54 protein-coding genes are annotated in these 53,166 nt (G+C 31.1%); 3 read left to right on the plus strand and 51 right to left on the minus strand.

Annotation, left to right across the window (positions count from 1 at the left end; translation table 11 throughout):
* Nucleotides 1–298: 298 nt before the first annotated feature.
* From L1S49_RS18555 to L1S49_RS18570, 4 genes are all read right to left on the minus strand, one after another.
* Nucleotides 299–964, minus strand: a complete 666-nt coding sequence (locus L1S49_RS18555; protein ID WP_238906885.1) for a methyltransferase domain-containing protein — start codon at nt 962–964, stop codon at nt 299–301.
* A 243-nt stretch (nt 965–1,207) separates the two neighbouring features.
* Nucleotides 1,208–1,420, minus strand: coding sequence for a DUF4351 domain-containing protein (locus L1S49_RS18560; RefSeq protein WP_238906886.1), 213 nt, complete (start codon nt 1,418–1,420; stop codon nt 1,208–1,210).
* Nucleotides 1,421–1,509: 89 nt separating this feature from the next.
* Nucleotides 1,510–1,731, minus strand: a complete 222-nt coding sequence (locus L1S49_RS18565) for a hypothetical protein (protein ID WP_238906887.1) — start codon at nt 1,729–1,731, stop codon at nt 1,510–1,512.
* Between the two features lie 324 nt (nt 1,732–2,055).
* Nucleotides 2,056–2,601, minus strand: a complete 546-nt coding sequence (locus L1S49_RS18570) for a DUF4865 family protein (protein ID WP_238906888.1) — start codon at nt 2,599–2,601, stop codon at nt 2,056–2,058.
* Nucleotides 2,602–2,771: 170 nt separating this feature from the next.
* Between L1S49_RS18570 and L1S49_RS18575 the strand changes: the two genes are divergently transcribed.
* The gene (locus L1S49_RS18575; RefSeq protein WP_238906889.1) at nt 2,772–3,623 is read left to right on the plus strand and encodes a LysR family transcriptional regulator; all 852 of its coding nucleotides are present in this window, start codon (nt 2,772–2,774) and stop codon (nt 3,621–3,623) included.
* Nucleotides 3,624–3,667: 44 nt separating this feature from the next.
* Here the strand turns inward: L1S49_RS18575 and mnmA are convergent, their stop codons facing one another.
* The 26 genes from mnmA to L1S49_RS18705 all read right to left on the minus strand — a co-directional run bounded on the left by mnmA (nt 3,668) and on the right by L1S49_RS18705 (nt 27,558).
* Complete coding sequence (mnmA, locus tag L1S49_RS18580; RefSeq protein ID WP_238906890.1) at nt 3,668–4,744, minus strand: tRNA 2-thiouridine(34) synthase MnmA; 1,077 nt, start codon at nt 4,742–4,744, stop codon at nt 3,668–3,670.
* 15 nt (nt 4,745–4,759) lie between these two features.
* Nucleotides 4,760–5,197, minus strand: coding sequence for a Fe-S cluster assembly scaffold protein NifU (gene nifU / locus L1S49_RS18585; protein ID WP_021802293.1), 438 nt, complete (start codon nt 5,195–5,197; stop codon nt 4,760–4,762).
* A 1-nt stretch (nt 5,198) separates the two neighbouring features.
* Entirely contained in the window at nt 5,199–6,383 is a 1,185-nt protein-coding gene (gene nifS, locus L1S49_RS18590) for a cysteine desulfurase NifS (protein WP_238906891.1), read from the minus strand.
* Complete coding sequence (locus tag L1S49_RS18595) at nt 6,376–6,837, minus strand: Rrf2 family transcriptional regulator (RefSeq protein ID WP_073015724.1); 462 nt, start codon at nt 6,835–6,837, stop codon at nt 6,376–6,378. The genes nifS (L1S49_RS18590) and L1S49_RS18595 overlap by 8 nt, the downstream gene beginning before the upstream one ends.
* Nucleotides 6,838–7,036: 199 nt before the next feature.
* On the minus strand, nt 7,037–7,465 hold the full coding sequence (locus L1S49_RS18600; RefSeq protein ID WP_238906892.1) for a NifB/NifX family molybdenum-iron cluster-binding protein: 429 nt from the start codon (nt 7,463–7,465) through the stop codon (nt 7,037–7,039).
* Nucleotide 7,466: 1 nt separating this feature from the next.
* Nucleotides 7,467–8,114, minus strand: coding sequence for a DUF1847 domain-containing protein (locus tag L1S49_RS18605; RefSeq protein WP_238906893.1), 648 nt, complete (start codon nt 8,112–8,114; stop codon nt 7,467–7,469).
* A gap of 81 nt (nt 8,115–8,195) precedes the next feature.
* The gene (nifH, locus tag L1S49_RS18610) at nt 8,196–9,071 is read right to left on the minus strand and encodes a nitrogenase iron protein (RefSeq protein ID WP_238906894.1); all 876 of its coding nucleotides are present in this window, start codon (nt 9,069–9,071) and stop codon (nt 8,196–8,198) included.
* Nucleotide 9,072: 1 nt separating this feature from the next.
* Nucleotides 9,073–9,420 carry a NifB/NifX family molybdenum-iron cluster-binding protein gene (locus L1S49_RS18615; RefSeq protein WP_238906895.1) on the minus strand — a complete coding sequence of 116 codons (348 nt, stop codon included), beginning with the start codon at nt 9,418–9,420 and terminating at the stop codon, nt 9,073–9,075.
* 154 nt (nt 9,421–9,574) lie between these two features.
* Complete coding sequence (nifS, locus tag L1S49_RS18620) at nt 9,575–10,714, minus strand: cysteine desulfurase NifS (protein ID WP_238906896.1); 1,140 nt, start codon at nt 10,712–10,714, stop codon at nt 9,575–9,577.
* A 36-nt stretch (nt 10,715–10,750) separates the two neighbouring features.
* The gene (locus tag L1S49_RS18625) at nt 10,751–12,277 is read right to left on the minus strand and encodes a nitrogenase component 1 (RefSeq protein ID WP_238906897.1); all 1,527 of its coding nucleotides are present in this window, start codon (nt 12,275–12,277) and stop codon (nt 10,751–10,753) included.
* A 25-nt stretch (nt 12,278–12,302) separates the two neighbouring features.
* Entirely contained in the window at nt 12,303–13,643 is a 1,341-nt protein-coding gene (locus L1S49_RS18630) for a nitrogenase component 1 (RefSeq protein ID WP_238906898.1), read from the minus strand.
* Nucleotides 13,644–13,670: 27 nt separating this feature from the next.
* Nucleotides 13,671–14,615 (minus strand): cysteine synthase A, encoded by a 945-nt coding sequence (gene cysK / locus L1S49_RS18635; protein ID WP_238906899.1) that lies wholly within the window; start codon nt 14,613–14,615, stop codon nt 13,671–13,673.
* Nucleotides 14,616–14,678: 63 nt separating this feature from the next.
* Nucleotides 14,679–15,722, minus strand: coding sequence for an ABC transporter substrate-binding protein (locus L1S49_RS18640; protein WP_238906900.1), 1,044 nt, complete (start codon nt 15,720–15,722; stop codon nt 14,679–14,681).
* 12 nt (nt 15,723–15,734) lie between these two features.
* The gene (locus L1S49_RS18645) at nt 15,735–16,514 is read right to left on the minus strand and encodes an ABC transporter ATP-binding protein (protein ID WP_238906901.1); all 780 of its coding nucleotides are present in this window, start codon (nt 16,512–16,514) and stop codon (nt 15,735–15,737) included.
* Complete coding sequence (locus tag L1S49_RS18650; protein ID WP_238906902.1) at nt 16,508–17,455, minus strand: ABC transporter permease subunit; 948 nt, start codon at nt 17,453–17,455, stop codon at nt 16,508–16,510. The genes L1S49_RS18645 and L1S49_RS18650 overlap by 7 nt, the downstream gene beginning before the upstream one ends.
* Nucleotides 17,456–17,680: 225 nt before the next feature.
* Entirely contained in the window at nt 17,681–19,381 is a 1,701-nt protein-coding gene (locus tag L1S49_RS18655; RefSeq protein WP_238906903.1) for a methyl-accepting chemotaxis protein, read from the minus strand.
* A 106-nt stretch (nt 19,382–19,487) separates the two neighbouring features.
* Nucleotides 19,488–20,765: a replication-associated recombination protein A gene (locus L1S49_RS18660; RefSeq protein WP_238906904.1), complete on the minus strand. Its 1,278-nt coding sequence runs from the start codon at nt 20,763–20,765 to the stop codon at nt 19,488–19,490.
* A 17-nt stretch (nt 20,766–20,782) separates the two neighbouring features.
* Nucleotides 20,783–21,295: a GNAT family protein gene (locus tag L1S49_RS18665; protein ID WP_238906905.1), complete on the minus strand. Its 513-nt coding sequence runs from the start codon at nt 21,293–21,295 to the stop codon at nt 20,783–20,785.
* Nucleotides 21,296–21,325: 30 nt separating this feature from the next.
* Nucleotides 21,326–21,733, minus strand: a complete 408-nt coding sequence (locus tag L1S49_RS18670) for a GNAT family protein (protein WP_238906906.1) — start codon at nt 21,731–21,733, stop codon at nt 21,326–21,328.
* 9 nt (nt 21,734–21,742) lie between these two features.
* Nucleotides 21,743–21,871, minus strand: a complete 129-nt coding sequence (locus tag L1S49_RS18675) for a GNAT family protein (RefSeq protein WP_238906907.1) — start codon at nt 21,869–21,871, stop codon at nt 21,743–21,745.
* A 94-nt stretch (nt 21,872–21,965) separates the two neighbouring features.
* Complete coding sequence (locus L1S49_RS18680; protein ID WP_073015710.1) at nt 21,966–22,760, minus strand: ATP-binding cassette domain-containing protein; 795 nt, start codon at nt 22,758–22,760, stop codon at nt 21,966–21,968.
* A complete protein-coding gene (locus L1S49_RS18685; protein WP_073015708.1) occupies nt 22,735–23,652 on the minus strand; it encodes an ABC transporter permease in 918 nt (305 codons plus the stop codon). The genes L1S49_RS18680 and L1S49_RS18685 overlap by 26 nt, the downstream gene beginning before the upstream one ends.
* Entirely contained in the window at nt 23,652–24,638 is a 987-nt protein-coding gene (locus L1S49_RS18690) for an ABC transporter substrate-binding protein (RefSeq protein ID WP_073015705.1), read from the minus strand. Before L1S49_RS18690 ends, L1S49_RS18685 begins: the two co-directional genes overlap by 1 nt.
* Before the next feature lie 156 nt (nt 24,639–24,794).
* Nucleotides 24,795–25,202, minus strand: a complete 408-nt coding sequence (locus tag L1S49_RS18695) for a HutP family protein (RefSeq protein ID WP_073015703.1) — start codon at nt 25,200–25,202, stop codon at nt 24,795–24,797.
* Between the two features lie 82 nt (nt 25,203–25,284).
* Nucleotides 25,285–26,859: a putative ABC exporter domain-containing protein gene (locus L1S49_RS18700; RefSeq protein WP_238906908.1), complete on the minus strand. Its 1,575-nt coding sequence runs from the start codon at nt 26,857–26,859 to the stop codon at nt 25,285–25,287.
* Nucleotides 26,860–27,558: an ABC transporter ATP-binding protein gene (locus L1S49_RS18705; RefSeq protein WP_238906909.1), complete on the minus strand. Its 699-nt coding sequence runs from the start codon at nt 27,556–27,558 to the stop codon at nt 26,860–26,862.
* Nucleotides 27,559–27,716: 158 nt separating this feature from the next.
* On the opposite strand from L1S49_RS18705, the gene L1S49_RS18710 reads away from it, so the two are divergent.
* Both L1S49_RS18710 and L1S49_RS18715 read left to right on the plus strand, forming a co-directional pair.
* Nucleotides 27,717–28,232 carry an ECF transporter S component gene (locus L1S49_RS18710; protein WP_238906924.1) on the plus strand — a complete coding sequence of 172 codons (516 nt, stop codon included), beginning with the start codon at nt 27,717–27,719 and terminating at the stop codon, nt 28,230–28,232.
* A 92-nt stretch (nt 28,233–28,324) separates the two neighbouring features.
* Nucleotides 28,325–28,564 (plus strand): hypothetical protein, encoded by a 240-nt coding sequence (locus L1S49_RS18715; RefSeq protein ID WP_238906910.1) that lies wholly within the window; start codon nt 28,325–28,327, stop codon nt 28,562–28,564.
* Nucleotides 28,565–28,597: 33 nt separating this feature from the next.
* On the opposite strand, the gene L1S49_RS18720 is transcribed toward L1S49_RS18715, so the two are convergent.
* The 21 genes from L1S49_RS18720 to L1S49_RS18820 form a co-directional block, all read right to left on the minus strand.
* Nucleotides 28,598–29,413 carry an acetyl-CoA carboxylase carboxyltransferase subunit alpha gene (locus tag L1S49_RS18720; RefSeq protein WP_021802310.1) on the minus strand — a complete coding sequence of 272 codons (816 nt, stop codon included), beginning with the start codon at nt 29,411–29,413 and terminating at the stop codon, nt 28,598–28,600.
* Nucleotides 29,406–30,293, minus strand: a complete 888-nt coding sequence (accD, locus tag L1S49_RS18725; RefSeq protein WP_238906911.1) for an acetyl-CoA carboxylase, carboxyltransferase subunit beta — start codon at nt 30,291–30,293, stop codon at nt 29,406–29,408. The genes L1S49_RS18720 and accD overlap by 8 nt, the downstream gene beginning before the upstream one ends.
* Entirely contained in the window at nt 30,290–31,636 is a 1,347-nt protein-coding gene (locus L1S49_RS18730) for an acetyl-CoA carboxylase biotin carboxylase subunit (RefSeq protein ID WP_073015688.1), read from the minus strand. Before L1S49_RS18730 ends, accD begins: the two co-directional genes overlap by 4 nt.
* An 8-nt stretch (nt 31,637–31,644) precedes the next feature.
* Nucleotides 31,645–32,067: a 3-hydroxyacyl-ACP dehydratase FabZ gene (gene fabZ / locus L1S49_RS18735; protein ID WP_073015686.1), complete on the minus strand. Its 423-nt coding sequence runs from the start codon at nt 32,065–32,067 to the stop codon at nt 31,645–31,647.
* 1 nt (nt 32,068) lies between these two features.
* Nucleotides 32,069–32,545, minus strand: coding sequence for an acetyl-CoA carboxylase biotin carboxyl carrier protein (gene accB, locus L1S49_RS18740; RefSeq protein WP_238906912.1), 477 nt, complete (start codon nt 32,543–32,545; stop codon nt 32,069–32,071).
* Nucleotides 32,546–32,557: 12 nt separating this feature from the next.
* Nucleotides 32,558–33,793, minus strand: coding sequence for a beta-ketoacyl-ACP synthase II (gene fabF, locus L1S49_RS18745; protein ID WP_073015682.1), 1,236 nt, complete (start codon nt 33,791–33,793; stop codon nt 32,558–32,560).
* A 12-nt stretch (nt 33,794–33,805) separates the two neighbouring features.
* Nucleotides 33,806–34,546: a 3-oxoacyl-[acyl-carrier-protein] reductase gene (gene fabG / locus L1S49_RS18750; RefSeq protein ID WP_238906913.1), complete on the minus strand. Its 741-nt coding sequence runs from the start codon at nt 34,544–34,546 to the stop codon at nt 33,806–33,808.
* A 3-nt stretch (nt 34,547–34,549) separates the two neighbouring features.
* A complete protein-coding gene (gene fabD, locus L1S49_RS18755) occupies nt 34,550–35,485 on the minus strand; it encodes an ACP S-malonyltransferase (RefSeq protein WP_238906914.1) in 936 nt (311 codons plus the stop codon).
* A 59-nt stretch (nt 35,486–35,544) separates the two neighbouring features.
* Nucleotides 35,545–35,766 carry an acyl carrier protein gene (gene acpP, locus L1S49_RS18760; RefSeq protein WP_021802318.1) on the minus strand — a complete coding sequence of 74 codons (222 nt, stop codon included), beginning with the start codon at nt 35,764–35,766 and terminating at the stop codon, nt 35,545–35,547.
* 30 nt (nt 35,767–35,796) lie between these two features.
* Entirely contained in the window at nt 35,797–36,768 is a 972-nt protein-coding gene (locus L1S49_RS18765) for a beta-ketoacyl-ACP synthase III (RefSeq protein WP_238906915.1), read from the minus strand.
* A 15-nt stretch (nt 36,769–36,783) separates the two neighbouring features.
* Entirely contained in the window at nt 36,784–37,230 is a 447-nt protein-coding gene (locus tag L1S49_RS18770) for a MarR family transcriptional regulator (protein WP_073015674.1), read from the minus strand.
* 208 nt (nt 37,231–37,438) lie between these two features.
* Entirely contained in the window at nt 37,439–39,571 is a 2,133-nt protein-coding gene (locus L1S49_RS18775) for a DHHW family protein (RefSeq protein ID WP_238906916.1), read from the minus strand.
* A 14-nt stretch (nt 39,572–39,585) separates the two neighbouring features.
* Nucleotides 39,586–40,980, minus strand: a complete 1,395-nt coding sequence (locus L1S49_RS18780; protein WP_238906917.1) for an MBOAT family O-acyltransferase — start codon at nt 40,978–40,980, stop codon at nt 39,586–39,588.
* 674 nt (nt 40,981–41,654) lie between these two features.
* Nucleotides 41,655–42,902, minus strand: coding sequence for a phosphoribosylamine--glycine ligase (gene purD, locus L1S49_RS18785; RefSeq protein WP_238906918.1), 1,248 nt, complete (start codon nt 42,900–42,902; stop codon nt 41,655–41,657).
* A 16-nt stretch (nt 42,903–42,918) separates the two neighbouring features.
* Entirely contained in the window at nt 42,919–44,418 is a 1,500-nt protein-coding gene (gene purH / locus L1S49_RS18790) for a bifunctional phosphoribosylaminoimidazolecarboxamide formyltransferase/IMP cyclohydrolase (protein ID WP_238906919.1), read from the minus strand.
* Nucleotides 44,419–44,429: 11 nt separating this feature from the next.
* Complete coding sequence (gene purN, locus L1S49_RS18795) at nt 44,430–45,038, minus strand: phosphoribosylglycinamide formyltransferase (RefSeq protein ID WP_238906920.1); 609 nt, start codon at nt 45,036–45,038, stop codon at nt 44,430–44,432.
* On the minus strand, nt 45,026–46,027 hold the full coding sequence (gene purM / locus L1S49_RS18800) for a phosphoribosylformylglycinamidine cyclo-ligase (RefSeq protein ID WP_238906921.1): 1,002 nt from the start codon (nt 46,025–46,027) through the stop codon (nt 45,026–45,028). Before purM ends, purN begins: the two co-directional genes overlap by 13 nt.
* Nucleotides 46,028–46,034: 7 nt before the next feature.
* Complete coding sequence (purF, locus tag L1S49_RS18805; RefSeq protein WP_073015664.1) at nt 46,035–47,450, minus strand: amidophosphoribosyltransferase; 1,416 nt, start codon at nt 47,448–47,450, stop codon at nt 46,035–46,037.
* A 15-nt stretch (nt 47,451–47,465) separates the two neighbouring features.
* Nucleotides 47,466–48,176, minus strand: coding sequence for a phosphoribosylaminoimidazolesuccinocarboxamide synthase (gene purC / locus L1S49_RS18810; RefSeq protein WP_021802327.1), 711 nt, complete (start codon nt 48,174–48,176; stop codon nt 47,466–47,468).
* A gap of 21 nt (nt 48,177–48,197) precedes the next feature.
* On the minus strand, nt 48,198–51,947 hold the full coding sequence (locus L1S49_RS18815; protein WP_238906922.1) for a phosphoribosylformylglycinamidine synthase: 3,750 nt from the start codon (nt 51,945–51,947) through the stop codon (nt 48,198–48,200).
* Nucleotides 51,948–52,463: 516 nt separating this feature from the next.
* Nucleotides 52,464–52,655, minus strand: coding sequence for a hypothetical protein (locus tag L1S49_RS18820; protein ID WP_238906923.1), 192 nt, complete (start codon nt 52,653–52,655; stop codon nt 52,464–52,466).
* Nucleotides 52,656–53,166 lie beyond the last annotated feature (511 nt).

The following is a 53,166-nucleotide window of genomic DNA, read 5'->3' on the forward strand; positions in this document are numbered from 1 at the left end:
GGTATCTTATATTCCGGTAGATATCCTCTGCATAAATTATCAAATATGTTCAATGACTAACTTAATGACATTGATCCCAACAAGAGTAGCACTTTTTCTTCTAAATACATTTAGTTAAATCCAATAGCCCTAAAACAAAATAATCACTTTGTGAAAGTGACTAGCAACAAATATAAAATTTGTGCTCTCTACTTTTGTTCTAAGGATACTTAGTGTTAGCGCACTAAGTATTTCTTATTTATAATATATCAAAAATAAAACAAACACAACCTAATTTTACATTCAAATAATATTTACTTTATTTCACACACCTAAAATACACAATAGATTTAATATTATAAACCTCAACTTTTCTATATAGTTTATTCAGTATTTGAGAAACTTCATCTTTAGTATAAAAGGGAGGTGTAAACCATCCTTTGGGCATTAGGAATTTGTTTACTATAAAATCTGTTGTTTTTCGTTCACCACTAATGTAAAAGCAACCACAGAATATACCACCTTTTTTAAGAACTCTTGCAGTTTCTTTAAATGCATTTTCTTTATTAGGAAAAGCATGAAATCCATTCATTGAAAGAACCAAATCAAAATTATCTGCTTCAAAAGGAAGATTGGACACATCACCTTGTACACATTTAATATTTCTGATTCCCATATGTTCAAAGCGTTTTTCAGCCTGTGAGAGCATATCTGTAGAATAGTCTAATGCAGTAATATCAGCATTTTTTATGGTTTTATATTTATTTGCTGTAAATACTGCTGTTCCTACTGGTACATCAAGCATTTTACCATCGAAGTCATTGGGAATAAAAGAAAGTAGTGTTAGAACATAATCCTCATCTTTCATACCCCATGCAAATTTATTATAGGCTTTTGACCAAAAACTATTTGCTGTCAAAACATCGTCATAAATGTTTTTTGACTCTTTATAAGCAACCTTAATTTTATCCTCTGTATCATTCATAAAAAGACCTCCTTACTATACCGCAAGCTCAACTATAGTAATTTTAGTGTTCTCCTCATTTCTATTTCCTTATATAGTTATTATATAGCATTTTTTACAGCTAATTCAACGAAAGCATATAAACTTAACTATTCTATAAGGTTATAAAAAAAGGATTATTGATATCTTTAGTTGATATCAATAATCCTTTGGTGTGAATTAAGTCTAAAATGAACCTGAAGAACATTCGGTTCTTCTACAGTATTAAAGTGTAAAGTATTTTTCTAAATCTTGAATTTTTTCTAATTCAAAAATATCTGTAGCTATTTCTTCTACAACAACTTCTGGTGAAACTTTTATTTTATCAATATATTGTTGAGGTACTGATTTAAACTTTTTAATTAATTGTTTTATTAATACCTCTGCTTTTCCTTCTAATTTTCCACGTTCAAAAATCATTTGTCCAACTTCTGTCATCTATATCGCCTCCGTAAGCTTAATTCTAAGGAGTTTAATTCAACAACTCCACTATAAATCTGTAACTGACATTGTAATCTCTCCATTATCTAAAATGGTATTTCATCATCTAATTCGCAGATTTTTTCTGATTTCTCTACTATATTTGTTTCTATTTCTTCATAAAACAAACCATAAGGAACCCCACCTTCTGTAAATCCTGCTATAAATTCCATACCATATACCCCTTTTAAATACTCTTCATACTGATTTTCTGACCATACTTCAAGGTTATCATTAGTTCGCCTTTTATATTTTCTCTTTTTACTCATGTTTTATTGTATTATCTCCTATTAATTTTCTTATTAACTTTATAATCATTTAAAAACTAAGATTAAGTTTCTTGGTCTTGATATATAAGTTAAAGTGAAAAAAGTGCCCCATCCCAACAAGATTAGCACTTTTTTCTCAAAATAATTAAATCCAATAGCCCTAAAACAAAATAAGCATCTTGTGAAAGTGACTAGCTTGCGCTATCACTTTTGTTCTAAGGATACTTAGTGTTGACGCACTAAGTATTTTTTACTTACACTTTATTTTATCAAATTTCTATAATAAATAAACCCTTATTTTTAATTTAAAGCATATTTCTATTATCATTTCTCTTCCGATATATGAAGTACATTATAAATTATCCCTTTTTCTGATTTTACCTTGCTTAAATCTTCTATAAAATAGAATATACTATATTTCCACTTATCTGGATTATAAATAACAACATACTCTACGTCGTAAAGTTTAGGCATATTCTTTTCTATTTCGTCCTTTAAGTTTTTCAAACTTTCTTGAGGTTTTATTTCTTTTGTTATTTCAAATATGTATTTTATATTTTTAAAATCCTGAGTTGTTGTATCAATTAATGGTATTCCTACATTGACTTTTTGCCATCCAAAGGAAGTTATTATATTATCATAAAAGCCATCAAATAGGAATTTATTTAGGCCCTTGCTGTCTTTCCATATATATAAAGGGCAATAACTATTTTGTAGGTTATTATTTTCTCCCTTTTCTGTTATAAGATATAGTTTGATCTTTAAATCTTCAAAACCATCGGTTTTATGACCATTATTTTTGACTCTGTCCTTTATTATATTCATATCATAATCGCTGGGTAATATAATCTTATATTGTGTTGCTATCATTTTACTCTCATCCTCCTTGTATTTTTTATAAATTATAAGAATAGTTATTTTTGTTTTTACAATTATAGTTTAACTCCCAAAATAAAAGCTGTATAATACTTATAAATAATAGCTAATATCATTTTTAGTGATATCACAATATAAATATTATTTCTGAAAGGTTTTCTACTATGGAAATTAATGATTTAAGAATATTTCAAATGGTTGCATACGAAAAGTCTATATCAAAAGCTGCCTTAAACCTTGGATATGCACAGTCTAATATAACTATGAGAATTAAGGTTCTTGAAAATGAACTAAATACAACTTTATTTACAAGGAATAATAGAGGTGTCACTGTTACTCCCAATGGTGATAAACTACTTGAGTATGCTGATAAAATTATTAGGTTAGTGGATGAAGTTACAGAAGAGTTCTCCCCTTCTAAAATCAGTTCTAAACTTACAATTGGAGCTACACAAACTATTTCAGCCTCTAGACTACCTAAGTTATTTGCTTTATTTTATGATAAAAATCCTTCTGTAGCTTTAGTATTAAAAACTGAAAAGCAAGAAGTTCTTTTAGATAAACTTTCTAAACATGAGCTAGATGGTGCCTTTATATATGATGAATATCCATCTATTAAGTTTAAGGAAGTTTTTAGTTTCATGGAGGAGGTGGTTTTAATCTCTTCTACCCCCATTAATGATATTAATAATATAACCACACCAATAATAGTAAATACAGATAATTACTGTCCCTATGGTAAGCTTCTAAAAAAATGGTTTGCTACTAACCACTTAAGTCCAGTTAACATCCTAGAGTTTGATACTTTGGAATCTATTCTTAATGGCGTAAATAGTAGTCTAGGTGTGTCTCTTTTACCTAAAAGTATTTTGCCTAAAAACAATAATTTTCATGTTTATGATTTAGGTGAGGATTTTAATAAACTTAAGCTTAAATTTGTAATAAATGACCATGTAAAACTTAATGCTTCACTTAAAAGCTTTATTGATATATCAAAAGAATATATAAATAGATAGCAAAAAAAGAGCTCTTGGTTTCACCCAAAAGCTCTTTTTAAGTTCTATAGAATACTTTCTATTATTCCACCGCCAACTACATTGTTTCCATCATAGAATACAACTGATTGACCCTTGGTTATGGCTCTCTGCTTATCCTTAAAGCTAACTTTTACCTTACCATCTTCATAAGGTGAAACAATTGCTTTAGCTGGTTTTGCAGAATATCTCATCTTAGCTGTAACTTCTATTTCTTTATCTAACTTATCAAAAGTTATGAAGTTTAAATCCTTAGCTATTAGATCTGTTTTAAATATGTCTTCTTCTGGTCCAAGGACTACTTCATTTGTCATTGGATTTATATCTGTAACAAAAACAGGTCTTCCAAGCGCTATTCCTAGTCCTTTTCTTTGACCTATTGTATAGTATACAATTCCTTTATGCTCTCCAAGTATATTACCAAATTTATCAACAAATTTACCAGTTTTAACTGTGCCAGGTTTAGCTAAAGTTATATAGTTACCATGATTGTTATCACTAACAAAACATATTTCTTGGCTATCTTTCTTATTATGAACAGCCAAGCCAATTTCCTTAGCTATTTCTCTTATTTTATCTTTAGTGTATTCTCCACAAGGCATTAATGTGTGCTCAAGCTGGTATTGAGTAAGGTTATATAAAGCGTAGGTTTGATCTTTTCTATCATCATCACTTTTTATAAGATTATATCTACCATTTTCTTTAGCTATTTTTGCATAATGTCCTGTAGCTACGTATTCTGCTCCTATTCCTTCTGCTTTTCTTAATAATTCATCAAATTTAAGATATTTATTACAAGCTACACAAGGGTTTGGAGTTTTTCCTTCTAAGTATTCATCTACAAAGTAGTCTATAACTTTTTCTTTAAAACTATCTCTAAAGTTTAGAACGTAAAAAGGAATACCCAGCTTATCTGCCACTCTTCTAGCATCATCTACAGCTGATAGTGAACAGCATCCACCTTCTCTTTCTTCATAGTCCTTATCTTCTTGCCATACTTGCATGGTTACTCCTATAACGTCATAACCTTGTTCTTTTAAGAGGTATGCTGCAACAGAGGAATCAACTCCTCCGCTCATACCTACAACAACTTTCTTTTTCATAAAACCACCTTTATATTATTCATCACCATGAACATGGTCATGAATATCATCATGTTCTTCAAAATCCCAACCTGTTAGATCTAATCCAGCATTTTTTCTATAATCATTTATAGCTTTATGAATAGCTTCTTCTGCTAAAACTGAACAGTGCATTTTAACTGGTGGAAGTCCATCTAAAGCTTCTGCTACTGCTTTATTAGTTAATTCCCAAGCATCTTCTAAAGTTTTTCCTATTATTAGTTCTGTAGCCATTGATGATGATGCAATTGCTGATCCACAACCAAAAGTTTTGAATTTAGCATCTTTTATTACATTATCTTCAACCTTTAAGTATATTTTCATTATATCTCCGCATTTAGCGTTTCCTACTTCTCCAACACCGTTTGCGTCTTCGATTTCACCTACGTTTCTAGGATTTCTAAAATGGTCCATTACTTTGTCACTATATATCATATTATTTTTCCCCTTTCTTTAAAAAGTCTTCCCATAGTGGAGACATATTTCTTAATCTTTCTATAATTGGAGGTACTACTTCTAAAACGTAATCTACCTCTTCTTCTGTGTTTCCATCTCCTAAAGACAATCTTAAAGATCCATGAGCTTTTTCATGAGGTAATCCTATAGCTAAAAGTACATGAGATGGATCTAGAGAACCAGACGTACAAGCACTACCTGAAGACGCACAAACACCTTCAAAATCTAATGAAAGAAGTATTGACTCTCCTTCAATAAATTCAAAACCTACGTTAACATTACCAGGTAATCTCTTATCACCTCTTGGTCCATTTAACTTTGTATGTGGCACTTTTAATAGTCCGTCTATTAGTTTCTCTCTAAGAACTTCCATAGCCTTAGTGTGTTCTTCTAGGTTTTCATAAGCAAGTTCCATAGCTTTACCAAGTCCTACAACTCCAGCTATATTTTCTGTTCCTGCTCTTCTTGCTCTTTCTTGACCACCACCGTGGATTAAATTATCTATTCTTACACCTTTTCTTATATAAAGAGCTCCTACTCCTTTAGGACCATAAAACTTATGTCCAGCTAAAGAAAGTAAGTCGATGTTCATGTCTTTAACATCTATCTCTAAATTTCCAATTGCTTGAACTGCATCTGTATGGAAAATTATTCTTTTCTCTCTACAGATTTCACCAATCTCTTTTATAGGTTGAATAGTTCCTATTTCATTGTTTGCAAACATTACAGAAACTAATATAGTTGTATCTTTAATTGCATTTACTAAGTCTTCTATTTTTATAAAACCTTCTGAATCAACATCTAGGTAAGTTACTTCAAATCCATTTTTCTCTAACCATTCGCAAGTATGTAATACCGCATGGTGCTCTATTTTAGTTGTAATAATATGATTTCCTTTTTTCTTTTGGGCAAATGCTACACCTTTAATGGCCCAGTTATCAGCTTCTGATCCGCCGCCAGTAAAGTATATTTCTGAAGAGTCTGCATTTAAGGGCTTTGCAACTCTTTCTCTTGCCTTATCTATAGCTCTTTTTGTATCTCTAGAAATTCCATAAAAGGATGATGGATTTCCAAAACTTTGAGTAAAATATGGCATCATTTCTTCTAGAACTTCTGGTTTAACATATGTAGTAGCTGAATAATCCATGTAAACTGTTTTATTCATTGTTATCACTCCTCTTCTCCATTTTTATCAAAGAATTTTTTGTTTTCATACTGTTATAGTCGTCAACAATGTCTTGTAAAGTTACAGACTCCATAACTTCATCAATACTTTCTTTAATTTTTTTCCATAAAAGCCTGGTTGCACAACAATCTAGGTTGTCGCAGACAACACCATCAATACACTCTGCTATTTCAACTGGTCCTTCTAAAATCTCCATTATATCAGAAACTTTTATTTCTTTAGGATCTTTGTTTAGTATATATCCTCCTTGGGCACCTCTTATACTTTTCAAAAGTTTTGCTTTTCTAAGTGGTGAAAATAATTGTTCTAAATAATATTCGGATATATTTTGTCTTTCAGATATAGTTTTAATTGATACAGGGTCCAGTCCATAATGTATTGCTAAATCAACCATAGCTTTTACACCATATCTACCCTTAGTAGATAATTTCAAAAAAATCACTCCTTAAAGCCGACTAAAATGATAAACTTTATTTTATAATAATAGCAAATCCGACCTTTACTGTCAACAATGAAAGTATTTACTTGTTATAGAATATTAAACTAATATTTATTTGTTAGTTTATATAAAACTATAAAGTCACATTTAAATCAATATATTTAAACATGACTTTATTATTTGCCGTAAATATCTATAATTTTTTTATTCTTTTATAATATTTAAATAGTCTCGAAAATGCCTCTTCAATATTTCCTTCAGCTTCTAGGGCACTTATACCATTTTTTAATAATAGCTTTTCTGCAAATTTTCCTATTCTATTTATTAATACCATATCACAATCATTTAATAACTTCACTTTAGAAAATAAATCATCATTATTATGCTCTTTAGGTGAGTAGCCTGACCCACAGCCCCCATTACTATTGCCATGACAGCCTAAAGATTTTACTTCGTCATATGTTTCTATAAAATCCTCTTTATCATCTATACCTTCTCTAATATCTAAAATATTAAAATTACCATCTTCTATAAGTTCAAAAATATAAAATTTATTACAACTTCCAAAATGTTGATCTATAACTATTCCATCACTGCTTCCTGCAGCTATTCTAACGCCCATTCTAATTCTCCTCTTTTAGAAGTCTGCTGTAATAAAAACAAGACGCATATAATGCACCAACTGGGTTATGTGCAAGTATTCTATCTTTGGTTACAAGTGTTGTTACTGGCGCTTCTGAATATTTCATAAACAATGAATCATGCCCAACGCAAAGTCCTACAACCACATTAAGGTCTGTTTTTTCTTCATTTAATATCTTAGCTTGAGCAATAGGGTTACAGAGCGCTTCATACCCACTTTTTATAATCTTATCCTCATCTTTTATTCCTATCTCATTTTTATCAGTTCCTCCAACCTTACAAGCTACACTATAAAAGTCTAAGCCTTTTGCTTTAAGGATTTTACCAAAGATTTTACTTTCTTCAATAAGTCCTATACAAGTTGCAATGCCTATCTTCTTTGCGCCTATTTTTTTTGCAAATACTATAATTTCCTCTGCTCTTGTTAGCTGTCCGTAGTACTGTCCCTCAACTTCTGCTGATGCATGAGCAATCTTTGATACTAGTTCATCATTTTTATATAAATCCAAAGCCTCATCTAGAATTTTTTCGTCAACATTTTCTGTAAGACAAAATGGTGGGAATACACTATCCCTAGATTTGCAATTATATGTTCCACAATTTGTACATGATTTTTTTAACTCTGTCATTTATATTTCCTCCCTTTATTTTTTGTCATTTAAAAAAATCCCTCATGAGATTTATCCACATGAGGTTTAATTATTGTAAGTTTATATTCCTGCTGCATTTGAAGTGATTTGTCCACTCTCTATAGCAAGAAGTTGATCTGCCCATTTTCCTGCCCAATCCTTAAGTTCTCCTACTGTAAGTGGAGATGGCACTTTAGAATCTGTATGTTCTGAAATTCTTTTTGCAAGTCTTTTATAAATCTTAGCTTGTTCTGAATCTGGAGCAGCTTCTATAGTAGTTTTACCTTGAAGCTCACTTTGGGTGACAGTTATTGATCTTGGAACATATTCCATAACCTGAGTGTTAGTTCTAGCCACAAAATCATCTATTATTGCTTTAGAATAAGGTTGATTAATTGAGTTTGCTATAACTCCTCCTAATAAAGCTCCACCTGAATTAGAATATCTATGAATTCCTTTAAAAAGATTGTTTGATGCATACACCGACATAAAGTCAGATGAAGATACCGTGAAAACATGCTCTGCTATCCCTTCACGAATAGGAACTGCAAATCCACCGCATACAACATCTCCTAAAACATCATATATAACATAATCTAAATCTAGTTCCTCAAATACTCTTTGTTGTTTAAATAGCTGAACCGCAGTTATTATACCTCTTCCTGCACATCCAACGCCTGGAGCTGGCCCACCTGCTTCTACACAATATATCCCATTGAAGCCTTGAAATATTACATCATGTGCATTTACCTTGTTTTTTTCTCTTAAGGTATCAAGTACAGTTGGAATGTAAGTACCATCTCTTAGTGTATTTGTTGAATCGCTTTTTGGGTCACATCCAAACTGCATAACCTTATAGCCCATTGTGGTTAATGCTGCACTTATATTTGAAGTTGTTGTAGATTTACCAATGCCACCTTTACCATAAATCGCAATCTGTTTCAACTTTTTAGCCATATTAAATTCCTCCATCAACTTTTAAATAATATAGTATTATCTTATTTAAAGCATCCTCTATTAAAGTTTTAATTTCAAACACTTCTATTCCCCTGCTTTCTAATGCTTTTACTGCAACATATCCTATCTGAGTAATTAAAACCGCTCTACATCCTGCGAGTTTTTCTGTTGCTAGTAAAAGTTTTTCTTCATTATGATCTCCATTATTACAAAATGGAGATGCTTCTAATACTTCTGAAAACTTATATTTATCTCCTTCTATATTAAATATTAAAAACTTACTTGCTTTACCAAAATGCTCATTTATAACCTTACCATCACTACTTGCTACCGCTATTTTATAAGCCATTTATCCACCTCTTATTTATAAGAAGTTGCTAATGTATCACCAGATTTTAGTCATCTACTAAGATTACCAGGGGACATAGTTCTTAGGATTCTCTAAAAATTCTGGTCGCCAAATAACATTAGCAACACTTATTTAAGTTTTATTCTATTTGTAATTATAAATATGAATCTATTTTCCTAAGCCTGGTCACTATATCCTTAGTAGTTTTTATTACATAATCTATGTCTTCTTTAGTGCTTCTTTCTCCTAATGTAAATCTAATTGAGCTTTTAGCTTTGCCCTCATCTAATCCTATAGCTACAAGCACATGAGATGGATCTAAATATTTAGATGCACAAGCACTTCCACTAGAAACGTATATTCCTGCTTGATTTAACAATAGTAGGGCTGACTCTCCATTTATATTTTCAAAGGAAACATTAACGTTTCCCCATACTCTATTTTCTCCACTAGGTCCATTTAGTCTACTATTAGGAATGCTTAATAACCCATCAATAAGTCTATCTCTAAGTCTTTTTATCTTATATGAGTTTTCATTGATACTTGAAGTAATAAGTTCAATCCCTTTACCTAGTCCTACTATCCCAGGAACATTTTCGGTTCCTGCTCTCTTAGACCTTTCTTGTCCTCCCCCATGTACCAAGGAATCTATATTAACTCCATTTCTTATATACAAAGCTCCAATACCCTTAGGCGCATAAAACTTATGCCCTGATATTGACATTAGATCAATATTAAGTTTATTTACGTCAATATCTATATGTCCAATTGCCTGAACTGCATCTGTATGAAAATATACCCCTTTTTCTCTACATATAGTTCCTATCTCTTTTATAGGTTCAATAGTTCCGATTTCATTGTTTACAAACATTATTGAAACAAGTATTGTAGTTTCTTTAATTGAGTTTTTTAATTCTTCCAGATTTATTATTCCAAATTCATCTACAGAAAGATAGGTTACTTCAAAACCTTGTTTCTCTAGATAATCACAGGTATGCAATATAGCATGATGTTCTATTTTTGAAGTTATAATATGATTTCCTTTATTTTTATTAGCTAAGGCTATTCCTTTTAATGCCCAAGTATCAGCTTCAGAACCTCCATTAGTAAAATATATTTCATTTTTCTCTGCTCCTATAGCTTTACATACTCTTTCTCTTGCTAACTTTATCCCATTTTTAGGTTCATCGGAAATATCATAACTTGAAGAGGGATTTCCATAAAATTCAGTAAAATAAGGCAGCATTTCATTTAATACTTCTGGTTTAGTATAGGTGGTAGCTGCATAATCCATATAAACTGTCTTTTTAATAGATGTACACCTCTTTTCTTATCCTAAATCTTCTTGATTTTTTATATAATGAAATGGATTTTGTGAATACCATTCTTTTTTATATGGTAATTTTACATTCTCTGAAATATTTTTGTTAAACATAGTATTTTTTAATATTCTATTTAATCTTCTAGCTATTTCAAAAGCTCCAGAATAACCTAGGTAATTGTAGCTTGGGCCAAACAAAGGGAAGACAGGCACTCCTTGTTTTGCTATATGTCCATTTCCTCCTACATGACCTATAACTAAGTCTGGTCTTTCTCTTTCTATTAAATTTGCTAATTCAAAAGGCTGTTGAGTAGCTGCGTTAAATAATATCTCATCTTTATTAGGTAACACTTCTATTAATGGATCAGCAAATTCATCATAATGAAATCCTCTCATACCTATTACTTCCATACCCAAATCATCTAAAAGCTCTGCTGTAGATAAGATTCTTATTTCTCCACCAGTTAAGTAGGCTCTTTTTCCTTTTAGCGTTTTTCTATACGGTTCTAATGCCTCATCTAATTCCTTACTTTCTTTTTCTATAAGTTTTTCTGCCTCTTCCTCAAGTCCAAAAAATTCAGCTATATCTTTAATCCATATCTCAGTATTTTTCCTACCTATAGGAATGGTTTTAAGTACAAATGGTATTCCATAAAGAAGTTCTAAATGTTTTGAGAAATAGTCATCATGTGTTGCACAAATACTTATGTTTAAAGCAGCTTCCGTAACATATTTAAAGGTATCTGTTTCAGCATAACAAGGCAAAAATCTAACAGTTAATCCAAGTGCATTTAAAAGTCTCTCTAATTCCACTTCATCATCTCTACTCATAGAAGAAACATTTAAAACATTAACTGTGCGATTTATTCTATATTGTTCTTTTAACTTCTCTATTTCATTTTCATATATCTTTTCTTCTAAAGGTATCTGTTGATCTCTTACAAAGTTTCTTAATAAGCCATGATAAACGGCATCATAGGCTGTAGCCATTATCCTAGTTTTAAAACCCTCACAATGAACTGCTACTAACTTAGCTGACACTTGTGGTCTAACTTGCTGAAGCAAACCATCTATATCATCGCCTATTAAGGCTGGTACACAACCATTTGCAACTATAATGGATTCTGGTCTAAACTCACTTTCAGCATATAATACTGCTTCTTTTAGTTTATCTAATCCACCACCTATAACATCTGCTTCATTTAAATTTGTATTTAGCCATATATTAGCTTTTGCATCAGGATCTCTTAATTGTTTAAATTTTTTACTCAAAGCCGCATTTGCTATACTACAGCTGCCACATCCAACAGGGGCATGCATTATAATAACAGCATTTCTTAATGTATTAAGTATTGCCAGACTTAAAGTAAATTGGCAGCCAAATGTTTGTGAAAAAGCTCTTTCGTTACCATTTACACAATTTCTTTTCCCACAGCTTACAATTTCTGAACAAGTTCCTCCAAAGGCATTAGTTACTACAAACCTATCTTCTCTTGGAGGTGGTGTTTTAGAATCTATATAATTTATTGTACTCATATTTTCCCTCCTAAAAATTTATTTTCTATCTACCACTTACAAGTAGAGTGATTAAATCTTCAACTAAATTAATGCCACCTCTAAAGCCAGCATACGCTCTACTTAAAGATACTCTTGAAGTTACTGGAAAAGAAACATTAAGTAGTGGATATCCAAACTCTTCTGAAAGATCTCTTTCAAAAGAACTACCTATTATAACTGCTGGACCAAAGGAATCAAAATACTTACTTCCATTATTCTGAGGCCATACTTTTTTTAGATGCCTTTTTACAGATGAGGTATCAGTATCAAAAACCACAGTTGGTTTTAAACCTGACTCGTAATCTTCAAATCTTTCCAGAAGCTTTTCCTTCTGCTCATCTTCTAATATATCTGTAATAACTGTAAGGGAAGGTATCCATCCTAATTCATCTGATATAAATTTAGTTACAGCAGGTCCATAGTTTGCGTCTCCAACAACTATTCCGTAACGCTGCAAATCCACATCATTAACTATATCTACTATCCTTTCTAGATAATCATAGTAAATTCCCTTTTCTTCTTTTATAACTTTTTCTGTTAACTTATCTTCTAAACCTAGTGATTCAGCTACTAAGCTAACGAATTCTTCTGAAGCTCTTGCACCTATTGGTATTGATGTAACAATATATGGCGTGCCATGTACTTCTTCAAATACCTTAGCTGGGTCAACTCCATAAAAATCAGATACTACAATATTTAACTTTGCATCCCCAATATTTTTTAAATCTTCTAAGGTTTCTCCTTCTCCAAAAATAGTGTTAACTTTTAATCCAAGTTTACTTAAAAGAGTTTTTAATTCTCTTAAGTTCCCTTTATAAAAAGCATCCTGAGCAGGAACCACCCCAAATATATTAACTACATCCTCTTTCTTTTCTTCTTTTTTCAAAACAAACTCTCTAAACAAAGTTTCTAATATCAAGTCATATCCAGTAAAAGAATTCCCCCTAAACCCACCAGTTTCAGCAACAAGTATAGGATGTCCATCATCCGAGAATTCTCTAGTAACTCTTTTAACATCATCACCTATCATCTCAACCATACAACCAGTAACTACTACATAAAGGTCTCCATCAACAATTTCAAGAGTTGACTTAATCTGCTCTTTTAATCTGTCTTCTCCTCCAAAAACTATATCTCTTTCTATTACATTAGTACTTGGAAGCGCAGTTCCCGAAACATAACCTGATCCAAAGTGTCCTCCACCTGGATTTGTAGCATTTGAAATATTAGCACCGCATCCTGAAGATGCATGCACTATAGGTACAGTTCTTGGTAAGGCATGGAGGGTCTCTAACCCTCCACCAAGGGAACACACATATCTTGGTCTATCAATAAATCTACTCATATCTTAACTCCCCTATTTTATAGATTACTAAAGTCTTTCTTCGTCTTGGAAAAGCGGTGTGGACAAATATCTTTCTCCAGTATCAGGCAATAAAACTACTACTACCTTACCCTTATTTTCTTCTCTTTTTGCTATTTGAGTTGCTGCAAAAGCTGCTGCTCCAGAAGATATTCCTACTAACAAACCTTCACTTTTTGCTAATGCTTTAGAAGTTCTAAATGCCTCTTCATTTCTAACTTTATAAATCTCATCAATTATTTCATTATTAAGAACCTTAGGTACAAAACCAGCACCTATTCCCTGTATTTTATGAGGACCTGAAGCTCCACCTGATAATACTGGTGAATCATATGGTTCTACAGCTATAATTTTTATATCAGGATTCTTTTTCTTTAACGCTTCACCTACACCAGTTACTGTTCCACCTGTACCTACTCCAGCAACAAAAACATCTATTTTCCCATCTGTATCAGCCCAAATTTCCTCAGCAGTAGTTTTTCTGTGAATTTCAGGATTAGAGGCATTTTCAAACTGTTGAGGTATAAAGGAATTAGGAATTTGAGCTGAAAGTTCTTCTGCCTTTCTAATAGCTCCTTTCATACCATCTTTACCTGGTGTTAATACTAGTTCTGCCCCTAATGCTTTAAGTAAATTTCTTCTTTCTATACTCATGGTTTCAGGCATTGTAAGTATTAGTTTATAGTTTTTAGATGCTGCAACAAAGGCTAAAGCAATCCCTGTATTTCCACTTGTAGGCTCTATTATTACACTATCCTTGTTTAGAACCCCCTTTTCTTCAGCATCTTGAACCATTGCATATCCAATTCTATCTTTTACGCTTCCACCTGGATTAAAGTATTCTAATTTTGCTATTAATTCTCCTTGAACTCCATTTTCTTTATTGTAGTCTGTTAGTTCTAACAGAGGTGTATTCCCTATTAAATCAGTTAATTTCTTTGCAATTTTACTCATAATAAAAACCCCCTATATTTTATTGATAGCTCGCTATCTATATAGATAGCAAGCTATTAAGTTTTATTTTTTTACATCAGAAGACTTAACTTCATTTGGAACATTATCAAAATTTGCAAAACTCTTTTTGTGAAGTGCTTCAATATCAACATTTTTGTCAAGCATTCCCACTTCTTGAAGAGCTTTTGCTGTTGCCCCAAATGCATCATAAGCTCCACTTACAGATGGTATATAGTTATATGTTTTTAAAACTTCTGCATTAAACGCTGCATCACCTGCTACCCATTTATTATCTACTTGTATTTTTGTAGCCTCATCTTGATTTGCTTGTATCCAAGCACTTGCTTTTTGCATAGCTCTTGTATATTTAGCAGCAACTTCTGGATGTTCACTTGCTATATTTTCACGAACATAGGCTGAGCAGCAATATTGATCTTTATATTTTTCATCTAAAGCGGAATCCGCAATAGTATTTAAGTTATATTCTTTTTTAGCTATAGATGCAGTAGGGTCATTATTTGCTATAGCGTCAATTGATCCATTTTCTAAGGCAATTGGAAGATCGTTAGCACTAAAAACAACGAATTCAACTTCCATTTTTTCTGTACTTACACCAATTCCAGCATCTGCAAGAACACGTTTAGCAAAAATAGCTGGGCTTCCAGTTAAACCTGGAACTCCAATTTTTTTACCTTTTAAATCTTTAATACTTGTTATTCCTGAATCTTTTTTTACAAGCACCTTATCGCAGCCTGTATGTAATCCAGTAGTGATTTTTACTGGTAATCCATTTGAAAGTGGTTGAATTAAACTTGCTAAAAGTCCAAATCCAGCTTCTGTTTTACCAGCTGTTACAGCTTCAAAAGCAGTTCCTGGGGCTAATTTAATTAAATCTACCTTTAAACCTTCCTCATCAAAGAAGCCTTTTTCAGCTGCCATATGAACAGGAGCTTCACACAAACTTCCACTATATCCAATCTTTAATACATAATCATCATCTCTTGAGCTCACATTTGATGATGAGGTCTCTTTTGTTTTTGAGCATCCAGCAAATATCAAAGTTATAGATATTAATGCTAAGACTATAGAAATAAATTTTTTATTCATTATACATCCCCCTTATAAATAATAATCTGGTTCATCTACTGCACCAGCAAAATTCAATATTTCTAATATTTTAGAACGTAAACTTAAAAATTCTGGTGTATTACGCGCTCTAGGTCTTGATGTATCAACTTCAATGCATGTCTCAATCTTAGCCGGTCTTGGAGTCATTACTATTACCCTATCTGATAAATAAATGGCCTCATCTATATCATGAGTTACCATTATCATGGTTGTTCCTCTCTCTTTCCATATACGAATTAATTCATCTTGCATATTCATTCTTGTAAAAGCATCTAGTGCTCCAAGAGGTTCATCTAAAAGTAATACTTTGGGATGATTAACTAATGCTCTGGCAAGTGATGCCCTTTGAGCCATTCCTCCAGAAAGTTGATGAGGATAAGATTTCTTAAAAGAAGCCAATCCCACTAAATTAATAAATTCATCAACCTCTTTTTTCTTTTCTTTATACACTCCTCGAGCCTTAAGTCCAAATGCAACATTATCATGTATATTTAACCACGGAAAAAGCATAGGATTTTGAAAAACAAGACCTCTTTCATAAGATGGTTTATTTATTTCTTCATTATCTATATATAAGTTACCTTCATCAGCTGTATTAAGTCCAGCTATTAACCTAAGTAAAGTGGATTTACCACAACCAGAAGGCCCTATTAGTGATACAAACTCTCCTGCCTTTATTTTGAGATCAATGCCACTAAGTGCTACAACCTCTCCTCCATCTAACTGCGAAAAACGCTTTATAACTTTTTCTACTTTTATCGCTCCTACCATTTTATAACTCCTTTCTGCCATACAAGAACCTTGTCACGAGCTCTAAAAAGTATAGTAATTAAAATCGAAAAGGTAACTGCGATTATTATAAGTCCTGCATATACATTGGCATAAGCCATCATATCTTTCTGCCAATTGATGTACCATCCTATCCCATTTTTAACTCCTAACATCTCAGCAGTCATAAGTGTTATGAAAGAAGCACAGGTTCCATTAAAAAGACCTATAAACATGTGAGGCATAGCTGCTGGTACTCCAACTTTAAATATCTGATAATACTTTCCTGCTCCCAGAGTGCTTGAAACCTCAAAATAAGCATTTTGAATATTTGCAATACCACTGCTTGTCATGACAGTTGTTGGAAACCATACAGCAAGAGCTATTAAAAATGCACTAGCAGAAAATGTAGTTGGAAAGCTTATTAAAACTATAGGAATCCACGCAGTAGATGGTATTGGGCCAAGTATACGAACTATTGGATTCACCCAATAACTAGTCCATTTACTGAATCCCACACTTATTCCCGTAACAAATCCTGAAATTGCTCCAAATATATATCCTGTTATAAGAAGTTTCCCAGAGGATGTTAAACATAGTGCTAGAAAATTTTTTTCTTCAAATATTACTCCAAAAATTTTATCGAAAGTTGGAAAATATATAATTGGAAGTAATGTAAATTTCTTTGTAATTAAGTTAAGAAAATTTAAAAATAGAACAGCTACTGCATAAAATAATGCTTTTTCTACAATCCAAGTTTTAGTCTTCTCATTAAAATAAGAAAGGATTGCTACAGCAGCAAAAAATACAAACAAAATTATTAGTAAATATACTAAATAGGGATGTTTTGCTTTTATATGTTTACCAGAATCCTTAACAAAAATGTCTAAAGCTATAGCTAAAATGATTGATAAAACTGGCAACCATATATTTAATTTTTTCACCTATATTAACCTCCTCCAAATAAATAAACATAAAGTTATAACTCTTTGGTTGTACTTAATTCGTTTATATAAATAAAAAAACCAAGACATCTTTTTTAAAGATATCTTGGTCTCCAGTTTTCTGGTCAACTCTCGAACTATATTTCCAACCATTCCTATAGGATATGTATATATAATATCCTATGAATTGTTTTTAGTCAACCATTTTATACCTATTTTTTTATTTTAAGATAGTTTAAACCTATTGATATTAGTTATCATATCTTCTGACATATCATTAAGTGCTTGTGCTGAATTAGCCACCTCATTTGATGAACTATTCATCTCATCTGATGAAGATGCTATTTCTTCTGTTGAAGCAGTAATCTCTTCTGAAACAGCTGATACATCTTCTATTTTAGTTAATATAGTATTCTTTTGGCTATTTAGATTATTTAGTGAAGCTGTGGCTGTTTTAATTCTTGGTCCATTTTCATTTATTGAATCAAAAACTTTCTCAAAAGAGTCTGTGATACTACTTATTACATTTATTTGGTTATGTAATTCATTTTCCATGACTTTAGTTGTATCAACAACCATGTTTTTCTCTACACCTATGTCTCTTATTAGGGTATAGATATTTTCTGATGAGGTTTTACTTTGTTCTGCTAGTTTTCTTATTTCTTCTGCTACAACAGCAAATCCTCTACCATGTTCCCCAGCTCTAGCAGCTTCTATGGATGCATTAAGAGCTAAAAGGTTAGTTTGTTCTGCTACACTATTGATTAAGTTTGTTATTTCACTTATCTTGTCTACATTACTACTTAAATTATTAATTTTACTTACTACATCCTTAAATTTTGTTGATACTTCATCAATAGATTTCATAAGTGCTTGTACATATTGTTCGCTACTATTAACTAAGGTTTCACTAGTTTTTGAGTTAGTTTCTATAACTCTTATAGCTGAAACTATTTCATCAAGGTCATTTGAGAAGTCTGATAATATACCATTGATATTCATAATCTCCTCACTTTGTCCAGTTGTTCCCTTAGCAACTTCTTGAATTGCAAAGTTTACGTTAGTTGAGGAAGCAGACATTTCTTCTGCTGTAGCTGCTAAATTTTCTGATTTTCTGCTTATCTCTTCTGAGTTATTTTTAATAAGTTTTATGGTTTCAGATATATCCCCTACAGTTTTATGTAAGGTATTACTCATAACCCCAAATTCATTTTCACTGTCTGTGCTAAAGTCTACTGTAAAATCGCCTGTTGCAAGCTGTTCAATTTTATCTGTCATAATTTTAGATGCTTTTCTAATAACTGTTATAATAGTCGCTGAAATAAGCAAAAATCCTACTACAGCTAAAGATATAATCAAATTCAAGTTTTTAGCTGTCTTTGCATAAACATCCTGACTCTCCTCATTAAGCTTTGCAGCCTCTTCAATATCATATGTCTTTAAGTTAAATAAAGCTGTTTCTCCATTAGCTGCATATTCAGAAAGCTTACTATAATCATATTCTGACATAGGTTTTCCTTTAGATAAATCACCTTCAATTACTGTCCAAATATTTTTGTATGAATCGTAATTTTTATTAAATATATCTAATTCCCTTTTTTCATTTTCATCAAGATTTAAAGTTGAATATTCTTTTAAATAATCATTAATTTTGTCATAATGTTTATTTATAGTTTCACTATATTTTTTGTCATATTTTATTATACTTTTATGAGTTTCTATTCTTATGTTTGCAAACTCACCTCTTATTCCAGCACTAAGGCCTAAAGGTTCTACTCTTTCGGTATACATCATATCAATATTGTTATTTACCTTTTTAACTCCTATGTATCCAAATATTCCAACCCCTACTGTAACTAATACTGCAATTAGAGATAGTACTATAAAACTTCTTATAATCGTAATATTTCTAAGTCTAGTTATCAAAATAAACATCTCCTTACTTGATATTAATACAATTATATCAAGTAAGGAGATTATAAACAATAATTATTATTAATTAATCTTTGTTATAAAAATCCAAATCTTATGATCATTTGTTTTTATCTTTTATAGTTTTCCAATACTTCTTTATACTTTCTTCATACTTATTACCTTGCTCTTCATAATAAACTCTATCTTTAATATTATCAGGCAAATACTGCTGCTCTATATAATGATTTTCATAGTTATGTGGATATTTGTATTCTATTCCTCTTCCTAAAGTTTGTGCGCCAGCATAATGAGCATCTTTTAAATGAAGGGGAATATCATCTATATCCATGGTATCTAAATCACTCATAGCCTTATCGATAGCTAAAATAGCTGAGTTTGACTTAGGAGCAGTTGCTAATAAAATTGTGGCATGAGCTAAAGGTATCCTTGCTTCTGGAAATCCTAACATATTAGCACTATCAACACAGGCTTTCACTATGGATACTCCTTGAGGATATGCAAGACCTATATCCTCAGCTGCAATAACCATTAATCTTCTACATATAGATACTAAGTCTCCTGCCTTAACTAGCCTAGCTAGATAATGAATTGCTGCGTCTGGGTCACTTCCCCTTATGGATTTTTGAAAGGCACTTAAAATATCATAATGTGCATCTCCACTAATATCATAATTAAGTATCTTCTTTTGCACTGAGTCTGCTGCAACTTCTTTATCTATTATTATTTTCCCTTCACTATTAGGATTAGTTGAATAAAGAGCTACTTCTAAACCATTAATAGCTTTTCTCACATCTCCATTAGCAGAATCCGCAAAAAATTCATAACCTTCTAAAGTAACTTCTATATGTACTCCTCTATAATCCTCCTGTGCCAAATCCCTTGCTCTTTTTAAAGCATCTATAACATCAATTTTCTCTAATGGCTTAAATTCAAAAATAGTGCTTCTACTTAAAATCGCCTTAAAAATATAATGGAAGGGATTTTCTGTAGTAGACGCTATTAAGGTAATTCTTCCATCTTCTATAAACTCTAATAAAGACTGCTGTTGTTTTTTATTAAAGTTCTGAATCTCGTCTAAATATAAAACAACTCCATTACTCCCCATAAAGGTATCAAGTTCACTTACAATCTGCTGAATATCTTTTAAAGAAGCATTGGTTGCATTTAGCTTATAGAATCTCTTGTTCGAAGTTTCTGCAATAATATTAGCTACAGTAGTTTTCCCAATACCAGGTGGTCCATAAAATATCATATTAGAAATTCTGTTGCTTTTAATTATTCTATTTAAAATCTTACCTTCCCCTAAAATATGCTTCTGTCCAAACACTTCATCTATATTTCTAGGTCTGACCTTATCCGCTAAAGGTTTATACATTACATTTCCTCATTTCTCTATCTTAAAATCTCCATCTCAAATAAATTCCAATATCCATCTGATCCTTTTTTAGCTTTCTCTATAAGTTTTTGTTTTCTAAATCCTGCTTTTTCATAACACTTAATAGCCCCTAAATTATGTTCAAACACACCCAAAGTAATTTTATCGAAGCTAAACTTTTCAAATCCTATTTGGGTAATTTTTTTCAAAACCTCAGTTCCTAAACCATTTCCTCTATATCTTTCATCACCTATTAAAAATCTAGATACTCTTCCCATCTTATTTTCTTTATCTCTTTCTGCAAGTTCAACAGTACCTATAATTTCATTATTATCATTCCATATAATCTTGTACATATCATGCACACTATTCTTAATATTATTATGATAATGATCTTTGATTTGCTCAAGAGTTAATGGATACTTGTAAGATTCACCTGCCCATTGCAACAAAAAATCTGATGTTTTATCTAAATTCCATTCAATAACTTTATTAAAATCCTCTTCTTCTATTAATTCAATTCTTATCATAAATTATCACCTCTATACTTAATAAAATTTCTAAAGCCACTCTTCCTTTAATAATCTATACTCTACTCTATCATAAAGTCTTGAATTTAATAAAACATGTTTCTTAAATTCGCCTTCTTTAATCATGCCTATACTTTTCATAACTTTTTCTGAAGCATCATTTTCTTTTATGCATCCAGTTTCAATTTTAATAACATCACCTTGCTTAAAGGCATAATTAATAACTTCTTTTGCAGCCTCAGATGTAAAACCTCGTCCCCAATACTCTGGCAATATAAAATACCCTAAATTCACAACTTTTCCTTCTGTAGAATCAAATAAAACTGTATAGCCTATTTCCCCTACATATTCATTACTATCTTTTAATACAATCACAAAATAATATTTAGTTCTATTATTAAGCTTACTTTCCTTTATTGCTTCATAAAGATTTTCCATAGACTCATCTTAACTTTTTGTTTTGATTTCAGGTAAATAATACATAACCTTCTCATCTGAAATAAGTTTATGTAATGAATGTATATCCTCTTCTACATGATCCCTTATAATTAATCTCTCTGTTTCTAATTTTATCATATTAGTTCCTTTCTTTTAAATTTATTATACCTTATTTATCCAAAAGTTTAACCCCCAAAAGCATAAGGCTTTTGGGGGTTGTTTACTAAGATGATTAACTGAACAATGTTCTATCACTTAATCCATCTTTAATATGCACTTTTTCAAATAAATTGATAAGTTTATCTGTATCTAGTGAAGCTTTTTCTTCTCCGCTAACATCAATTACGATTTTTCCTTCATGCATCATTATAAGTCTGTTTCCAGATGTTATTGCATGGTTTAAGTTATGAGTAACCATAAGTGTTGTGATTTTTCTTTCTTTAACAATTTCTCTGGTTATCTCCATTATTTTCTCTGATGTTTTAGGGTCTAATGCAGCTGTATGTTCATCTAATAATAACAGTTTTGGATTAGACATAACCGACATCATTAAAGTTAAAGCCTGTCTTTGACCACCTGATAATAACCCTACTTTTGTGTAAAGTTTATCTTCAAGCCCTAAGTTAACTTTTTTAAGTAATTCTTTATAATGATCTATTCTGCTTTTATCAACTGCAAATGTTAATCCAAACTTTTTCCCTTTATTATCTGCTAGAGATAAGTTTTCTAATATAGTCATGTTAGGTGATACACCCATTGAAGGACTTTGATATACTCTTCCAATGATTTTTGATCTTTTATATTCAGGCATATCTATCATTTCTGTATCATCTATAAATATCGAACCATAATCTCCAGAAAGACTTCCACCTACTAGATTTAATAAAGTACTTTTTCCTGCTCCATTAGAACCTATTATGGATACAAAGTCTCCAGTTTTTACTTCTATTTCAAATTCATCAAATACTCTATGCTCATTTACAGTATTTTCATTAAAAACCTTACACAGTCCCTTTACTTTCAGCATTAGCTAAAACACCACCCTTCATAACTTTTTTCCTCTTAAATATGCCGCCTTTATTATTTGCAGCTAAAGCAATAATAACTATTACAGCAGTTATAAGTTTTAAATCATTAGGTGATAAGCCAAGCTGAAGCGCTATTGCAACTACGGCTTTATATATTATTGCACCAAATATAGCTAAGCTTGTAGCTTTTACAAAGCTCATCTTTTGAAATACAGAAACTCCTATAATTACTGATGCAAGCCCCATAACTACAACACCTGTTCCCATACCAACGTCTGCGAAACCTTGATATTGAGCTGTTAATCCACCTGCTAATGCAACTAATCCATTAGATATCATAAGAGCCATTATTTTAACATTATCTTTATTTATTCCAAGTGAGGTAACTACTTGTTCATTATCTCCTGTTGCAATTAATAAAAATCCTCTTTTTGTTTTTAAGAATAAGTCCATAATTATTTTAGCAACTATTACAAAGGCTAAGATAATTATTATTGGTGAAAGCCTTAATTCTCCAACATTTAATTCAAAAGACTTAAATATGTTTCCAAAGTTAAATAGTGGAGAGTTGGATTTACCCATAATTCTTAGGTTTATGGAATATAAGCCAATCATAACTAATATTCCTGACATTAAACTGTCTATTTTTAATTTTACATGTAATAATCCTGTTATACATCCTGCTACTGCCCCTGCTGCCAAAGATACAAATACAGATAAGATAGGATTCACCCCATTAGCTAAAAGGGCTGCACATACTGCAGCACCTAATGGGAATGTTCCATCTACTGAAAGATCTGGGAAATCTAATATCTTATAGGTTATATATACGCCAATAGATACTAAGGCAAATAGCAAGCCTTGTTCTAAAACATTTAACACTAAAGACATTAATTAACCCCTCCTGTAACTTTTTCAGCACTCTTTTCTATATCAGCTGGTATAGTTATTCCAAGTTTTTTAGCAACATCAGTGTTTATAGTAGTTTGTAAATCTGTTTGGAATCCTACTGGTATTTCTGATGGTTTTTTACCGTTTAAGATTTCAGCTGCTTGATATCCAGCTTCTTTTCCTAATTTATAGTAGTCAATACCTGCTGTTATTAATCCACCTTTTGCTACTATAGCAGATTCTGCTCCAAATATAGGTACATTTTTTTCTAATGCTCTTTTACCTACTAAATCATAAGCTGCTGCTACATTGTTATCTGTAGGAGTGTATAATACGTCTATTGAACCCAATATTGAATTTAAACTTTGATCTATATCATTGCTAGTTGCTGCACCAGCTTCTTTAACTTGTAATCCTAATTTTGCAGCTTCTTCTTTAAGTGCTTTAACTTGCACCCCAGAGTTTGCTTCAGAAGTAGTATATATTACTCCGATAGTTTTTGCATTAGGTAATACTTTTTGTAATACCTTTAATTGATCTGCTATTGAAACATTATCAGAAGTTCCTGTAACGTTAGTTCCTGTACTCTTTACATCCTTAACTATTCCTGCAACTACTGGATCTGTAACTGCTGTAAATACTATAGGAATATCCTTTGTAGCATTATAAGCTGATTGAGCACTAGGTGTTGCAATAGCTAATACTAGATCTTTTTTATTACTAACAAATCCTTGAGCTATTGTTTGAGTTGTTGCAATGTCCCCTTGGGCATTTTGATAATCTATTTCTAGATTTTTGCCTTCCTCAAATCCTTTTTCTTTAAGTCCATCAATGAATCCTTTTCTTGCAGAATCCAATGCTGGATGCTCAACTATTTGTGAAATACCAATTTTTTTCTTGTCCCCTTCTTTTTTAGCGCAAGCTACAAAAGAACTTACTGCAACTAATGCGCATAAAATCAAGGCAACTTTCTTCTTCCCTACCATACTGCCATCTCCTTCTTAAATTATAAAAAATTATTAATTATTTCTAATATTTATCAATAATATCCTACATTTACTACTAACAACTTAATTAATTCACTCATTTATTGATAAAATATTATTTTTAATAATATCATAATAATATTAAAAAGTAAATATTTATTTTGTTATTGCTCTATGCCCAATCCCAATGACTATCTCATTTAAGTGAAGTAATCCAATACTTAAAAATATGCAAACGCTTAAATGTTCACCCGAAACTGCTATACCTATTTTTCCCCCAACATTTTGACCACTTGCTCTATTTGCAACTTGCATAATTGCATCTCTACAAGCTCCAATAACAGCTCCTTCGTGAATATGCTCTTCACGTATAAGACCACATCTTTTGGATGCAACCAAAGTTCTTTCTAAAATCTTTTGTATAGAATTATTTATATTTCCACCTATATCTACAGCTGCAGTATTTGCTCCCAATGCCCCAAATTCATCTCTTAATTTATGTTCCTCTTCTCTTGAAGAAATAGCCATCCTTGTTGCTATTTTTGCCACCTGAACACTATCCATATTATATATCCTCTTTTCTTTTTTAATATCATTATTATACCCTACATAATAGCAAAAAAGAAGATGAGTAAAAACTCACCTTCTAATCAAGTTCACAATGATTTAATACACCTTTTGCAAATTGCATAATAACTAGAGAAACTAACATGTTCCATATGATAAAGGAAAAATATATCGCATATTGGCCTAAAAACTCTAACTTCACTGATATTATAATAGAAGCTATAATCCCTGGAAGAACGTAGACAAATATACTTATAAACATCAAAAATCCTTTTAAAGCATTAGATGCTATTCTTCCAAACAATCTGTAATTTAGTACTCCTCCATATATAAAGACAAATCCAAAGGAAACATAAACTATTATAGCCAAAACTATAGTAAGTGGATTTGATTTAGTTAATATTCCTGCAACTAAAAAACTTAAACTTCCATCAACTAAAAACTTTAAGGCTGATGATAAGGTTCCCCAAAAAATCTTACTTTCTTGTGAGTCTGGTATAAGGAATATATATGGTTTTGCCATTTCTTGATGTATCTTGTTTCCAAAGGAAGCTAACCCTGAAATATATATATATCCATAAAGTAGAGGTAATATATCATTTATAGGTACAAACTTACCATATATAGCTGCTGCTGAAACCATCAATAGGGTGTATAAGTTTAAAATACCAAATCCCGTTTTTCTATACTCTAGAATGTGTCTATAAAATAATGTTTTTCCATAATTAGCATTATAGTTAAAAGTAATTTTTCTTGTCTTCATTTTTCTATTATTCAAATTGAATTCTTTAGGATTAATCTGTTTAGTTTTCAGTTTTAAAACATCTTCCTTAAGTTCTGCTCCTTGAATTACATCCTCATAATAATCTAGATTCATATTATAAAGAATTACTACAAGTATCCCTATAACAAGTATGTTTAAAAGTGCATAAACAAAAAATATTCCATCAACATTTGTTATTGCCTTATTAAACATTGCTTTGTACCAGCCTATCAAAGGGATGTAGTCAATGTTTTTACTTGAAAACATATTAACGAAGGTGTTAAACAAATCATCCTTATTTTGAAACAACTTTAATGCTGGAAATAATAAAGTTAAAGCTGCTGCCCCTTTAAATACTATATTAAATATTTTATTAAGGTATGGTTTTGTAGAACATAGGCTGTATATGAATATTGATATTATTGATAGGGTAATAAAAAACAAACCCAATATTAATATTATAATAAATATACCTATACTGCTTAAGCCTAAATTAATCTTTAAATTCGGTATTTGATATAGAAAAACTAATAAAAATACTCCAGCTGACGAAATGCTTTTAATGAATTCGTATATCAATAGATTTTGTGGTTTTATTGGAGATGTAAACGCCATATTTACATCACTCATAAAAAATTGAGTACTTCTTTTTCCTATGGACATTATTAAGGAAGAAAAAAAGAAAAATAATATTCCTAAAGTAAAAAATGAAGTTATATATTGTGGTGGTATATTCTTTTCAAAAATATTCTTATCTTTTGACATGGTTGCAATCATAAAAACTACCATTGCTATTATAAATATAAATGGAATTAGTTTAGATGGCTGTTTTCTTAGGTTTTTAATGAAGTTTATTATACTCCTTCTTATTAGATAAAATAATGCTCCCATTTAATTATCCTCCGTAAATTCAAAGAATATTTCTTCTAAGTTATCTCCAGACTCATTAAACTCTCCCTTTGTTTTAGATAGGATTATTTCTCCCTCTTTCATTATGAGTATTCTATCCCATAAGTCTTGTACACTATCTAAAAGATGGGTACTTATTATAATAGCCGCTCCATCTTCTTTTAGCTTTGCAAAATAGTTTTTAAGTTCCTTAATCGCTTTAGGATCTAATCCTATCATAGGTTCATCAAAAAGTATTAATCTAGGATTAGTTATAAGCCCACATATTATACTCACCTTCTGCTGCATTCCTTTTGATAGTTCTTGCCCAAGTTTAGCTCTTTTATCTACCATATCAAAAGTTTTTAACAGTTCTTCGGCCTTTTCTTTATAGCCGTTAACTCCATAAGCTTTTGATATAAAATGAATATGTTCATCTACTGTAAGCAAAGGGTACATAGCTGGCATCTCAGGAACATAGTTAAATAACCTTTTTCCTTCAATACTCTTATTATGTTTTCCGCCTATCTTTATTTCACCTTCATATTTTAGTAATCCAGCTATGGACTTTATTATGGTAGACTTTCCTGCTCCGTTAGGTCCTACTAAAACAGCTATCTCTCCTTCTTCTACCCTAAAACTTATATCTTTAATAGCTTTAAACTTACCATAGCTTTTTGTAATATTATTAACTTCTAACATGATTTCCCTCCTTGTTTCATACCAATTGCTTTATGTTTTTCTATATATTTACTTTATATTTTATCATACTCTTTGTCTAAAAATCTACAAATCTATTTACAAAGCCTAAATACCAATGTATACTTGTGTATATACAGAAGGTTTAGGAGGATTGTATGATGCAAAAAAATGTTACTAAAATGATTTATACTGCACTTTTAACAGCTATATCAATTATCATTCCGCTTTATTTTGGATTTTTAAGGGTGTATATTCCACCATTCTCAGCCACTATAGCGTCTCATGTTCCTTTATTTATAGCAATGTTAATTAGCCCAGGAGTTGCTGTTGCTGTTGGTATTGGTTCAGCTATAGGTTTTTCATTAACAGCTACTCCATTTGTAATTACAGCAAGAGCTGCAATGCATACTTTTGTTGGAGGAGTAGGTGGTTACTTAGTTAAAAAGAAGGTTCCATTTAAATATGTTATATTAATAACAGCTCCAATCCACGCTTTATTAGAAGCTTTGGTTGTTATTCCTTTTGGCTTCAGCTTCACAAATGCTTTAATAGTTGTGGGAATAGGAACTGTAGTTCATCATTTAGTTGATGGAACTATATCCTATGCTTTAGCTAAAGTATTAGCTAAAAATGTTAACTTAAACTTTGATAATGAACGTAAGAATTTAGCATAATATATAGAGCCATGGTCATTAAATCCATGGCTTTTATTGTGTTTATTTTTATGATATACTCTAGAAGAAATTTTATTTAGCGAGGTATACAAATGGTATATATCATACTTGTAGCACTTATACTTTTCGACTTATATGGTGTTTATACAAATAAAAAAAGTAAACGCAACTTTATAAAACTTACTCTTATTCCACTTTTCTTAATAATTTTATTATTTGGAGCTAATGATTTGGGATATATAAACTATACTACAACAATTATTTTATTTATTCCTATAGCTCTATATTACTTTACTATATCAGGTGGAATTCCTTTTATTAAGAAAAAATAGAACTGGAAATTAATCCAGTTCTATTTTTATATATTAATAAAAGTTACCCATATCTCTAAACTTTTTATATCTTCTACTTAAAAGCTCTTCTTTATCTAAAGCCATAAGTTCAGTCAATTCAGATAAAATCCTCTTTTTTATTCTCCAAGCTATTTTATCTGGATTTAGATGAGCTCCACCTAAAGGTTCTCTTATAACTTTATCTATTATTCCGTTTCTTAATAAATCTTGTGCAGTTATTCCCATTACTTCTGCAGCCTCTTTAGCTCTTGAAGGATCTTTCCATAATATAGATGCAAAGCCTTCTGGTGTAAGTATCGAATATATAGCATGCTCTAACATCAAAATACTGTCACCAATACCTAAAGCTAAAGCTCCACCACTTCCACCTTCTCCTATAAATATTGATATTATAGGAACAGTTAATGAGAACATCTCTTTTAAATTTTGGGCAATTGCATGCCCTTGTCCTCTCTCCTCAGCTCCCATACCTGGATAAGCCCCTGGAGTATCAACTAGACATATAATTGGTCTATTAAACTTCTCTGCTTGCTTCATAAGCCTTAAAGACTTTCTATAACCTTCTGGATTTGGCATGCCAAAGTTTCTTTCAATGTTTTCTTTTGCATTATTTCCCTTAACTATGCCAATAATAGTTACTGGTATACCCTCGATTTTAGCTATACCACCAACTACAGACTTATCATCTCCAAAGGCTCTATCTCCATGAAGTTCAAAAAAATCTTCACATATATGATTTATATAAAATAAAGCATTCGGTCTATCTTGTTTTCTAGAAATACTTACCTTTTCCCATGCGGAAAATTTCTTGATAGATTCTCTATTCATTATTATTCACCCCATGAAGAATTAATAATTTATAAATAGTATCCTTCATACTCTTTCTATTAACTATATTGTCTATAAATCCTTTTTCTAATAGAAATTCAGCCTTTTGAAAATTATCAGGAAGTTTTTGATTTATAGTTCCTTCTATTACTCTTCTACCTGCAAAACCGATAAGAGCTCCTGGTTCGCTTAAAATTATATCACCTTCCATTGCAAAAGAGGCTGTAACCCCTCCTGTGGTTGGATCAGTAAGTACAGTTATATAAGGTAATCCAGTTTTGTTATAAAGATTTATAGCTCCACTGATTTTTGCCATCTGCATTAAAGAAAATATTCCTTCTTGCATTCTAGCTCCACCAGAAGTTGTAAATATTATTAATGGAAGTTTCTTATCTGTAGCTTCTTCAATTAGTCTTGTAATTTTTTCACCTACAACAGTTCCCATACTTCCCATCATGAAAGCAGAGTTCATAACTGCTATAGCTGCTTCTATACCATTAATTTTACCTACTCCAGTTATTACAGCATCAGCTTCTCCTGTATCACTTTCAGACTTTGATAACTTTTCTTTGTATCCTTTAAATTTTAGTGGGTCAACACTTCTAATATCTATTAAATTCTCTTTAAAACTATCTTCATCTACAATTAGATTTAATCTAGTTCTTGCATTTATTCTAAAATGGTAATTACATTTGTTACAAACCCAAAGATTATTTTCTACATCTTCCTTATAAAGAATCTCTCCACATTCGTTACATTTACGCCACATTCCATCAGGTATTATTGGCTTTTCATGGTTTTCTTCTATTTTATCTCCTTTTATTGCTTCAGCAGATAAAGTTATATAAGTTCTCTTTTTTAATAAATCTCTTAGTGTCATTCAATCACCAACTTATCTTTTAAGAATGAAGTATTAAAATCTCCTCTTACAAAGTCTTCGTGTTCTAATATATCGAATTGAAAATCTATATTTGTAGTAACTCCACCTATAGCAAATTCACCTAAAGCTCTTTTCATCTTCATTATAGCTTCTTCTCTATTTCTACCATGAACTATAAGTTTTCCTATCATTGAATCATAGATATGAGGAATTGTATATCCTTGATATATAGCTGAATCTATTCTAACTCCAAAACCTCCTGGAACAATAACCTCTTCTATTTTTCCTGGACAAGGTCTAAAACCAAATCTAGGATCTTCTGCATTTATTCTGCATTCTATAGCATGCCCACTTATAGTTACATCCTCTTGAGTTATTTCTAAAGGTATTCCAGCAGCAATTTTTATCTGCTCTTTTACTATATCTATTCCCGTTACCATTTCAGTAATAGGATGTTCTACTTGAATTCTAGTATTCATCTCCATGAAATAATAATTTCTATTTTTATCTACTAAAAATTCTATTGTTCCAGCATTTTTATAATTAACAGCTTCCGCTGCTTTTATAGCAATGTCACCCATTTCTTTTCTTAAAGCTTCATCTAAGATTAATGATGGTGCTTCTTCAATAACTTTTTGATTTTTTCTTTGAATTGAGCAGTCTCTTTCGCCTAAATGAATTATATTTCCATGTTCATCTGCTAATATTTGAAACTCTATATGTTTAGGTTCTTGAATGAATTTTTCTATATATAAAGTATCATCTCCAAAACAATTCATGGCTTCAGCCTTTGCAGTAGAATATCCTTTTAAAAATTCATCATTATTAAAAGCTATTCTAATTCCTTTTCCTCCGCCACCAGCAGCTGCTTTAATCATAACAGGGAATCCTATTTCTCTAGCTATCTCTAAAGCTTGTTCTTCACTTTCTATAATCCCTTCATATCCTGGAGCTATAGGCACTCCTGCCTCTCTCATGGTTTCTCTTGCCTTAGCCTTATTCCCCATAAGATCAATAGACTCATAGTCAGGTCCTATAAACTTGATATTACATTCACTGCACATCTTAGCGAACTTAGAATTTTCTGATAAAAATCCAAAGCCTGGATGTATAGCTTCTGCACCAGTAAGTACACATGCACTTAATATATTCTGTATATTTAAATAACTACCTTTAGCAGGGCCTTTACCTATACACACAGCTTCATCAGCTAATTGAGTGTGAAGAGCTTCTCTATCAGCCTCAGAGTATACTGCTACTGTTTTTATTCCAAGTTCTCTACAAGCTCTAATTACTCTGACTGCTATTTCTCCTCTGTTAGCTATTAATATCTTCTTAAACATATAATCACCTATCCTATTGCAAATAGAATTTCTCCTTGGCAAGCTATTTGCCCATCAACTCTTGCAGTTCCTTTACCTATTCCTATAGGTCCTTTAACCTTTATTATTTCTATCTCAAGATCAAGTCTATCTCCTGGAAGAACTTTTTTCTTAAATCTTGCTTTATCTATTCCAGCAAGAAAAGCAGTTTTACCTTTAAATTCTTCTTTACTTAAAATAGAAACCGCTCCTAATTGAGCTAAAGCTTCTACTATTAATACTCCAGGCATAACTGGCATATCAGGAAAATGTCCTTGAAAAAACTCTTCATTTATAGTTAAATTCTTAAATCCTTTTGCATAAACTCCTGGATTTACTTCTTCTACTCTATCTAAAAGTAAAAATGGATATCTATGAGGAATGATCTTTCTTATTTCATTAACATCTAACATCTTATGCTCTCCTTATCTTAAATAATGGCTGACCATACTCTACCATGCTTTCACTTTCAACCATTACTTCAACTATTTCTCCATTTATTTCACTTTCGATTTCATTCATAAGCTTCATAGCTTCTATAATACATAAAACATCACCTTGTTTTACTTTCTTACCTTCATGAACGTAAGGATCTTTATCTGGAGATGAAGAACCATAGAAAGTTCCTACTATAGGAGACTTAACTATAAACAAGTTTTCATCTTTTATTTCTTCTTTAATTTCAACCTTTGCTTCTTGAACACTTATTGTATTATTTACAACACTTTCTTTTTGCGAAGCTGGTTCTTGTTTAGCTAGCTCTTTTACTTCTGAGCTTCTAGTTTGAGATTTATCCATCTTTAATGAAAAATCTCCTTGCTTTAACTCAAACAAAGCTAAATCTGATTCATCTATCATCTTAATAAGTTCTTTTACTTCTTCTATATTCATATTAAAAAACTCCTAACTCCACTTTTTAATAACTAAAGTAGCATTATGCCCACCAAATCCTAGAGAATTAGATAATGTGTATTCAACATTTTTTTCTTTCCCTACGTTAGGTACATAATCTAAGTCACATTCTTCATCTTTTTCTTTATAACCTATAGTTGGAGGTATAAATCCTTCTTCCATAGTCTTTAAGCATACAATAGCTTCTACTGCTCCTGCAGCTCCTAAAAGATGTCCTGTCATAGATTTAGTTGAAGAAACAGCTACATCATAAGCCTTCTCTCCAAAAAGATTCTTAATAGCTAATGTTTCAAACTTATCATTATAAGGTGTTGAAGTTCCATGAGCATTTATATACCCTATATCTTCTGGTTTTATTCCAGCTTCATCTATTGCTAACTTCATAGCCTTCTTTGCACCTTCACCATTTGGTGCTGGAGATGTAATATGGTATGCATCACAGTTAGAACCATAACCTACTATTTCACCATAGATTTTAGCTCCTCTTTTTTGTGCATGTTCAAGGCTTTCAATTATAAGTATACCAGCCCCTTCTCCTATAACAAAACCGCTTCTATCTTTGTCAAATGGGATTGATGCTCTATTAACATCATTTAAGCTATTTAATGCCTTCATATTTGTAAAACCAGATACTCCTGATTTTGTAATAGGGGCTTCTGTTCCACCTGCTATTATTATATCACTATATCCATGTTTAATGTTTCTATAAGCTTCACCTATAGAATTAGTTCCTGAAGCACAAGCAGTTACAACAGATGTACATATACCTTGAGCTCCATATTTTATAGCCACATTTCCAGCTGCAATATTGCTAATTGCCATAGGAATATATAGTGGAGAAACTCTTTTAGGTCCTTTTTCAAAAAGCTTAAAGAATTCTGTCTCCATAGTATTATATCCACCTATACCAGAACCTATAATAACTCCAAGTCTATCTCTATCAACTTTTTCTAAATCTAAATCAGCATCTTTTATAGCTTCATCTGAAGCTACTAATGCAAATTGAGAAAATCTATCCATTCTTCTTGCTTCTTTTTTATCTATTACTCCATCAGTTGTAAAGTCTTTAACTTCAGCAGCAATTTTAACTTCAAATTCAGTAGTGTCAAAAGCTTTTATAAAATCTACACCATTAACACCATTTTTACAGTTATTCCAAAAGTCATTTACATTATTGCCTATAGGAGTCACAGCTCCCATTCCCGTTATAACTACTCTATTTTCCATCATTTTCTCTCCTTACACTACCATTCCGCCATCAACATTTAAAACCTGGCCAGTTATATATTGACTTTCTTCTGACATTAAAAATGCTACTGCATTAGCTACATCTTCTGCTTTTCCTAATTTTTTTAGTGGAATATTTTTAAGAATGTCTTCTTTATACTTATCTGCTAAACCTTCTGTCATATCACTTTCAATAAATCCTGGTGCTACAGCATTTACAGTTATCCCTCTAGCCCCTATTTCTTTAGCTAAAGACTTAGTCACTCCTAATATTCCTGCTTTAGATGCTGCATAGTTTATTTGTCCTACATTTCCTATTAAGCCAATTACAGAGGAAATATTAACTATTCTCCCTTGTCTTGCTTTTATTAAATGTGGTGTTGCAGCTTTGCAGCAGTTAAATGTTCCTTTTAAGTTAGTGTTTATAACTGCATCAAAGTCTTCTTCTTTCATTCTAAGTATTAGAGTATCCTTTGTTATACCTGCATTATTAACTACTCCATATATGCTGCCATATATGTTTTTAGCTTCGTTTATTAGGTTTTCAGCATCTTCATATTTAGATACATCAGCTTTAACCATAGATGCTTCTCCACCTAATTCTTTTATCTCAGCTACTACTTCAGAAGCTTCTTTTTCATTGCTTCTATAGTTAACAATAACATTAGCACCTATTTTACCTAGTTTTAAAGCTATAGCTTTCCCTATTCCTCTATTAGCTCCAGTTACTATTATAGTTTTACCCTTTAACATATATTAAATCTCCTTTAATCCTGTAATAGTTTTTTGAAGACTCTCTAAATTTTCAACGTTAAATGTTTTAACATTTCTATCTATTTTTCTTAAGAATGAACTTAGAGTCTTACCAGGTCCAATCTCAATAAATATATTAAAACCATCAGCTATCATATTCTTCATGGTTTCTTCCCATCTAACTGAACTCATCAACTGTTTTCTTAAAACTTCATTTATATTTTCACCTTGTTCATAAGGTGTTGCTGTCAAATTCTTATAGGTTTTTACCTTAGTTTCATTAACCTCTATATTTTTTAACTCTTCATATAATTTATCTCCAGCTCCCTTTAGCATTGAGCTGTGAAAAGGTGCAGATACTGGTAGTGGCATAGCTCTTCCACCAAGTTCTTTAATAATATTTATAGCTTCATCTATTGGCTTCTTTTCACCAGATAAAACTATCTGTCCTGGACAGTTATAATTAGCTACTTCTATAATTCCGTTATGTTTAACTTTATCTATTACTTCATTTATTACTTCTTCTTTTAAGTTTAGTACAGCTAACATTCCACCTATACCTATTGGAACTTCATCCTGCATAAATCTTCCTCTTTTTTTTACAAGTGGTATAGCATCTTCTAATTTTAAACTTCCACTATAAACTAAAGCAGAGTATTCTCCTAAACTTAAACCTGCAGCACCTTGTGCTTTTATACCTTCTTCTTCAAGTGCTTTTAAAGTTGCTAAAGTAGTAGTTAATATTGCAGGTTGAGTATTTTCTGTTTTATTTAATTCTTCTTTACTTCCACTAAAACAAAGTTCCTTGATATCAAAACCTAAAAGTTCATTTGCTTTATCAAAAACCTCCATAGAAACAGGATATTTTTCAGCGATGTCTTTTCCCATTCCTGAATATTGTGCTCCTTGACCTACAAATAAAAAAGCTATTTTGTTCATTCTTATCCTCCTATTGAATAAGTCAGATATTAACTATCTGACTTTAAGGGTAATTGTTCTTATGCTATTTTCTCATTAACATATTGTACTGCATCACTTACGCTTTTTATGTTTTCAGCATTTTCTAGTTGAATTCCAAACTCTTCTTCTAATTCTATGATTACTTGGAATAAATCTAATGAATCTGCTCCTAAATCTTCGAAAGTTGTTTCCATTGTAACCTTCTCTTCTTCGATTCCTAATTGTTCAGCTATTATAGTTTTTATTTTTTCAAATACCATTTTAATATCCTCCTAAAATTTAAGTGTATTTTACCAATTTATAATTAAGGCACCGGAAGTTAAGCCAGCGCCGAAACCTACTAAAATAATCTTTTGACCTTTTTTAAGTAATCCCTTGCTATCCATTTCATTTAAAGCTAATGGTATAGAGGCTGATGAAGTATTTCCATACCTATCTAAGTTAATATAGAACTTTTCTAAAGGAAGCTCTAATTTTTTAGCTACAAAATCTATTATCCTAACATTTGCTTGGTGTGGAACTATGTGATCAATATCATTTAAAGTTAATCCTGATTTTTCAAGAACATTATTGATGTTTTCAACCATAACTCCTGTTGCAAATTTGAATACTTCTCTTCCATTCATTGATAAAGTCTTTTTCTTTTTTTCTTCAATCTTTGAAAATGGTGAAGCTACATCTAATGCTCCAGCAGTTAAGTGCATCCACTTATCTCCTTTAGAACTTGTAACTCCTGAAACTAAGCCTTGTTCTTCTGATGCAGAAAGTATAGCAGCACCAGCTCCATCTCCAAATAATACTGCTGTGGTTCTATCTTCCCAATCAACAAGCTTTGATAGAACCTCTGATCCTATTATTAAGGCTTTTTTATAATTACCTGTTTTTATTAAAGCATCTGCTGTTATTAATCCATATACAAATCCTGAACAAGCAGCATTTAAATCAAAAGCAGTTGCATTTACAGCTTTAAGCTTATCTTGAACTAAACAAGCTACAGATGGACAAAATGCATCAGGCGATACTGTTGCTACTATTATTAAGTCTAAATCCTCTGCTTTAACACCAGACTTTTCTAGTGCTATGTTAGCTGCATTATAAGCTAAGTCAGAACAATCTTCTGTTTCGGAAATCCTTCTTTCTTTAATTCCAGTTCTACTGATTATCCATTCATCTGATGTATCCATTATCTTGCTTAAATCTTCATTTATAACTACATTAGAGGGTGCATATCCCCCTATTGAAAGCATCTTACTGTATAACATAAAGATCTCCTTTTATTAAAAATTATTTTTCTCCTTAAAAAAGGTAGCTAACTGATTAAGAGATTCTATTAGAATTTCCTCATGTGCTGGGTCTAAACCCTTAACTACATCTTTAATCATATCGCTATGAAACTTTTCATGAAGCCTATAGGCAAGCTTTCCTTTTTTGGTTAATTGAACTTGAACTACTCTTCTATCCTCTTCAATTCTCTGTCTGTCTACATACCCTTTTTTTATTAGCTTATTTATAGCTGTAGTAAGTGTACCTAGAGTTATTTTTAAATCTCCAGCTACCTCTGACATGTTTCTAGGTTTATACATTCCAATAGCTTCTATAGTATGTATCTCTGTTACTGAAAGATCATTTAAAGGACCTGTTCTTAAAGTCTTCTGTTCAATTAGTAGTATGTCATTAAATATATGTACTAAAAGCTCGTTTATCACACGCTCTTTATAATCCATTAACCCCTCTCCTTTGTTAATTAAGAAAGTCTTCTTATTTATTCCCCATGTATACTTTGACAATCAAAGCACTTATTTTGATAATCAAAATATACTATAGTTAAAATACTTTGTCAACTGAAAAGATAATAATTTACCATATAATTACGTATATCATTTTTAAAAAAGGGCTTAATAGAAACGTATTTTCTATTAAGCCCTATAAAAATTACTTTAATAATTCATCTAAGTTTTTCTCTAAAATTTCATAAATTACAAAATCAGGTTTTTCTTTTGATAAGATATCCTTATTGAAAGAAAAGTTCCACTCCTCACAATAGGTTATACTTCTAAAGTTTTCAGATAAATATGGCATCATGTTTGTTGCAAAAGAATCTCTAAAAACTACAGCCTTTGGCAAATTACTATCCTGTACGCTTGTAGTAAACTGTTTATTTAAATTCCCCATCCATGTCATAGGTGGATCTTTCTTTAAATTTGATCTTATTGTGAATTTAGGTATTAATCTTATTTCTCTTTCTTTTAAAATATTATTCTTAATTCCCAAATAATAAGCTAAGTCTCCACCAAACTCACTAACATATTTCTTTTCGTACATATCTATTGTTAATTCTTTTGTATTAGGATTATATTCCTTTAATTTTTTTTCTAATTCTTTATATCCATAAAAAGCACCTAACTCATTCCAATGAATATCTGTTTTATAATATAAATTATCTTCAGTTTTATATTTATTTAAAGCTTCTGTAGGATTAATAAAATCAAAACTAGTCTCATTCTTTAATTTATCAGTTATTTGCTTTAATCTAGAATTTTCTGATTCAATCAAGTCTTTTGGCTTCATCTCATTATAAAAGGATAGTTTGTTTGGAACCATAAAAACAATAAATTTTGCATTAGGATTTATAGTTTTAATAAAATCACTTTTTTCCTTGAACTTTAATTGAATTTCATTAAGTTGCTCATTACTAAATAAGTTTATACCAGTAAAATCTGGTACGTCTTCATTTAAGAATAGATAACTATCAGATCCAACAACTACAGGCTTTGATGCAACTGTTTTATCCTTTTCAAATGTTATACTTACCTCTTCTGATTTATCATTGCCTATATATGAGAATATCTTAAGCTTATTAACCCCATCATTTAATGGAACCTTAATAATAAAACTACCATCAGAACAATCTTCATAAACTTCTTCTTTACCTCCAGTAACCACTGTAGTGCTACCTTTAGTAGCATTTCCAACTAAAACTAAATTATTTGAGTCAGCCATAGTTTTAGCAATAACTGTAGGTGTTACTAACTTCTCGCTACTAATTTCTTCTTTTATAATTTCATTATTAAGTAAAACACTAAGTTGATTTTCAGTAATACTCAATATTACTCTATCTGGCTTTTCTTTTTTTATATAACTTAAATCTATTTGAAAATCTGGTTTAGATGTAACTTTTTTAAAGCTCTCTGCAAAAAATCTATTCATTTTCTGCATACTTGCATCACCCAATATAAGTATAGATTCACCATTATCAATTTTATTTGTAGATAAAAATGCTTTTGAATCAGAATTTTCATTTATAACTGCTTTTTGAGTTGTTAAAGCAATATTGGTTATATTTTCTTTTAATAGCTTGTTCATTCCTAAAGTTTTTGCTAACTCTCCGATATACCCTTTTTCAGTACTATATGTTATATTATCTTCAGTTAGGTCCTGAACATTTAATTTACTAATAATATCTTTATATGCATAATATGCTCCTGCATCGCTCCATTCAAAAGATGTTTTATTATACATCATATATTTATCTTTATTTTGAAGCATAGTATCGCTAGGAATTATTATTTTATTGTTATCTAGTCCTTTTATTTGTTTTAATCTATTTTCAATAGGCGGGATAATATGTTTAGGAAGATTTTCATCATATAATGTAAGTTTATTAGGAACTATTACTAAAGAAAAGTCTACACCTATTCTCTTTAATTTTTCACTAGTTGAACTAATATTTTCTTCAATTTTTCCAATTTCTTCATTACTAAATAGATTGTCCCCTAAAAAAGTGCCTAGAATATCATCTTCATCGCTATCCTTAAGAAACAACCATCCATCTTTTCCTACTAATACATTTTCACTTTTTACAATCTTGAATGCTTTATATCTTATATAGTTATAACTCTCAATTAAATCATCTTTATACGGAAAGCTATTTGATAATACCTCTTTAAAATTCTCATATGTAATTTCTTCACTCATATTAAAAAATAAATATGCTGTTGGAGCACACAAGATTAAAATAAATATTCCTATAAATATATAATTACTTAATTTTTTAACGCTTTTCACTTAAATATTCTCCTTTAAAACTGAGTATATATGAATTTTATTATTTCCGAAGATTCAGTGGTAGGTAACAAATACATTATAGAAATAAAAAATAAAATTAATAGTGTTATTGGTTTAAGAACAGTAAATATGGATTTATTTTTATAAGACTTCATTATTTTTTGTACAGGCGTTGCAAAAATAATAGCTATCATTATAGTTAAAGCAACTTCACTATTAAGGTAACTATATATAGACACATAGCTTGTAGAAGGATTTAACCCTACCATAGCTCTTATATAATATTTTATTTGTTCAAAGGATTCTGCTCTAAATAAAACCCATCCAAAACCTATTATCAACAATGTGTAAGTATGTTTAAATATAGGATGTATCCTACTACTAACTTTACCTAAAAAATTAATTCTTTCTAAAATTAATATAACCCCATAATATATCCCCCATATTATAAAATTCCATTTAGCCCCATGCCATAATCCACATAAGAAAAATACTATAAATAGGTTTCTATAAGTATTAAGTTTACCCTTTCTGTTACCACCTAAAGGAAAGTATAAATATTCTCTAAACCAAGTTGACAATGATATATGCCACCTATTCCAAAAATCTTTTATACTTTTTGCAGCATATGGATAATTAAAGTTTTCATTAATTTTAAAACCTAACATCCTTCCTATACCTATGGCCATATCAGAATATGCAGAAAAATCAAAATAAATTTGTAAAGTATATGTAATAACACCTAACCAAGCTACACTTGTCCCTAATTCACTACTATTTAAAGCAAAGATTTTATCTGCTGTAATAGCTAGTGTATTAGCTATTATTAATTTTTTAAATAGACCAAAGATAAATCTTTTAGTTCCTTCTATAAAGATTTCTGAGGAATAAACTCTTTTAGTCAATTGTGTAGACATATCTTTATATTTCATAATTGGGCCTGAAAATATTTGTGGAAAAAATGTTATATACAATGCTAGGTTTATTATATTTTTTTCAGCTTTTCCATCTCCTCTGTACACATCAATCAAATACGAAATGCACTGAAATAAATAAAATGATATTCCTATCGGTAATACTATATTTAATACCTCAATTGAATTAACTAATCCAAAAATATTAAAAACTCCATTAATATTTTCTATAAGAAAATTAATATATTTGTAAAACGACAGTATTCCTAAATTATAAAAAATCCCTACTAAAAGCATTAGGTTTTTTACTTTTATTTTTTTTGTATTTCCTATGATAAATCCAAGTAAATAATTTATTAATACTGTAATTATTATAAGAAATAAATACCTAAAGTCTGCAATTGAATAAAACACTATGCTTAAAACTAATAACCATGTGTTTTTTAATTTATTTGGCATACAATAAGTTGAAATAATTATGATTGGCAAAAACATAAAAATAAATTCAATAGACGAAAAACTCATAACAAAACCCTTTCTTTACATTTTATTAACAAACTACATTATACACATTTTTTTTACATTTAACCACATTATTAAATGTAATTTTTAACTCTATTAAACTTAAATGTTATTTTTCGTTATTAAGACTTTATATAAATTGCTTTATTTTACTTTTTATAACATTTTTCTCCTTATTTCATAGTAAGAATGTACTTTCCTATACAATAAAAAAATGAGCCCCTTAGGGCTCAAGAATAATAACTACTATTAGTTCTATATTAAAATCTTCTATCTCTTATTACATCTCTCAAATCTCTTGGCATTAATTCCTGATGAGTAAAATTAAAATTCTTTACAATCTTTTTTATAAATTCTTTTACTTTAATCATAATCCCATCTCCTTTTGAATAGTGCTCTCATATTCTTTATACTATTATCATATGGTGAAGTCAATGAATTAAAGCACCAAAATATGTGAAAGTTTTTAAGGATTTAATAAAATAACTCTTATAATTTTCTAGTTAATTGTATACATTGTCAACAAATCTCTAATATTTTTATTAATTTACTACCATGCTTTTTTGTCACCTATTTTAATCCTTTTATAAAATAAAAAAGTGCTGTGTAAATTATTACGCAACACTTTTTCAACTTAAAATGTATGTCTATATTTCCCCAATATCATTTCTATAATACATTCCCTCAAATTTAACTGATTGAATTTTATTATAAGCTTCTTTTTTTGCAAGTTCTGGTGTTTCTGCTATTCCTACTACTGATAAAACTCTTCCTCCAGATGTAACTAAACTTCCATCCTGAATTTTTCCACCAGCTACAAATACATTGTTTTTCACTTCTTCATTTATAGTTATAACTTTTTCTTTTTCATAGTCTCCTGGATAACCTTTTGAAGCTAAAACCACATTTACACAAGTTCCCTTATTCCACTTTATAGGAAAGCTTTCTAATCTATCCTCTAAAGATGCTTCTATAAGTTCTAGCAGGTCACTTTCCATTAAAGATAAAAGACTTTGAGTTTCAGGATCTCCCATTCTTACATTATATTCCAGAAGTTCAACACCTCTTTTAGTTATCATTATCCCAAAAAAGATTATTCCTCTATAATCAAATCTCTCTTCTTTGATTCCAGTTAAAGTAGGTATTAGAATATTATCATTAAAATCCTTTAATACTTCCTCAGTTACAAATGGATTTGGAGCTATAACTCCCATCCCTCCAGTGTTAGGTCCTTTTCCGCCATCAAAAATCTGCTTATGGTCCTTTGCTGAGATAAACGGAACTATGGTATTTCCATCTACTATAGATATAATTGAAGCCTCTATCCCCTCAAGAAAATCCTCAATTATTATTTTTTTGCCTGCCCCATTAAATATATCATCAACCATAAAGCTATATATAGCATCCTCAGCTTCTTTTTTAGTAAAGCATATACTTACCCCTTTACCCGCTGCAAGTCCATCAGCTTTTACTACTAAAGGATATTCTGATTGGTTTAAGTACTCTAAAGCTTTTAGATGGTCATAAAACTCTTTATAACCTGCTGTTTTAACTCCATATTTCTCCATAAACTCCTTAGAGAAGCTTTTGCTTCCTTCAAGCATAGCAGCCTTTTGTTCTGGTCCAAATATTTTAAGAGAAGCCTTTTTAAATTTATCTACTATTCCATTTATAAGTGGTTCCTCTGGTCCAACTACAGTTAAATATATGTCGTTTTCTTTAGCAAAGCTAACTAGTTCATCTATATCTGTAATATTTATGTTTTCACATTTATTTTCTAAAGCAGTTCCGCCATTACCTGGAGCTACATATATCTTCTCTACCTTTTCGTTTTTAGCAAGTTTCCAAGCTATTGCATGTTCTCTTCCACCTGCACCTATTAATAATAATTTCATAAAGCCCCTCCAAAAATTAATGTTTGAAATGTCTTATTCCAGTAAACACCATGCTTATGCCAAGCTCATTACATTTGTCTATAGAATCCTTATCTCTCATAGATCCACCTGGTTGAATTATCGCTTTAATACCATTTTTTGAAGCTTCCTCAACTATATCACTAAATGGGAAGAAGGCATCTGAAGCTAATATTGTTGCACCAGCTCCTCTTTTTAATGCATCAATAGTAGGCCAAATCCTATTTACTTGTCCTCCACCTATTCCTGTTGCTTTATAGTTATTTATTACAACAATTGCATTTGATTTAACGTATTTAACGACCTTCATACCAAATATCAATTGTTCTAGTTCCTCTTTAGATGGTTGTTTTTCAGTAACTACTTTTATTTCATCGGTTAATTTTTGGTCCTCTTCTTGAACTAAGATTCCTCCATCAACTGTTACCATAAACTTATTATCCTTAGGAGTCTTATTCATTTTAATTACTCTAAGATTCTTTTTAGTTCTTAAAACCTCTAAAGCATCCTCATCAAAGTCTGGTGCTGCTACTATTTCAAGGAATATCTTCACCATTTCTTCAGCTGTTTTTTTATCCAACTTCTTATTTAAAGCTACTATTCCACCAAAAATTGAAGTTGGATCACATTCATAAGCCTTAATATATGCATCATAAGAATCTTCACCTATAGCAACTCCACAAGGAGTGTTATGTTTAAGTGCACAGCAAGTAGTTTCTTCAAACTCTGAGGTAACCTTCCAAGCTATATCTAAATCCTTTATATTATTGTAAGATAACTCTTTACCATTTAAGATTTCAAAACCATTCATAGCTCCATCTACCATAGTTGAGCCATAATAAGCTGCACTTTGATGTGGATTTTCTCCATACCTTAAATCCTGAAGCTTTTTATAAGATACTGAAAGATACTCTGGGTATTCTTCATCTAATAAAAAGTTAGCTATAGCTCCATCATAAGCACTCATTAAATTAAATACTTTACCAGCTAAAATCTTCTTAGTTTTTAAAGATACTTCGTTAGAAGTTTCAAGCTCTTCTTTTACTTTTTCATAATCTTTTACATCACTTATAACAGTAACATCCTTAAAGTTCTTAGCTGCTGCTCTAAGCATTGTAGGCCCACCAATATCAATAAACTCAACTTTTTCATCAAATTCTAAATCTTCTTTTACCTTTTCAAAAAAAGGATATAGGTTAACAACAACCATATCTATAGTATTAATATCATGTTCAGCTATGGTTTTCATATGTTCTTCATTATCTCTTATTGCAAGTATTCCCCCATGAATCTTAGGATGAAGAGTTTTTACTCTTCCGTCTAACATCTCTGGAAAATCAGTTACTTCATTTATTTCAACTACATTAACACCATTTTCTTTTAAATATTTATAGGTACCTCCAGTTGAAATAATTTCTACATCTTTAGCTTCTAAAAATTTTGAGAAATCTAAAATACCATCTTTATTAAAAACACTAATTAATGCTCTTTTAATCATTGTTATCCTCCTTATACTAAATAGCATCTGCCATTTTCTATTTTTACTTTTCCTTCTGCAATAAGTTTTATAGCTTCTGGCAAAATCCTATGCTCTTCTATTAATATTCTCTCTTGTAGCTCCTTTGGAGTATCTTCCTCAAGCACTGGCACAACCTTTTGAAGAAGTATTTCGCCCCCATCTACTTCTTCATTTACGAAATGCACTGTACACCCTGAATATTTAACCCCTTTTTTTATAGCAGCTTCATGAACTTTTATTCCATACATTCCTCCGCCACAAAAGGAAGGAATAAGAGAAGGATGAATATTTATTATCCTATTTCTAAATTCCTTTAATATCTCTCCATCTAATATAGAAAGATATCCCGCAAGAACAATTAAATCCACTTTATCTCTTATAAGTTCTAAAATCTTATTTGAAATTTCCCTTTTATATTCTTTTCTATCAAAGCTTATTGCCTCTATTCCATTAACCCTAGCTCTTTCTAAGCCGTAAGCCTTCTCAGAGTCTGCAATAACATATTTAATTTCACAATCTAGGCTACCATCTTTAACCCCATCAATAATAGCTTGGAGATTGCTTCCCCCTCCTGAAACTAAAACTGCTATTCTAAGCAAACTCCTTCACCTCCTGCTTTAACATATCCTATCTCATATGCCTTTTCTCCTAAAGCATTTAATTCCTCAATGACCTTATTAGCATCTTCTCTATTTACACAAAGCATAAAGCCTATACCCATGTTGAAAGTGTTATACATGTTATCTTTTTGTGCGCCCTTTTCTATTAACAAGTTAAAAATATCTGGTAGTGGATATGAATCCTTTTTTATAACTGCTGTTTGATTTTCTTTAGTAAACATTCTTGGAACATTTTCTATAAATCCTCCACCAGTTATGTGAGCCATTCCTTTAATCTCATACTTATCTAATAAACTTAATATTGGTTTTACATAGATTTTTGTAGGAGTTAAAAGTGTTTTCCATATCTCTTCTCCCTTATATTTTTCAAAAATATCTGGGAAAAGTTTTCTAACTAATGAAAATCCATTTGAATGAACTCCAGAAGAAGCTAGCCCTATAAGAACATCTCCTTCATTTATATTGCTTCCATTTATTATTTTGTCCTTATCAACTATTCCAACTGCAAAACCTGCTATATCGTATTCTCCTTCTTTATAGAAGCCTGGCATTTCTGCTGTTTCTCCTCCAATAAGAGAAGCATCTGACTCAAGGCATCCATCACAAACCCCTTTTACTATTTCACTAGACACACTTGCATCTAACTTTCCGCAAGCTATATAATCTAAGAAAAACAATGGTTTTGCACCATGGCAAAGAATATCATTTACACACATAGCAACGCAGTCTATTCCAACAGTGTCATACTTTTTGCTTTTAAATGCCAGTTCAAGCTTAGTTCCCACTCCATCTGTTCCTGAAACTAATACTGGTTTTTTATAACCTTCTGGAAGTTCAACCATTCCTGCAAAACTTCCAAGTCCATTTAAAACATAACTAGATAATGTCTGCTGTGCGTATTTTTTTATTAAATCCACACTTTTGTAACCTTCTTCTATATTTACTCCTGAATCCTTATAAGTTAGCATGCTGATCCTACCTTTCCAAATAATTTTTATCTATTTCAATCGGTGTACTCACTGGGTACTTACCATTTAAACAACCTAAACAAAATCCATTAATACTGTTATTGCCTAAAGATTCTTTAAGTCCATCAAGGCTTAAATATGCTAAAGAGTCACAGCCTATGAAATCACATATTTCTTCTGTCGTCTTATTTGCCCCAATAAGTTCTTTTCTATAGGAAATATCTATTCCAAAATAGCATGGAAATTGTACAACTGGCGAAGCCACTCTAAAATGAACTTCTGTAGCCCCAGCTTTTCTTAATGACTCTATTAAATGTCTTGAAGTAGTTCCTCTAACTATGGAATCATCTATAAGAACAACCCTTTTACCTTCAACATTGCACTTTAGAGGGTTAAGCTTAACTGAAACAGCTCTTTCTCTAAGTTCTTGACTTGGTGTTATAAAAGTTCTTCCTACATATCTATTTTTAACAAAACCCATATCAAAAGGGATTCCAGATGCTTTTGAATATCCAACAGCTGCTGGTATTCCAGAGTCAGGTACTCCTATAACTACATCTGCATCTATTGGAGATTCTCTAAACAATTGTTCACCAGCTCTTACCCTTGATTGATGAACGTTTATTCCATCAATAACTGAATCAGGTCTTGCAAAATAAATGTATTCAAAAGCACATGTATGTCCTCCTGTTTTTTCAGAATAACTAATGCTCTTTACCCCATTTTCATCTATTATTACAATTTCACCTGGCTCAATATCTCTTATAAATTCAGCTCCTATAGTGTCAAAGGCACAGCTTTCTGATGTTAATACATAACCTTCATCTATTTTTCCTAAACATAAAGGTCTTATTCCATATGGATCTCTTACACCTATAAGTTTATCCTTTGTTTCAATAACCATAGCAAAAGATCCCTTTATAGCTCCAATAGCATCATAAACGGCTGCCTCTATTCCCTTATTTACTCCTCTAGCTATAAGACTTATTACTACCTCAGTGTCTATAGTTGTATGAAATACATATCCTACATCTTCAAGAAGTCCTCTAAGCATATCTACATTAACAAGATTTCCATTATGGGCTACAGCAATTGAACCTAGTTTATAACTAGAAAGTAGCGGCTGAGCATTTTCAACCTTAGTTGATCCTGTAGTTGAATATCTTACATGACCTATAGCAATGTCACCTTTTAATTTATTTATATCCTCTTCCGTAAAAGCTTCTGTTAATAATCCTAACTCTTTATGAAGCTTAATCTCTTCTCCATTTGATACCGCAATTCCAGCACTTTCTTGTCCTCTGTGTTGAAGAGCATATAGACCATAATAAGTAAGTCTAGCTACATCCACTCCCCCATTTGTGTAAACACCAAAAACACCACATTCTTCTTTGAACTTGTCAACATTTGGATCAATTAGCATAACTAAACCTCTCTCTTACTTAATATTTTTAATTCTGTTTAGAATTTCTATATAGGCGTCTTTAACATTTCCAAGATCTCTTCTGAATCTATCTTTATCAAGTTTTTCATTAGTAGTTGCATCCCAGAATCTACAAGTGTCTGGAGATATTTCATCTGCTAAGATTATTTCTCCCTTATATCTTCCAAACTCTAACTTAAAGTCTATAAGCTTTATATTAAGGTTTAGGAAAACTTCTTTTAAAACTTCATTAATCTTATCTGTAATTTCATATATTGTATCTAATTCCTCAAAACTAGCTGCCCCTATTGCTACAGCGTGATAATCATTTATAAGAGGATCTCCTAATGAATCATCTTTATAACAGATTTCAAATACTGTGGTTTTAAGTTCAGTTCCTTCTTCAAGTCCTAATCTTTTAGCCATACTTCCAGCCGCTACATTTCTAACTATTACTTCAAGTGGTACTATTTCAACTTTTTTGCAAAGCTGTTCTCTTTCGCTTAGTTTTTTTATAAAATGTGTTTCAATTCCCTTTTCATTTAATACCTCAAATAGTAATGAAGTTATTTCATTATTTAAAGCACCCTTATCTTCTATACTTCCTTTTTTCTCCCCATTAAAAGCTGTGGCATCATCCTTATAATAAACTATGATTTCATCTTCTTTTTCTGTAGAAAATATCTGTTTTGCTTTTCCTTCATACATCATTTCTAATTTTTCCATTATAATTCTACTCCTCCACTACTATTTAAAGTAATTTACTCCACCTTCAAATATTTTTTGATCAAAGTTTCCACTTACATTTTTATATAAATTTTCTCCTATTCTTTCTGAATGAGCCATTTTACCTAATATCCTTCCGTTTGGTGAGGTTATTCCCTCTATTCCAACTACCGCTCCGTTAGGATTGAATGGCATATTAAGAGATACCTTTCCTTCATTATCAACATATTGAGTAGCTATTTGACCATTTTTAATTAATTCTTCTAAAACCTCTTCTGATGCTACAAATCTTCCTTCCCCATGAGATATTGGAACTGTGTGAATATCTCCTAAGTTTACCTCTGAGAACCATGGTGATATTTTAGAAGTAATTTTAGTTTTTACTAATGAGTTCATATGTCTTCCGATATTGTTATAAGTTAATGTAGGCATATAATCTTGCATATCCCTTATTTCCCCATATGGAAGTAAACCTAACTTAACTAGAGCTTGGAAGCCATTGCATATTCCTAAAATCAATCCATCTCTATTATTTAAAAGATCCATAACAGCATCTTTAATTCTTTCATTTCTAAATACTGTAGCTATAAATTTACCTGAACCATCTGGTTCATCAGCCGCTGAAAATCCACCAGGTATCATGATTATTTGTGAGTTTCTTATTTCTTTCTCTAAAGTATTTATTGAATCAATAAGCATATCCTTATTTAAGTTTCTAAATAAAACTTGTTTTGATTCTCCACCAGCTTTATTAAAGGCTCTTTCACAATCATCTTCACAGTTATTTCCTGGGAATACAGGTATAACTACCTTTGGTTTAGCTATTTTTATAACTGGAGTTTTTATTTCTTTAATTATAGAAGGAACAGCTTTTACTTCCTCATTAACTTTAGAAGTTTCACTTTTAAATACGCCTTCAAATTTATCTTTCCATACCTTAACTAACTCATCTAAAGAAAGTTTTTCTCCATCTACATCTATAACTCTTTCTTCTATTGTTTCCCCAATTACCTTAAAGTTAGTTCCTTTAAAGATTTCCTCTATATTTACATCTTCCTTAACTTCAAGTAATAAACTTGCTGGGCTTATATTAAATAACTCTTCATCTGAAAGATTACAAACCTTAGCCCCTATTCCGTTTCCTAAAGCCATTTTTACTAAAGCTTCTGAAACGCCACCAAACTTAATGCTAAAGGAAGATATAACTTTTTTAACTTTAATTAATTCAACTACTTTATCCATATTAGCTTTAAACTCTTCAAAATTTAACATCTCTTCATCATCTCTTGAGGTTTTAACTAAAACTAATTTAGAATTAATATTTTTAAATTCTGGTGATATTATATTGTCTGCTTTTTCTAAAGCTACTGCAAAAGATACTAATGTTGGAGGTACATCTAAATCCCCAAAACTTCCTGACATTGAATCTTTTCCCCCAATAGCAGCTAATCCTAATTCTTTTTGCACCTTAAATGCTCCAAGTAAAGCTCCAAAAGGTTTGCCCCATCTTTCCTTTTTAGTTCCTAGTCTTTCAAAATACTCTTGGAAGGTTAAATAAGTTTTCTTATAATCTCCTCCCATAGAAACCATCTTAGTAAGTGACTCTATTACTGAATAAAATCCCATATGATATGGACTCCATACCCCAATCTCTGGATTAAATCCAAAAGTCATAAGTGTAGCATCCTTAGAAGTTCCATCCTCTGTAGGAACCTTAGCTGCCATTCCTTCTGCTGGAGTTAATTGACTTTCCCCACCAAAAGGCATTAAAACTGTGTTAGCTCCTATTGTAGAATCAAATCTATCAACCAATCCTTTTTGAGAAGCCACATTCAAGCTCTCCAAAACCTTTAGGAAGTTTTCTCTCTTACTTCCTTTAACCTCTTTATTAAATACAGAAGCCTTATCCTTTGGAAGATCTACCTTAACATCAGTATAAGCTTTAGCCCCATTAGTATCTAAAAATTCTCTCTTTAAATCTACTATTAGATTCTCTCTCCAGAACATTCTTACTCTTTTTTTATCTGTAACCTCGGCAACTATTGTTGCTTCTATGTTTTCTTCCTGTGCATACCTTATAAAAGTTTCTGCATCCTCTTTTTCAACAACTACTGCCATTCTTTCTTGTGACTCTGATATTGCAAGTTCTGTTCCATCTAAACCGTCATACTTTTTAGGAACTCTATCTAAATTTATATCTAAGCCTTCACTTAACTCTCCTATAGCAACTGCAACCCCACCAGCTCCAAAGTCGTTACATCTTTTAATTAGGTTTGCAACTTCTTTTTTTCTAAATAGTCTTTGAAGTTTTCTTTCTGTTGGTGCATTACCTTTTTGAACCTCTGCACCACAAACTTCAATAGATTCTTCAGTATGTTCTTTAGAAGAACCTGTAGCTCCACCTATTCCATCTCTTCCGGTTCTTCCACCCAATAGTATTACTATATCCCCTGGATTTGGTCTTTCTCTTCTAACATTTTCAAATGGAGTAGCTGCTATAACCGCACCAATTTCCATCCTCTTAGCTTTGTAGTTGTTATGGTATATTTCAGCTACTTGACCTGTAGCTAAACCTATTTGGTTACCATAAGAACTGTACCCATGAGCTGCACCTAAAGTTATAGTTCTTTGAGGAAGTTTTCCCTTTAAAGTGTCTTTGATATTTTCAGTAGGATCACCTGCTCCTGTTACTCTCATAGCTTGATAAACGTAACTTCTGCCTGAAAGTGGATCTCTTATAGCACCACCAAGGCATGTAGCTGCACCACCAAAAGGTTCTATCTCCGTTGGGTGGTTATGTGTTTCATTTTTAAACATTATTAAGTAATCAAAAATGCCCTTATATGTTTCAACCTTAGCTTTAATTGAGCAAGCATTTATTTCTTCTGACTCATCTAAATCCTTCAATAAACCTTTTTTTCTAAGCTCCTTAGTTGCTAAAACAGCTATGTCCATTAAACATATATCTCTTTCTGAATCTCCATAAACATATTCTCTTGATTTTCTATATTCCTCGAAACTATTTATTAATGCTTTATTATAAGTTCCTTCTTCAATTTCTATATTATTAATTGTGGTCAAAAACGTAGTATGCCTACAGTGATCAGACCAATAGGTATCTATAACCTTTATTTCTGTAATATATGGATTTCTGTTTTCTTCTTTAAAATACTCTTGGATGAGTAAAAGATCCTCTAGGCTCATAGCTAGGGAAAGTTCTTTATGAAATGCTTCAATTCCTTCTTTAGTTAATGCTATAAATCCCTCAAGGATTTTAACATCTTCTGGAATTGAATTTACTGTGAAAAGCTCACTTGAATTTATTTCAACTTCTCTTGAATCAACTGGATTTATATAATAAGATTTTATCTTTTCTTTATCTTCTTCTGATAGTTCACCTTTTATAATAATTACCTTTGCAGACTTTACTTTAATCTTCTCTCCCGCTGTTAATATTTCATAACATTCTTCTGCAGATGCCGCTCTTTGATCATATTGTCCTGGAAGATATTCTACACAAAATCCCCATTCATCACTTTTTAAGTTAATTTTCTCTAAAGAAACTTTATCTACCATTGGTTCGGAAAATATTGAGTTTATAGCTTTTTCTTCAAACTTTTCTTGTAAATCACCAACTGTGTATTTGTTTATAACTCTTACTGATTTTATTCCTTCAATTAATAGATTACTGGTAAAGTCTTCATATAAGCCTTTTCCCTCAACTTCAAAGCCAGATTTTTTTTCCACAAATATAGTTTTTATCTTTGACATGATAAACCCCCAATTGTATTTTTACAGTAATATGAAGCATGAAATTTATCCAACAGACTTTGAAAAATCAAAGTAAAATTGGATTTAAATTTATATCACATGTACTGCTAACTTAGACCTTATTTCAACCTAAGATTACCATTGAGCTTCAAAAAAGTCAACTAAATATGCCAAAAATCATTTTTCTTTCGTTATGTGACGTATTTTAATTATATATTCAATTGTAATAATTCGTATTGTAAGCGCTTTTACTCAATCTTATTAAATTCCTATTTCCATTTAAAAATTTTTCTCAACTTCTGATGTTCTGATGTTCTGATGTTCTGTTTTTCTAAACTTCTAAATTTCTGCACTTCTATTCTGTAGAGCCTTCTCCTCAAGGCTCATTAAATTCCTTTTAACTTGTGCACTTCTATCCTGTAGAAGGCGTTCCCCAGCCTTCATTAGATTCCTTTTAACTTCTATTCTGTAGAAGCTCTTCTTCTCAAGAGCTTCATTAAATTCCTTTTAACTTTATTAATAAAGGATTAGATTGACGCTGAGGAAGAGAAGGAATTTGATGAAGTTCTTCGAACTTCTACAGATCAGCAGTGCGTGTCTACCGATTAGCAGTGCACCTCTGCCCTGTAGAGCCTTCTCCTCAAGGCTCATTAAATTCCTTTTAACTTCTGCACTCCTGCCCTGTAGAAGGCGTTCCCCAGCCTTCATTAGATTCCTTTTAGCTTCTTCCCTGTAGGAGCTTCCTCTCAAGCTCCATCAAATTCCTTTTAACTTCTATCAATAAAAGATTAGACTGATGCTGAAAGAAGCGTCTACCACATCAAAGTTCGTCTTGACCCCTATCTTGGGCCTCATCTTGGGCCCTTGTACCTAGTCTCTTATATAATAAAGTGTTTAGCCTGTTGTTTTGCCTAATCTTTAGCCTATTTAACTAATTACTTATTTAAATGTAAATGTAAATAAAAAAGTCGCCAAGGCGATTATGAGCCGTCGACTTTTTTTGCGCATCTGCCTTTCCAAACGCATGTGAGGAAAAACTGGCAGGCGCTCAATTTTCTTGTTTTTTTATTCTTTAGGAGTATTTCATGTCTAATAAATGAATTTAACGCAACCACTCCTACGTCGGATTGCTACAGCAATAATGTGTATAATTTCCTCGTATTATAAAACCATAGAAATAAATACGAATATTTATTTCTATGTTGAAAACTCTAACTAG

Origin of the sequence: Clostridium sp. YIM B02506 (assembly GCF_022324845.1) — a bacterium.
GTDB classification, from domain to species: Bacteria; Bacillota; Clostridia; order Clostridiales; family Clostridiaceae; genus Clostridium_T; species Clostridium_T intestinale.

Bases quoted from the DNA above. Each gene is read 5' to 3' on its own strand.
- L1S49_RS18605 (WP_238906893.1), bottom strand. From the start codon at position 8,114: ATGACAGAGTTAAAAAAATCATGTACAAATTGTGGAACATATAATTGC.
- nifS (WP_238906891.1), bottom strand. From the start codon at position 6,383: ATGAATAAAACAGTTTACATGGATTATTCAGCTACTACATATGTTAAA.
- fabD (WP_238906914.1), bottom strand. From the start codon at position 35,485: ATGAACAAAATAGCTTTTTTATTTGTAGGTCAAGGAGCACAATATTCA.
- L1S49_RS18670 (WP_238906906.1), bottom strand. From the start codon at position 21,733: ATGGAAAATCTTTATGAAGCAATAAAGGAAAGTAAGCTTAATAATAGA.
- L1S49_RS18560 (WP_238906886.1), bottom strand. From the start codon at position 1,420: ATGACAGAAGTTGGACAAATGATTTTTGAACGTGGAAAATTAGAAGGA.
- L1S49_RS18640 (WP_238906900.1), bottom strand. From the start codon at position 15,722: ATGAATAAAAAATTTATTTCTATAGTCTTAGCATTAATATCTATAACT.
- fabZ (WP_073015686.1), bottom strand. From the start codon at position 32,067: ATGTTAGATGTTAATGAAATAAGAAAGATCATTCCTCATAGATATCCA.
- accB (WP_238906912.1), bottom strand. From the start codon at position 32,545: ATGAATATAGAAGAAGTAAAAGAACTTATTAAGATGATAGATGAATCA.
- L1S49_RS18625 (WP_238906897.1), bottom strand. From the start codon at position 12,277: ATGAGTACAATAAATTATATAGATTCTAAAACACCACCTCCAAGAGAA.
- L1S49_RS18730 (WP_073015688.1), bottom strand. From the start codon at position 31,636: ATGTTTAAGAAGATATTAATAGCTAACAGAGGAGAAATAGCAGTCAGA.
- L1S49_RS18820 (WP_238906923.1), bottom strand. From the start codon at position 52,655: ATGAAGGCTGGGGAACGCCTTCTACAGGGCAGGAGTGCAGAAGTTAAA.
- L1S49_RS18630 (WP_238906898.1), bottom strand. From the start codon at position 13,643: ATGAGTAGATTTATTGATAGACCAAGATATGTGTGTTCCCTTGGTGGA.
- L1S49_RS18765 (WP_238906915.1), bottom strand. From the start codon at position 36,768: ATGTTATACAGTAAGATGCTTTCAATAGGGGGATATGCACCCTCTAAT.
- purM (WP_238906921.1), bottom strand. From the start codon at position 46,027: ATGCTAACTTATAAGGATTCAGGAGTAAATATAGAAGAAGGTTACAAA.
- fabG (WP_238906913.1), bottom strand. From the start codon at position 34,546: ATGTTAAAGGGTAAAACTATAATAGTAACTGGAGCTAATAGAGGAATA.
- nifS (WP_238906896.1), bottom strand. From the start codon at position 10,714: ATGGATTATGCAGCTACCACCTATACTAAACCAGAAGTATTAAATGAA.
- L1S49_RS18705 (WP_238906909.1), bottom strand. From the start codon at position 27,558: ATGTTAGAAGTTAATAATATTACAAAAAGCTATGGTAAGTTTAAAGCT.
- L1S49_RS18780 (WP_238906917.1), bottom strand. From the start codon at position 40,980: ATGTTTTTGCCAATCATAATTATTTCAACTTATTGTATGCCAAATAAA.
- L1S49_RS18675 (WP_238906907.1), bottom strand. From the start codon at position 21,871: ATGATAAAATTAGAAACAGAGAGATTAATTATAAGGGATCATGTAGAA.
- L1S49_RS18680 (WP_073015710.1), bottom strand. From the start codon at position 22,760: ATGCTGAAAGTAAAGGGACTGTGTAAGGTTTTTAATGAAAATACTGTA.
- purF (WP_073015664.1), bottom strand. From the start codon at position 47,450: ATGCTAATTGATCCAAATGTTGACAAGTTCAAAGAAGAATGTGGTGTT.
- L1S49_RS18665 (WP_238906905.1), bottom strand. From the start codon at position 21,295: ATGATAAGAATTGAATTAATAGAAGAAGAGGATTTTAATAAAGTTATT.
- nifU (WP_021802293.1), bottom strand. From the start codon at position 5,197: ATGATATATAGTGACAAAGTAATGGACCATTTTAGAAATCCTAGAAAC.
- L1S49_RS18700 (WP_238906908.1), bottom strand. From the start codon at position 26,859: ATGGGAGCATTATTTTATCTAATAAGAAGGAGTATAATAAACTTCATT.
- L1S49_RS18720 (WP_021802310.1), bottom strand. From the start codon at position 29,413: ATGAATAGAGAATCTATCAAGAAATTTTCCGCATGGGAAAAGGTAAGT.
- purC (WP_021802327.1), bottom strand. From the start codon at position 48,176: ATGGAAAAATTAGAAATGATGTATGAAGGAAAAGCAAAACAGATATTT.
- L1S49_RS18710 (WP_238906924.1), top strand. From the start codon at position 27,717: ATGCAAAAAAATGTTACTAAAATGATTTATACTGCACTTTTAACAGCT.
- L1S49_RS18555 (WP_238906885.1), bottom strand. From the start codon at position 964: ATGAATGATACAGAGGATAAAATTAAGGTTGCTTATAAAGAGTCAAAA.
- L1S49_RS18660 (WP_238906904.1), bottom strand. From the start codon at position 20,765: ATGTATAAACCTTTAGCGGATAAGGTCAGACCTAGAAATATAGATGAA.
- L1S49_RS18570 (WP_238906888.1), bottom strand. From the start codon at position 2,601: ATGATAGCAACACAATATAAGATTATATTACCCAGCGATTATGATATG.
- L1S49_RS18600 (WP_238906892.1), bottom strand. From the start codon at position 7,465: ATGGGCGTTAGAATAGCTGCAGGAAGCAGTGATGGAATAGTTATAGAT.
- L1S49_RS18770 (WP_073015674.1), bottom strand. From the start codon at position 37,230: ATGGATTATAAAGAGCGTGTGATAAACGAGCTTTTAGTACATATATTT.
- mnmA (WP_238906890.1), bottom strand. From the start codon at position 4,744: ATGAAAAAGAAAGTTGTTGTAGGTATGAGCGGAGGAGTTGATTCCTCT.
- L1S49_RS18645 (WP_238906901.1), bottom strand. From the start codon at position 16,514: ATGGTAGGAGCGATAAAAGTAGAAAAAGTTATAAAGCGTTTTTCGCAG.
- L1S49_RS18565 (WP_238906887.1), bottom strand. From the start codon at position 1,731: ATGAGTAAAAAGAGAAAATATAAAAGGCGAACTAATGATAACCTTGAA.
- L1S49_RS18575 (WP_238906889.1), top strand. From the start codon at position 2,772: ATGGAAATTAATGATTTAAGAATATTTCAAATGGTTGCATACGAAAAG.
- accD (WP_238906911.1), bottom strand. From the start codon at position 30,293: ATGACACTAAGAGATTTATTAAAAAAGAGAACTTATATAACTTTATCT.
- purH (WP_238906919.1), bottom strand. From the start codon at position 44,418: ATGATTAAAAGAGCATTAATTAGTGTTTTTAATAAAGATGGTATTTTA.
- L1S49_RS18815 (WP_238906922.1), bottom strand. From the start codon at position 51,947: ATGTCAAAGATAAAAACTATATTTGTGGAAAAAAAATCTGGCTTTGAA.
- L1S49_RS18685 (WP_073015708.1), bottom strand. From the start codon at position 23,652: ATGTCTTTAGTGTTAAATGTTTTAGAACAAGGCTTGCTATTTGCCTTA.
- nifH (WP_238906894.1), bottom strand. From the start codon at position 9,071: ATGGCTAAAAAGTTGAAACAGATTGCGATTTATGGTAAAGGTGGCATT.
- L1S49_RS18690 (WP_073015705.1), bottom strand. From the start codon at position 24,638: ATGGTAGGGAAGAAGAAAGTTGCCTTGATTTTATGCGCATTAGTTGCA.
- L1S49_RS18615 (WP_238906895.1), bottom strand. From the start codon at position 9,420: ATGGCTTATAAAATAGCGGTAGCAAGTAGTGATGGTAAGGTTATAAAT.
- cysK (WP_238906899.1), bottom strand. From the start codon at position 14,615: ATGAGTAAAATTGCAAAGAAATTAACTGATTTAATAGGGAATACACCT.
- purD (WP_238906918.1), bottom strand. From the start codon at position 42,902: ATGAAATTATTATTAATAGGTGCAGGTGGAAGAGAACATGCAATAGCT.
- L1S49_RS18715 (WP_238906910.1), top strand. From the start codon at position 28,325: ATGGTATATATCATACTTGTAGCACTTATACTTTTCGACTTATATGGT.
- fabF (WP_073015682.1), bottom strand. From the start codon at position 33,793: ATGGAAAATAGAGTAGTTATAACGGGAATGGGAGCTGTGACTCCTATA.
- acpP (WP_021802318.1), bottom strand. From the start codon at position 35,766: ATGGTATTTGAAAAAATAAAAACTATAATAGCTGAACAATTAGGAATC.
- L1S49_RS18695 (WP_073015703.1), bottom strand. From the start codon at position 25,202: ATGGATAGTGTTCAGGTGGCAAAAATAGCAACAAGGATGGCTATTTCT.